The 57,671-nt window shown below is 63.5% G+C and carries 48 protein-coding genes (2 of these 48 running past the window's edge); 26 read left to right on the plus strand and 22 right to left on the minus strand.

The genetic code is table 11. The features are described 5' to 3' along the window. From murF to murD, 3 genes are all read left to right on the plus strand, one after another. Window positions 1-1,308: the 3' portion of a UDP-N-acetylmuramoyl-tripeptide--D-alanyl-D-alanine ligase gene (gene murF, locus IVA95_RS12700; RefSeq protein ID WP_247510787.1), read on the plus strand. Its footprint begins 75 nt before the window's first position; only the last 1,308 of its 1,383 coding nucleotides appear in the window; the start codon falls outside the window, past its left edge; it ends in the stop codon at window positions 1,306-1,308. A 182-nt stretch (window positions 1,309-1,490) separates the two neighbouring features. Continuing rightward, on the plus strand, window positions 1,491-2,597 hold the full coding sequence (gene mraY / locus IVA95_RS12705; RefSeq protein WP_213248958.1) for a phospho-N-acetylmuramoyl-pentapeptide-transferase: 1,107 nt from the start codon (window positions 1,491-1,493) through the stop codon (window positions 2,595-2,597). 127 nt (window positions 2,598-2,724) lie between these two features. Then, a complete protein-coding gene (gene murD / locus IVA95_RS12710) occupies window positions 2,725-4,125 on the plus strand; it encodes a UDP-N-acetylmuramoyl-L-alanine--D-glutamate ligase (RefSeq protein ID WP_247510788.1) in 1,401 nt (466 codons plus the stop codon). A gap of 176 nt (window positions 4,126-4,301) precedes the next feature. Here murD and IVA95_RS12715 read toward each other — a convergent pair whose 3' ends face one another. Beyond that, the gene (locus IVA95_RS12715; RefSeq protein ID WP_247510789.1) at window positions 4,302-4,439 is read right to left on the minus strand and encodes a hypothetical protein; all 138 of its coding nucleotides are present in this window, start codon (window positions 4,437-4,439) and stop codon (window positions 4,302-4,304) included. Here IVA95_RS12715 and IVA95_RS12720 point away from each other — a divergent pair. From IVA95_RS12720 to ligA, 13 genes are all read left to right on the plus strand, one after another. Beyond that, complete coding sequence (locus IVA95_RS12720; RefSeq protein WP_346658004.1) at window positions 4,438-5,679, plus strand: DUF5107 domain-containing protein; 1,242 nt, start codon at window positions 4,438-4,440, stop codon at window positions 5,677-5,679. The two genes, IVA95_RS12715 and IVA95_RS12720, sit on opposite strands and share 2 nt — an antisense overlap. Window positions 5,680-6,057: 378 nt before the next feature. Further along, complete coding sequence (gene ftsW / locus IVA95_RS12725) at window positions 6,058-7,209, plus strand: putative lipid II flippase FtsW (protein WP_247510791.1); 1,152 nt, start codon at window positions 6,058-6,060, stop codon at window positions 7,207-7,209. Between the two features lie 38 nt (window positions 7,210-7,247). Continuing rightward, entirely contained in the window at window positions 7,248-8,348 is a 1,101-nt protein-coding gene (gene murG / locus IVA95_RS12730; protein WP_247510792.1) for an undecaprenyldiphospho-muramoylpentapeptide beta-N-acetylglucosaminyltransferase, read from the plus strand. A 151-nt stretch (window positions 8,349-8,499) separates the two neighbouring features. Beyond that, the gene (gene murC, locus IVA95_RS12735; RefSeq protein WP_247510793.1) at window positions 8,500-9,903 is read left to right on the plus strand and encodes a UDP-N-acetylmuramate--L-alanine ligase; all 1,404 of its coding nucleotides are present in this window, start codon (window positions 8,500-8,502) and stop codon (window positions 9,901-9,903) included. A gap of 340 nt (window positions 9,904-10,243) precedes the next feature. Next, window positions 10,244-11,164, plus strand: coding sequence for a UDP-N-acetylmuramate dehydrogenase (gene murB, locus IVA95_RS12740; protein WP_247510794.1), 921 nt, complete (start codon window positions 10,244-10,246; stop codon window positions 11,162-11,164). A 120-nt stretch (window positions 11,165-11,284) separates the two neighbouring features. After that, window positions 11,285-12,277 (plus strand): D-alanine--D-alanine ligase, encoded by a 993-nt coding sequence (locus tag IVA95_RS12745; RefSeq protein WP_247510795.1) that lies wholly within the window; start codon window positions 11,285-11,287, stop codon window positions 12,275-12,277. Between the two features lie 301 nt (window positions 12,278-12,578). Further along, window positions 12,579-13,568, plus strand: coding sequence for a cell division protein FtsQ/DivIB (locus tag IVA95_RS12750; protein ID WP_247510796.1), 990 nt, complete (start codon window positions 12,579-12,581; stop codon window positions 13,566-13,568). Beyond that, window positions 13,565-14,884, plus strand: a complete 1,320-nt coding sequence (ftsA, locus tag IVA95_RS12755) for a cell division protein FtsA (RefSeq protein ID WP_057847005.1) — start codon at window positions 13,565-13,567, stop codon at window positions 14,882-14,884. The genes IVA95_RS12750 and ftsA overlap by 4 nt, the downstream gene beginning before the upstream one ends. 88 nt (window positions 14,885-14,972) lie before the next feature. After that, the gene (gene ftsZ / locus IVA95_RS12760) at window positions 14,973-16,772 is read left to right on the plus strand and encodes a cell division protein FtsZ (RefSeq protein WP_247510797.1); all 1,800 of its coding nucleotides are present in this window, start codon (window positions 14,973-14,975) and stop codon (window positions 16,770-16,772) included. Between the two features lie 350 nt (window positions 16,773-17,122). After that, window positions 17,123-18,082 (plus strand): UDP-3-O-acyl-N-acetylglucosamine deacetylase, encoded by a 960-nt coding sequence (lpxC, locus tag IVA95_RS12765; RefSeq protein WP_247510798.1) that lies wholly within the window; start codon window positions 17,123-17,125, stop codon window positions 18,080-18,082. Between the two features lie 324 nt (window positions 18,083-18,406). Further along, on the plus strand, window positions 18,407-19,315 hold the full coding sequence (locus IVA95_RS12770; RefSeq protein ID WP_247510799.1) for an outer membrane protein assembly factor BamD: 909 nt from the start codon (window positions 18,407-18,409) through the stop codon (window positions 19,313-19,315). Between the two features lie 13 nt (window positions 19,316-19,328). Beyond that, entirely contained in the window at window positions 19,329-21,002 is a 1,674-nt protein-coding gene (gene recN, locus IVA95_RS12775; RefSeq protein ID WP_247510800.1) for a DNA repair protein RecN, read from the plus strand. 15 nt (window positions 21,003-21,017) lie between these two features. After that, window positions 21,018-23,165: an NAD-dependent DNA ligase LigA gene (gene ligA / locus IVA95_RS12780; protein ID WP_247510801.1), complete on the plus strand. Its 2,148-nt coding sequence runs from the start codon at window positions 21,018-21,020 to the stop codon at window positions 23,163-23,165. Between the two features lie 191 nt (window positions 23,166-23,356). Here the strand turns inward: ligA and IVA95_RS12785 are convergent, their stop codons facing one another. Together IVA95_RS12785 and IVA95_RS12790 are read right to left on the minus strand one after the other, a co-directional pair. After that, window positions 23,357-24,634 carry a multidrug effflux MFS transporter gene (locus IVA95_RS12785; RefSeq protein ID WP_247510802.1) on the minus strand — a complete coding sequence of 426 codons (1,278 nt, stop codon included), beginning with the start codon at window positions 24,632-24,634 and terminating at the stop codon, window positions 23,357-23,359. A 221-nt stretch (window positions 24,635-24,855) separates the two neighbouring features. Then, entirely contained in the window at window positions 24,856-26,691 is a 1,836-nt protein-coding gene (locus tag IVA95_RS12790) for an aminopeptidase P family protein (RefSeq protein WP_247510803.1), read from the minus strand. A gap of 190 nt (window positions 26,692-26,881) precedes the next feature. On the opposite strand from IVA95_RS12790, the gene IVA95_RS12795 reads away from it, so the two are divergent. Next, window positions 26,882-27,070: a hypothetical protein gene (locus IVA95_RS12795; protein ID WP_247510804.1), complete on the plus strand. Its 189-nt coding sequence runs from the start codon at window positions 26,882-26,884 to the stop codon at window positions 27,068-27,070. Window positions 27,071-27,074: 4 nt separating this feature from the next. On the opposite strand, the gene IVA95_RS12800 is transcribed toward IVA95_RS12795, so the two are convergent. Continuing rightward, complete coding sequence (locus tag IVA95_RS12800) at window positions 27,075-27,965, minus strand: 50S ribosomal protein L11 methyltransferase (RefSeq protein WP_247510805.1); 891 nt, start codon at window positions 27,963-27,965, stop codon at window positions 27,075-27,077. 202 nt (window positions 27,966-28,167) lie between these two features. Here IVA95_RS12800 and IVA95_RS12805 point away from each other — a divergent pair, with 202 nt between their 5' ends. Next, window positions 28,168-28,329 (plus strand): Flp family type IVb pilin, encoded by a 162-nt coding sequence (locus IVA95_RS12805; protein WP_213248923.1) that lies wholly within the window; start codon window positions 28,168-28,170, stop codon window positions 28,327-28,329. Window positions 28,330-28,573: 244 nt separating this feature from the next. Here the strand turns inward: IVA95_RS12805 and IVA95_RS12810 are convergent, their stop codons facing one another. Further along, window positions 28,574-30,175, minus strand: coding sequence for an NAD(P)/FAD-dependent oxidoreductase (locus IVA95_RS12810; protein WP_247510806.1), 1,602 nt, complete (start codon window positions 30,173-30,175; stop codon window positions 28,574-28,576). Window positions 30,176-30,415: 240 nt separating this feature from the next. Here IVA95_RS12810 and IVA95_RS12815 point away from each other — a divergent pair, with 240 nt between their 5' ends. The 3 genes from IVA95_RS12815 (at window position 30,416) to IVA95_RS12825 (ending at window position 33,628) form a co-directional block, all read left to right on the plus strand. Continuing rightward, window positions 30,416-32,677: a fused MFS/spermidine synthase gene (locus IVA95_RS12815; RefSeq protein WP_247510807.1), complete on the plus strand. Its 2,262-nt coding sequence runs from the start codon at window positions 30,416-30,418 to the stop codon at window positions 32,675-32,677. A 63-nt stretch (window positions 32,678-32,740) separates the two neighbouring features. Next, the gene (locus tag IVA95_RS12820) at window positions 32,741-33,160 is read left to right on the plus strand and encodes a YeeE/YedE family protein (RefSeq protein WP_247510808.1); all 420 of its coding nucleotides are present in this window, start codon (window positions 32,741-32,743) and stop codon (window positions 33,158-33,160) included. Window positions 33,161-33,169: 9 nt separating this feature from the next. After that, entirely contained in the window at window positions 33,170-33,628 is a 459-nt protein-coding gene (locus IVA95_RS12825) for a DUF6691 family protein (protein ID WP_247510809.1), read from the plus strand. A gap of 29 nt (window positions 33,629-33,657) precedes the next feature. On the opposite strand, the gene IVA95_RS12830 is transcribed toward IVA95_RS12825, so the two are convergent. From IVA95_RS12830 to IVA95_RS12845, 4 genes are all read right to left on the minus strand, one after another. After that, window positions 33,658-34,434 carry a L,D-transpeptidase gene (locus IVA95_RS12830; protein ID WP_247510810.1) on the minus strand — a complete coding sequence of 259 codons (777 nt, stop codon included), beginning with the start codon at window positions 34,432-34,434 and terminating at the stop codon, window positions 33,658-33,660. 325 nt (window positions 34,435-34,759) lie between these two features. Further along, a complete protein-coding gene (locus IVA95_RS12835) occupies window positions 34,760-35,521 on the minus strand; it encodes an ABC transporter permease (protein ID WP_213248911.1) in 762 nt (253 codons plus the stop codon). Continuing rightward, window positions 35,518-36,450: an ABC transporter ATP-binding protein gene (locus tag IVA95_RS12840; protein WP_247510811.1), complete on the minus strand. Its 933-nt coding sequence runs from the start codon at window positions 36,448-36,450 to the stop codon at window positions 35,518-35,520. Before IVA95_RS12840 ends, IVA95_RS12835 begins: the two co-directional genes overlap by 4 nt. A 297-nt stretch (window positions 36,451-36,747) precedes the next feature. Continuing rightward, window positions 36,748-39,357 (minus strand): UvrD-helicase domain-containing protein, encoded by a 2,610-nt coding sequence (locus IVA95_RS12845; protein WP_247510812.1) that lies wholly within the window; start codon window positions 39,355-39,357, stop codon window positions 36,748-36,750. 289 nt (window positions 39,358-39,646) lie between these two features. On the opposite strand from IVA95_RS12845, the gene IVA95_RS12850 reads away from it, so the two are divergent. Then, window positions 39,647-39,820 carry a DUF1328 domain-containing protein gene (locus tag IVA95_RS12850; RefSeq protein WP_028350352.1) on the plus strand — a complete coding sequence of 58 codons (174 nt, stop codon included), beginning with the start codon at window positions 39,647-39,649 and terminating at the stop codon, window positions 39,818-39,820. Window positions 39,821-39,859: 39 nt separating this feature from the next. Here IVA95_RS12850 and IVA95_RS12855 read toward each other — a convergent pair whose 3' ends face one another. Both IVA95_RS12855 and IVA95_RS12860 read right to left on the minus strand, forming a co-directional pair. Beyond that, entirely contained in the window at window positions 39,860-40,684 is an 825-nt protein-coding gene (locus IVA95_RS12855; RefSeq protein ID WP_247510813.1) for an alpha/beta hydrolase, read from the minus strand. Window positions 40,685-40,758: 74 nt separating this feature from the next. Further along, the gene (locus IVA95_RS12860; protein ID WP_247510814.1) at window positions 40,759-41,601 is read right to left on the minus strand and encodes a class I SAM-dependent methyltransferase; all 843 of its coding nucleotides are present in this window, start codon (window positions 41,599-41,601) and stop codon (window positions 40,759-40,761) included. A gap of 163 nt (window positions 41,602-41,764) precedes the next feature. Here IVA95_RS12860 and IVA95_RS12865 point away from each other — a divergent pair, with 163 nt between their 5' ends. After that, a complete protein-coding gene (locus tag IVA95_RS12865; protein WP_247510815.1) occupies window positions 41,765-43,297 on the plus strand; it encodes a helix-turn-helix domain-containing protein in 1,533 nt (510 codons plus the stop codon). A gap of 22 nt (window positions 43,298-43,319) precedes the next feature. Here the strand turns inward: IVA95_RS12865 and IVA95_RS12870 are convergent, their stop codons facing one another. Next, window positions 43,320-43,805 carry a thioesterase family protein gene (locus tag IVA95_RS12870; protein WP_247510914.1) on the minus strand — a complete coding sequence of 162 codons (486 nt, stop codon included), beginning with the start codon at window positions 43,803-43,805 and terminating at the stop codon, window positions 43,320-43,322. A 121-nt stretch (window positions 43,806-43,926) separates the two neighbouring features. Between IVA95_RS12870 and IVA95_RS12875 the strand changes: the two genes are divergently transcribed. Further along, window positions 43,927-45,345 carry an FAD-linked oxidase C-terminal domain-containing protein gene (locus IVA95_RS12875; RefSeq protein WP_247510816.1) on the plus strand — a complete coding sequence of 473 codons (1,419 nt, stop codon included), beginning with the start codon at window positions 43,927-43,929 and terminating at the stop codon, window positions 45,343-45,345. A gap of 46 nt (window positions 45,346-45,391) precedes the next feature. Here IVA95_RS12875 and IVA95_RS12880 read toward each other — a convergent pair whose 3' ends face one another. Next, on the minus strand, window positions 45,392-46,381 hold the full coding sequence (locus IVA95_RS12880; protein ID WP_247510817.1) for a LysR substrate-binding domain-containing protein: 990 nt from the start codon (window positions 46,379-46,381) through the stop codon (window positions 45,392-45,394). 37 nt (window positions 46,382-46,418) lie between these two features. On the opposite strand from IVA95_RS12880, the gene IVA95_RS12885 reads away from it, so the two are divergent. Further along, complete coding sequence (locus tag IVA95_RS12885; RefSeq protein WP_247510818.1) at window positions 46,419-47,819, plus strand: MFS transporter; 1,401 nt, start codon at window positions 46,419-46,421, stop codon at window positions 47,817-47,819. Window positions 47,820-48,183: 364 nt separating this feature from the next. Here IVA95_RS12885 and IVA95_RS12890 read toward each other — a convergent pair whose 3' ends face one another. The 9 genes from IVA95_RS12890 to IVA95_RS12930 form a co-directional block, all read right to left on the minus strand. After that, entirely contained in the window at window positions 48,184-49,164 is a 981-nt protein-coding gene (locus tag IVA95_RS12890) for a hypothetical protein (RefSeq protein ID WP_247510819.1), read from the minus strand. Further along, complete coding sequence (locus IVA95_RS12895; protein WP_247510820.1) at window positions 49,161-49,949, minus strand: creatininase family protein; 789 nt, start codon at window positions 49,947-49,949, stop codon at window positions 49,161-49,163. The genes IVA95_RS12890 and IVA95_RS12895 overlap by 4 nt, the downstream gene beginning before the upstream one ends. Window positions 49,950-49,966: 17 nt before the next feature. Next, on the minus strand, window positions 49,967-50,752 hold the full coding sequence (locus IVA95_RS12900; protein WP_247510821.1) for a DNA-binding domain-containing protein: 786 nt from the start codon (window positions 50,750-50,752) through the stop codon (window positions 49,967-49,969). Next, window positions 50,749-51,654, minus strand: a complete 906-nt coding sequence (locus tag IVA95_RS12905) for a DUF692 domain-containing protein (protein WP_247510822.1) — start codon at window positions 51,652-51,654, stop codon at window positions 50,749-50,751. Before IVA95_RS12905 ends, IVA95_RS12900 begins: the two co-directional genes overlap by 4 nt. Before the next feature lie 107 nt (window positions 51,655-51,761). Further along, window positions 51,762-52,019: a hypothetical protein gene (locus IVA95_RS12910; protein ID WP_057846977.1), complete on the minus strand. Its 258-nt coding sequence runs from the start codon at window positions 52,017-52,019 to the stop codon at window positions 51,762-51,764. A gap of 193 nt (window positions 52,020-52,212) precedes the next feature. Further along, window positions 52,213-52,476, minus strand: coding sequence for a hypothetical protein (locus IVA95_RS12915; protein ID WP_247510823.1), 264 nt, complete (start codon window positions 52,474-52,476; stop codon window positions 52,213-52,215). Window positions 52,477-52,639: 163 nt separating this feature from the next. Then, window positions 52,640-54,637 carry a DUF255 domain-containing protein gene (locus IVA95_RS12920; protein ID WP_247510824.1) on the minus strand — a complete coding sequence of 666 codons (1,998 nt, stop codon included), beginning with the start codon at window positions 54,635-54,637 and terminating at the stop codon, window positions 52,640-52,642. 90 nt (window positions 54,638-54,727) lie between these two features. Then, window positions 54,728-55,192, minus strand: coding sequence for a DoxX family protein (locus tag IVA95_RS12925; protein WP_247510825.1), 465 nt, complete (start codon window positions 55,190-55,192; stop codon window positions 54,728-54,730). 123 nt (window positions 55,193-55,315) lie between these two features. Then, window positions 55,316-56,047 (minus strand): cytochrome c biogenesis protein CcdA, encoded by a 732-nt coding sequence (locus IVA95_RS12930; RefSeq protein WP_247510826.1) that lies wholly within the window; start codon window positions 56,045-56,047, stop codon window positions 55,316-55,318. A gap of 197 nt (window positions 56,048-56,244) precedes the next feature. Here IVA95_RS12930 and IVA95_RS12935 point away from each other — a divergent pair, with 197 nt between their 5' ends. Then, window positions 56,245-57,671, plus strand: the 5' portion of a protein-coding gene (locus IVA95_RS12935; protein WP_247510827.1) for an adenylate/guanylate cyclase domain-containing protein. 616 nt of this gene lie beyond the right edge of the window; only the first 1,427 of its 2,043 coding nucleotides appear in the window; it begins with the start codon at window positions 56,245-56,247; its stop codon lies off the right edge, out of view.

The following is a 57,671-nucleotide window of genomic DNA, read 5'->3' on the forward strand; positions in this document are numbered from 1 at the left end:
CCGATCGATTTCGTCACGCAGGACAGCCGGCTGGTGAAGCCCGGAAGCCTGTTCGTGGCGTTGAGCGGCACGCCGAGCGGCGGCTTCATCTCCAGTTTTGCCAGCGCGCGCGACGGCTGGGAATTCGCCGACAAGGCCGAGGCGGCCGGCGCAGCGGCGATGATCGTCCCGCACGCGATCGACGGCGTCAGCGTTCCGCAGTTGATCGTCAAGGACACCCTGATCGACGGGCTGTGGGCGCTGGCTCGCGCGGCGCGGGCGCGGTTTGCCGGCCCGGTGATCGGCCTGACCGGCAGCGCCGGCAAGACCAGCACCAAGGAATTCCTTGCCGCCTATCCTGCCGCCTACGCGAGCCCGAGCAGTTTTAACAATTTCTGGGGCGTGCCGCTGACGCTGTGCAATGCCAGCCCGCGAGCGAGCGTGTGGGTCGTCGAGATGGGCATGAACCAGACCGGCGAGATCGCGCGGCTCAGCGAGCTGACAAAACCAACGGTCGCGCTGGTGGTGAACGTGCAGCCGGTCCATCTGGAAAAGCTCGGCAGCCTGGAGGCGATCCGGCGCGAGAAAGTAAGCATCGCGCAGGGCTTGCCAAAAGATGGCGTGCTGGTGTTGCCTGATGATGTCCTGGCGCCGGAATGGAACGGCAAGATCGTCCGCTTCGGCGAAGCGTCCGAAGTGCGGGCGTTGTCGCATACGCCGGAAGGCGAGAGCTGGAACGTCACCGCGCAGGTGAACGGCAGCCGGATCGAATTCGGCTTGACGCCCGGCGCGCCGCATCGTTTGCAGAACGCGTTGGCCGCGCTGGCGTCGATCCATGCCGCGCGGCTCGATCCGGCGGCGCTGGCGAAGGAACTCGGCGATGTCGGCATCATGACCGGCCGCGGCGTGGAGCAGACGGCCCACGGCATCACCGTGATCGACGACAGTTTCAACGGCAACCCGGCCAGCATGGTGGCCGCGCTCGGCAGCCTGAAGGCGCGGCCGGTGAAATCAGGCCGGCGCATCGCCATTCTCGGCGACATGCTGGAATTGGGCCCTGAGGCGCCCGCCTATCACGAGAAACTCGCGAAAGACCTGCCGGGCCTCGACGGCGTCTACTGCGTCGGCCCCTTGATGCGCCATCTATACGACCTCGTACCTGCAGAGCGGGCGCTCGGCTGGCACGAAGACCCGGCGACGCTCGATCCCCAACAAATCGCCGCATTGCTGCGGGACGGGGACGTGGTGGTGGTCAAAGGCAGCAAAAAAATGTTCTGGGTGAACAAGTTTGTGCCGAGGCTGCTGGCCGCCTTGCAGGCAAAGGCGTAAACTGGCCGCACCCGGTGGGCCCGTTGCTTCCGCGAGAGGCGATTCGTCAATACCCCATGCATGACCAAGATTTGCTTGGTTTGAGGATGAAAACGATTATCAAGGCGTTCCCGGAACGAACGCATTCCCGGAGCGCTTCCCGCCAAGGCGGCGCAACCAAGCCGCGTGATAGGGCTACTTGAATGTTTTACTGGCTGATCGAGCTTTCCAATACTGTTCCCGGTTTTGGCATCTTCCGCGGCTTCTTCAACGTGTTTCGCTACATCACCTTCCGCACCGGCGGGGCGATGGTGACGGGCGCGCTGTTCGTGTTCCTGTTCGGGCCCTGGATCATCGATCATCTGCGGCTTCGGCAGGGCAAGGGCCAACCGATCCGCACCGACGGCCCGCAATCGCATCTGATCTCCAAGAAGGGCACGCCGACGATGGGCGGGCTGATGATCCTGTCGGGCGTCGTGGTGGCGACGCTGCTGTGGGCCAATCCGCGCAACCCCTATGTCTGGATCGTGCTCGCGGTGACGCTCGGCTTCGGCTTCGTCGGATTTTACGACGACTATCTGAAGGTGACCAAACAGAGCCACAGCGGCTTTGCCGGCAAGCTGCGGCTTTTGATCGAAGCGGTGATTGCGCTTGCGGCCTGCTACGCGCTGGTGCGGCTCGGCCGCGATGCGACATCGACGTCGCTGGCAGTACCCTTCCTGAAGGATGTCGTGATCAATTTCGGCTGGTTCTTCGTGATCTTCGGCGCCTTCGTCATCGTCGGCGCCGGCAACGCGGTGAACCTGACCGACGGCCTTGATGGCCTTGCGATCGTGCCGGTCATGATCGCCGCCGCGAGTTTCGGTATGATCTCGTATTTGACCGGCAACGCGGTATTTTCAGACTATCTGCAGATCCGCTACGTCGCCGGCACCGGCGAGCTCGCGGTGCTGTGCGGTGCGGTGCTTGGCGCCGGCCTCGGCTTCCTCTGGTTCAACGCACCGCCGGCCTCGATCTTCATGGGCGATACCGGCTCGCTCGCGCTCGGCGGTATGCTCGGCGCCACTGCGGTCGCGGTGAAGCACGAGATCGTACTCGCCGTGATCGGCGGACTATTCGTTCTCGAAGCCGTCTCGGTGATCGTGCAGGTCACCTCGTTCAAGCTGACCGGAAAACGCGTGTTCCGGATGGCGCCGCTGCACCACCATTTCGAGCAGAAGGGCTGGACCGAGCCGCAGATCGTGATCCGGTTCTGGATCATCTCGGTGATGCTGGCGCTCGCCGGCCTGTCGACGCTGAAGCTGCGTTGATGGTCATGCATTTCTACGGCGGTCATTCCAGAGGCCGCGCAGCGGCAATCCGGAATCACGAGATTCTCAGGTGCGCATTGCGCACCAGAGTTCGTGCTTCGCACGTCCCGGAATGACGGGTTAGATTATGATCCCCGTCACCTCCTTTGCAGGTAAAACGGTCGCCGTCTTCGGCCTCGGCGGTTCCGGCCTTGCGAGTTGCCACGCGCTGAAGGCCGGCGGCGCCGAAGTGATCGCAGGCGACGACAGCGCCGACAATGTCGCCAAGGCGGCGCAAGCCGGTTTCACCACCGCCGATCTGCGCACCGTATCGTGGTCGAATTTCTCGGCGCTGATCCTCACGCCCGGCGCGCCGCTGACGCATCCGGCGCCGCATTGGTCGGTGCTGATGGCGCGGCAGGCCGGCATTGAGGTGATCGGCGACATCGAGCTGTTTTGCAGGGAGCGCCGCCGTCACGCGCCGGATGCGCCGTTCGTCGCCATCACCGGCACCAACGGCAAGTCGACCACGACCGCGCTGATCGCGCATCTGACGAAGGTCGCCGGCTACGATACCCAGATGGGCGGCAATATCGGCACCGCGATCCTCTCGCTGGAGCCGCCGCGGATGGGCCGCGTGCATGTGGTGGAAATGTCGTCGTACCAGATCGACCTTGCGCCCTCGCTCGATCCCTCCGTCGGCATTCTGCTCAATGTCAGCGAAGATCATATCGATCGCCACGGCACGCTGGAAAACTATGCAGCCGTGAAGGCGCGCCTAGTCGCCGGCGTACAACCGCAGGGCACGAGCATTGTCGGTGTCGATGACATCTGGTGCCGCAACATCGCCGATCGTCTCGACCAGGCGGGAAAACGCGTGGTGCGGATCTCCGTGAAGAATCCTTTGCCCGACGGTATCTATGTCGAGCGCGAAACCATCGTGCAGGCGTCCGGCGGTGCGCGCAACGAGGTCGCAAAGCTGGGCGGCATCGGTTCGCTGCGCGGCCTGCACAACGCGCAGAACGCGGCATGCGCGGCGGCCTGTGCGCTGGCGATGGGCATCTCCACGGATACGCTGCAAAACGGCCTGCGCAGCTTTCCCGGGCTGGCTCACCGCATGGAGCAGGTCGGCCGCCGCGGCAATGTGCTGTTCGTCAACGACTCCAAGGGCACCAACGCGGACGCCGCCGCGCATGCGCTGTCGTCGTTCACCGACATCTTCTGGATCGCCGGCGGCAAGCCGAAGCAGGGCGGCATCACCGGGCTGGCCGAATACTTTCCACGTATCCGAAAAGCCTATCTGATCGGCGAAGCCGCGCAGGAGTTTGCCGCCACGCTCGACGAGGGCGTGCCGCACGAGATTTCGGAGACGCTCGATGTGGCGGTTGCCAATGCCGCACGTGACGCGGAAGCGTCCGGCCTCATCGATCCCGTGGTGCTGTTGTCGCCGGCCTGCGCCTCGTTCGACCAGTACCGCAATTTCGAAATCCGCGGCGCCAAGTTTCGCGATCTGGTGACGGCAATGCCTGGCGTGAAGCCGGTAGTGTGATCGTAGGATGGGTGGAGCGAGCGATACCCATCGCCGCAGCGCCGGATTGATGGGTTTCGCTTCGCTCTACCCATCCTACATTCTGCTCATTCGAGGGCGTCGCAAATGGCTACTCATGCTCGGGCAGGTACCCGCGTCCGTGTTGGAGCTGCAGTCCTTTCGGCGACGTTTGTGTTTCATTCCATTGCAGATGCGGCTTCGTCGCTATCCGCCAGCGTATCTCTCAGCAAGTCGACGATCTCGTGGAGCACCGTCAAGTATGCGACCACTGCGGAGAACGGGTTCGTCAGCGGATCGCTCGACAAGAAGACCATCGTCGATCGCACCTTCAAGACTCACGTGATCGAGAATCGTTATCTGAAGGTAACGCTCCTGCCCGAATTTGGCGGACGCATTCTTTCCATCATTTACAAGCCGACCGGCCATGAACAACTTTATCGCACCGAAGTGGGCGTGCCTTACGGGATGAAGGCCGGCGTCTTCTATTACGACTGGCTGATGGTGTATGGCGGCATCTTTCCCACCTTCCCGGATCCCGAGCATGGCAAGACATGGCTGAAGCCGTGGGATTTCAAGGTAGTGAAGGAGAGTGCCGGCGAAGTGACGGTGTCGATGTCGCTTAAAGATGATTTCGCGTATTCCGCTGCACCGACGCAATTCCTCAAGGGTGCGACGGGTATAGAAGCGACTTACTATGTCACGCTGAAAGCCGATCGCGCAGCGCTGGATACGCGCGTGGTGCTGAAGAATCCGAACGCCCAGGCGGTCGACTACGAATACTGGACGTGCACGACGCTCGCACCAGGATCGGAGCAGAAGAATCCCAAGACAACCGGCGGCGCAGAAATCGTCGCGCCGATCGAGGCCTACAGCACGCCCGCCTGGTCGGCCAACCTGTCCGAAGGCGATGAGAGCTTAGGTCTCGGCAGGAGCCGTTTCGAAAAACTGCGCTACTTCAAGAACTGGCCGACGATGGGCATCGCGTACGCGGCGCCCGACATGCAAGGCCGGAACTTCTGGGGTGTGATCAACCACGACAACGAAGAGGGGATCATCCGCATCGCCGACAATCGGGTCACGCGGGGCCTGAAGATGTGGACGTGGGGATTTCCGTCGTTCACGAAGGAAACTGACGCACGCAAAGATCCGAACGAGCAGCGGCCTTACGTCGAATTGTGGGCAGGTGTGTCGGATCAGTTTTTCCACCGCGCAAAGCTTCCACCGCGGGGCGAAGTGTCTGTTACGGAGACCTACAGCCCGACCGTCGGCATGAGCAACGTGACGGATGCGAATGAGAACATCCTGATCAATTTCTCGGCCGAGGCTTCCAATGTGAATCTTCAGTTCTTCAGTATCGAGCCGGCTACGCCGTTGCGCATCACGTTGAAACGGGGCGATGCGATATTGTTCAACGACACCGTGAAGGCCGACCCGAAAAACGGAAATCGCATTTCCGCGACCATTCCGTCCGGCGGCAGCGGCGAACCGGTGCGGCTGACGATCACGACCGTGGAAGGTAAAGAGCTGATCGCGGCCGAGACGAGAATAAAATGATGGGTTGTCGCTTCGCTCCACCTACCTTACGAACTGTCGTCACCCGAAGGCGGGTGACCCAGTATTCCAGAGACGCTGGCGATTGAACCGAGAAGCTGCGGCGTACTGGATACCCGCCTTCGCGGTTATGACGACCTATTGTTGGCGGTAAGGCGCACTGTGACGGCTTCGTGTCCCGGACGCGTTGCGGCATGCAGTGCCGCTCCGCAGAGCCGGGATCCACAACGTCGTGGGCCCCGGCGTGGCAGCGCGCCGCTCCGCGCCGCGCTGCATCCGGGGCACGCGTGCACCGCCCGTTCAATCATCTGCAATTCGTTAACCCCCCATAAACCATCCTGCCTCACCAATGGGCATTACCTCTGCCATTTGGGGACGCCCATGCTCGCCCGTGATGAACGCACCCCGTTTTCGGACTGGTGGTGGACCGTGGATAAGCTGCTGCTGCTCGCGATCGGCGCGCTGATGCTGGGCGGCGTCATCCTGTCGCTGGCGGCGAGCCCGCCGGTGGCGACGCGGATCGGGCTCGATCCCTTCCACTTCTTCAGCCGGCACATGCTGTTCCTACTGCCATCCCTCCTGGTGCTCATCGGAGTATCGTTCCTGCCGCCCAGGCAGATTCGCCGGCTTGCGCTATTCGTGTTCGTGGTGAGTGTTCTTTTGATTGTCGCGACGCTCGTTTTCGGTGCGGAGGTGAAGGGCTCGCGGCGCTGGATCACGCTGCTCGGCGTCAACATTCAGGCTTCCGAATCCGCCAAGCCCGCTTTCGTCGTGATGGCGGCGTGGCTGTTTGCGGAATCGACCAAGCGGCCGGAAATGCCGGCGACCTCGATGGCGATGGCGCTGCTGTTGACGCTGGTGGCGCTTCTGGTGATGGAGCCGGATTTCGGCCAGACCATGCTGATCCTGATGGTCTGGGGCGCGCTGTTCTTCATCGCGGGGATGCGGATGATCTGGGTGGCCGGCCTTGCCGGCGTCGCCATGGCCGGATTGTTCAGCGCCTATCTGCTGGTCCCGCACGTGGCGGGCCGCATCAAGCGTTTCATAAACCCGGCCTCCGGCGACACCTTTCAGGTCGACATGGCGATGGAAGCCTTCTGGAACGGCGGATGGTTCGGGCTGGGGCCCGGCGAAGGCATCGCCAAGCGCAGCCTGCCGGACAGTCATACCGACTTCGTGTTCGCGGTGGCGGCGGAAGAATTCGGCATCATCCTGTGCCTGGCGCTGGTTGCGCTGTTCGCCTTCGTCGTGATTCGCACGCTAACGCGGGCGTACGCGAGCGAGGACATGTTTTCGCGCTTTGCGGCGTCGGGACTTGCGATTCTGTTCGGCATGCAGGCTGCAATCAACATGGCGGTCAATCTGCAACTGATCCCCGCCAAGGGCATGACGCTGCCCTTCATCTCCTATGGCGGTTCGTCGATCATCTCGCTGGCCTACGGCGTCGGCATGATGCTGGCGCTGACGCGGCAGCGTCCGCGCACCGAAGTGGAATCGATGAACGCGGCCGGCGTGGCGCGCGGTTACGCCTGAGGGCGTGACTAGAGCAGCGTGGTCGGCTATTTGAAGCCATGGACACGACGCCTCTCATTCTGCTGGCCGCCGGCGGCACCGGCGGCCATTTGTTTCCCGCTGAAGCGCTCGGAGTTGAGCTCATCAAGCGCGGCCTGCGCGTGCGGCTTGCGACCGATGCCCGCGCGCTGCGCTACAGTGGGCTGTTCACCCGCGATAATATCGACGTGGTGCCGAGCGAGACCGTGCGCGGGCGCAATCCGTTGTCGCTGGCGCGTACCATTATGATGCTCGGCTATGGAACGGGTATAGCGCTCAACCTGGTGCGGCGGCTGAAGCCCGCAGCGGTGGTCGGTTTCGGCGGCTATCCGACGCTGCCGCCGCTGATTGCGGCACGGCTGCTCGGCGTGCCCGGCGTCATTCACGATGCCAATGCGGTGCTCGGCCGCGCCAATCGTTTTCTTTCCAAGCGCGTCAACGCAATCGCGACCTCGCTGCCCGGCGTGCTCGATCGCGATCCTTCGCTCGCGGAAAAAACCACGACGGTGGGCACGCCGATGCGGCCCGCGATTCTTGCCGCCGCCGCCGAGCCGTTTGCATCGCCCGAACCGAACGGGCCGCTGCGCTTGCTGGTGGTCGGTGGCAGCCAGGGCGCGCGGGTGATGAGCGACATCGTGCCATCAGCCGTCGAACGGCTGGAACCGGTGCTGTGGAGCCGCATCGCCCTGACGCAGCAGGTGCGCGAGGAAGACATGGCGCGGGTGCGGGCGGTCTATGATCGGCTCAAGATCAACGCCGAGCTCGCGCCATTCTTTACCGACCTGCCTGCGCGGCTGGCGTCCAGCCATCTCGTGGTGTCGCGCTCCGGCGCCGGCACCGTGGCGGAACTCGCCGCGATCGGCCGGCCCTCGATTTTGGTGCCGCTGCCCGGAGCGATCGACCAGGACCAGTTCGCCAATGCCGGCGTGCTGGCCAAGGTGGAGGGCGCTTTACGGATTCCGCAAGGAGAATTCACGCCCGATCGGCTGGCTGCCGAAATCTCCGCCTTTGCCGCCGAGCCCACGCGGCTGACTGCAATGGCGGCCGCCGCCCGCCAGGTCGGCCGGCTCGATGCCGCCGAACGACTGGCCGATCTGGTGATGAAAACGGCCGGAATCTAGGCGCTTGCGCGCAAAATTGCCCCTTGTCATGCCCCGCGAAAGCGGGGCATCCAGTACTCTGCGGCGCCTGAACCTCGGCTTCGCGGAACTGGACCGCTCGCCCCAGTGCGCAATTGCGCACGGGCGGGCGATGACGGCCAAGGGATGATCCATGAGACTGCCGCGCGAGATCGGACCCATTCACTTCGTCGGAATCGGCGGCATTGGCATGAGCGGCATCGCCGAGGTCTTGTGCAATCTCGGCTACATCGTGCAGGGCTCGGACGCCTCCGAAAGCGGCAATGTCGCGCGGCTGCGGGAGAAGGGCGTCAAGGTCTCGGTCGGCCACAAGGCCGAGAATGTCGACGGCGCCGACGTGGTCGTGGTCTCGACCGCGATCAAGCGCGATAATCCCGAACTGATGGCGGCGCGCGCGCAGCGCATCCCGGTGGTGCGTCGCGCCGAAATGCTGGCCGAGTTGATGCGGCTGAAGAGCTGCGTGGCGATCGCCGGCACCCATGGCAAGACCACGACGACCTCGATGGTCGCAGCGCTGCTCGATGGCGGCAATCTCGACCCGACGGTGATCAATGGCGGCATCATCAATGCCTACGGCACCAATGCGCGGCTGGGAGCGGGCGATTGGATGGTGGTCGAAGCCGACGAGAGCGACGGCACGTTTTTGAAACTGCCGACCGACGTCGCCATCGTCACCAATGTCGACCCCGAGCATCTCGATCATTTCAAGACCTTCGAGGCGATCCAGGACGCGTTCCGCAATTTCGTGGAGAACGTGCCGTTCTACGGCTTTGCGGTGATGTGCATCGATCACCCGGTGGTGCAGAGCATCGTCGGCCGGATCGAGGATCGCCGCATCATCACCTACGGCGAAAACCCGCAGGCCGATGCGCGGCTGATGGACCTGACACCGATCGCCGGCGGATCGAAGTTCAAGGTTGCGATCCGCAACCGCAAGACCGAGGCCTCGCACGAGATAACGGACATCGTGTTACCGATGCCGGGCCGGCACAACGCGTCGAATGCGACGGCGGCGATTGCGGTGGCGCACGAACTGGGCATTTCCGACGAAGCGATCCGCAAGTCGATCGCTGGTTTCGGCGGCGTCAAGCGCCGCTTCACCAGGACCGGCGAGTGGAACGGCGTCACCGTCATCGACGATTATGGCCATCACCCCGTCGAGATCGCCGCGGTATTGAAGGCCGCGCGTGACTCCTATGGCAGCAAGATCATCGCCGTGGTGCAGCCGCACCGCTTCACCCGCCTGCAATCGCTGTTCGAGGAATTTTGTACCTGCTTCAATGATGCCGATGTGGTCATCGTCGCCGAGGTCTATCCGGCCGGCGAGGCGCCGATCGAAGGCATCGACCGCGACCATTTTGTACTCGGCCTGCGCGCGCATGGCCATCGTGAAGTGATCCCGTTGCCGGGTTCGACGGAACTGGCAAAGGTCGTCCGCGGCATCGCCAACCCCGGCGACCTCGTCGTCTGCTTAGGGGCCGGCAACATCACGCAATGGGCCTACGCGCTGCCCGCCGAATTGAAGGCGTTGGGGTGATGATGACTACTATCTTCGTGGACGTTGAAGGGGAGCCTAGCCACGAGCGCTGGCGTATGCCGCCACCCCTCTCCCTAACCTCGAGAGCGAGCTTCGCTCGCCTCGGACCCCGCAAGGGGGGAGGGAACCCTCCCGCCGGTGCGTCCCTCACTCGCTCTATTCTTCGAACTCGCAAGCACTCTGGAGCAGCCGTTAGACAACGACAACGTGAGGTGAGCACGCTGGTCAGGCTCCCTCCCCCCTTGCGGGGGAGGGTTGGGGAGAGGGGTAAGCCCCGGGCGACGGCGTCAAACGCAACGCGATGTTGTCTCAAATCACTTCGCGAGACGGTTGGCGCGACATGACCTTTCCCGACATCACGCCCGACCTGAAAGCCGCGATGCCGCAATTGCGCGGGCGCCTCCTGGCGAACCAGTCGCTCGCCGAGTTGACCTGGTTTCGCGTCGGCGGCCCGGCGCAGGTGCTGTTCACACCGGCGGATGAAGACGATCTCGCTTACTTCTTAAGGCTGCTTCCGAAGGAGCTGCCGGTTTATGTCGTCGGCGTCGGCTCCAATTTGATCGTGCGCGACGGCGGCATGCCGGGCGTGGTGATCCGGTTGTCGCCGCGGGCGTTTGGCGAGACCTTGGCTTCAGGTGATACTGTCACTGCCGGCACGGCCGCGCTCGACAAGCGCGTGGCGGAAACGGCGGCGGCGGCCGGCATCGGCGGCGTGGAATTCTTCTTCGGGATTCCCGGTAGCATCGGTGGCGCCCTGCGGATGAATGCCGGCGCTAATGGAAGCGAGACCAAGGACGTGCTGGTCGAGGCGACCGGCATCGGCCGTGACGGTACGAAGCACGTCTTCTCCAATGCCGACATGAAGTTCGTCTACCGCAACAGCGGCGTCGATCCATCAGTCATTTTCACCTCGGCGCGCTTTCGCGGGCAGATCGCGGACGCCGAAACCATTCGCGCGCGGATGAACGAGGTGCAGACCCATCGCGAAACCGCGCAGCCGATTCGCGAAAAGACCGGTGGCTCGACCTTCAAGAATCCGCCCGGCAACAGCGCCTGGAAACTGATCGACGCCGCCGGCTGCCGCGGGCTTCGCGTCGGCGGGGCGCAGGTCTCGGAAATGCACTGCAATTTCCTCATCAACACCGGCAACGCCACCGGGCATGATATTGAAACGCTGGGCGAAACCGTGCGCGAGCGGGTTAAAGCGAATTCTGGAATCGAGCTACATTGGGAAATCAAGCGGATCGGAATTTCCGCATAGTCGTCATTCCGGGATGCTCCGAAGGAGCAGACCGCAGATGCGCAATTGCGCATCGAAGAATTTCGAGATTCCGGGTTCGATGCTTCGCATCGCCCCGGAATGACGGATAGGTAGAGGCTGATGCGCACGACCATTCTCTTTGGCGGCACCAATAAAGAGCGTCTGGTTTCGGTGGCGAGCGCGCAGGCGTTGCACCGCGCGTTGCCGGAAGCCGATCTCTGGTTCTGGCATGTGGCGGACGCCGTTCATAAGGTCAGTTCAAAGGAGCTGCTTGAGCATTCGCGTCCCTTTGAGGATGAATTCACACCGAGCAATCGCGGCATTGCGCTGGAAGCCGCGCTCGACAGAGCGAAAGCCGAGGACCGTGTGCTGGTGCTCGGGCTGCACGGCGGCCGTGCCGAGAATGGCGAACTGCAGGCGATGTGCGAAATGCGCGGCATTCCCTTCACCGGGTCCGGCTCGGCATCGTCGAACCTCGCCTTCGACAAGGTCGCCGCCAAACGGTTTGTGGCGATTGCCGGCGTCCCCGCGCCGGCAGGCATCGCCCTGGAAAACATCGACGCAGCGTTTGGCGAATACGGAAGGCTGATCGCAAAGCCGGCGCGGGACGGATCGAGCTACGGCCTGATCTTCGTCAACGCCAAGCAGGATCTCGTCGCGGTCCGCAACGCCGCCAAGTCCGAAGAATATCTGATCGAGCCCTTCATCGCGGGTGTGGAAGCAACCTGCGGCGTGCTGGAGCAATCGGATGGCACGTTGATGTCGCTGCCGCCGATCGAGATTGTCCCGGGGGAGGGCACCTTCGACTACACGGCCAAATATCTGCTCAAATCGACTCAGGAGATCTGCCCGGGACGCTTTTCTCCGGAAATCACTGCGCAACTGCAGGATCAGGCGTTGCGGGCGCACAAAGCGCTCTCCTGCACCGGCTATTCCCGGACCGACTTCATCGTCTCGGCGAACGGACCGGTTTACCTCGAAACCAATACCTTGCCGGGCCTGACCGCGGCCTCGCTCTACCCGAAGGCGCTCAAAGCCCAGGGAATCGAGTTTCCGGATTTCCTGCGTGACCAGATCGCCTTGGCCGAACGGCGCAACCGGGAGCGGGCTTGACCGGCCCGGCCGGCGTTAACGGGGAACCACGGCCCGACCACTAAAATTGTTTCAAAATCCTAACAGTTGGCCGACAAACTACTCAAAAGACGCACCAAAACGTTTCCGCAGCCCCCCGATTTTACACTTTGTTTACCAGTAAGTCCGAAGGTTAACGCTGGCGGCGCATGTGGCGCTTGGCTGCCGGGGTGTGCGCTGTTCCGACTTCAGGTCAGCACTTAAGTCCGACACGGCCGAGGCGTCATCTGAGCCAGGACTCGCAAAAAAGCTTGCGGGAACAACACTTGGACAGGCTCGTGCAATGGATGGTGCAGGACGCCTCACGCGGTCGCTGAGATCGGTGGGGCCCCAGGCTGACCTGAAAGCAGCCGCTATTGGAGCGGTCGTGCTGCTGCGCGAGCGGCTGGGCCGTCGCGCCCGCGTCCCGGCGAAGCCCACGATCGATCGCGAGCCGCCGAATCGCCTGGTCCTTCTGGTCGAACGCTATCTGCCGAACCGTACCGGCATTGCCTTGACCGTTCTGATACTGCTCGGCAGCGCCGGCCTCGGTATCGTCAAGGGCGGTCACGTCGACGAATTCACGGGGGCCCTCAGCAACGCCCGGAACACGCTGGCCAATTCGGCCGGGTTCCGCATCACGACGGTCGTGATCAATGGCCGCAAGCACTTGAGCCAGGACGAGGTGCTCGCGATCGGCGGCGTCAACGGCCGCTCCTCGCTGTTGTTTCTCGACGCCGCCACCGTGCGCGACAGGCTCAAGGCCAACCCGTGGATTTCAGACGCGACCATCCTGAAGCTTTATCCCGGTCAGTTGCAGGTCGACATCGTCGAGCGCACGGCGTTCGCGCTGTGGCAGCAGGACGGCCGGCTGTCCGTGATCTCCGAGGACGGCGCGGTGCTGGAGCCCTATGTGTCGCGCCGCTTCGCGACGCTGCCGCTGGTGGTGGGCAAGGGTGCCGATGTCAGGGCCCGTGATTTCCTCGCGCTGCTCGACCGCTATCCGCAGGTCCGCTCGGTGACCAAGGCCGCAATCCTGGTCGGCGAACGGCGCTGGAATTTGCGGCTAAAGGACGGCCTCGACATTCGCCTGCCGGAGAACGACGTCGGCAACGCGCTTGCGATGTTGAGCAAGCTCGACAAGGAAGACCGGCTGTTCTCGCGCGACATCGTCACCGTCGACATGCGCCTGCCGGACCGGCTGACGGTGCAATTGTCGGAAGACGCGGCCAAGGCCCGGGAAGAACTGTTCAAGGACAAGAAGACCAAGAAGAAGGCCGGTGATTCAGCATGACCGGCCTCGATCGCAACCAGACCCCGAAGACACGTCCCGTCGACCACAAGCGCACTGCGCTGGTGGCCTCGCTCGACGTCGGCACCAGCAAGATCGCCTGCATGATCGCGCGGCTGAAGCCGTCGCCACCGAGCGACGCGCTGCGCGGCCGCACCCATGCGGTCGAACTGATCGGCTATAGCCAGATCCAGTCGCGCGGCGTCAAGGCCGGCGCCGTGGTCGATCTCGCCGAGTGCGAGCAGGCGGTGCGGCAGGCGGTGGCGCTGGCCGAGCGCATGGCCAAGGTCCGCGTTGAATCAATATTGCTGTCGGTTTCCGGCGGCCGGCTGCAGGGGCAGCTTGTCGAGGCGGCCGCCGATATCAGAGGCGGCTCGGTCACCTCTGATGACGTCACCCGGGTGACCTCCACCGGTATGCGTCATGCCACCGGCGAAGGCCGCACGGTGCTGCACGCGCTCCCCGTTGGCTACGCGCTGGACGGCGTCAAGGGCATCCGCGACCCCCGCGGCATGGTTGCGCGGCAGTTCGGCGTCGACATGCAGGTGGTGACGGCCGATGCCACCGTCGCGCGCAACCTGATGCTGGTGGTCGAGCGCTGCCATCTCAACGTCGAGGCCATGGCGGCGAGTCCTTATGTCGCAGGCCTGTCCGTGTTGACCGACGACGAGGCCGATCTCGGCGCCGCCGTGGTCGAAATGGGGGCCGGATCGACCACGATTGCGACTTATTCCGGCGGCCGCTTCGTGCACGCGAGCGGATTTGCGCTCGGCGGCCAGCACGTCACGATGGATCTTGCACGCGGCGTCGGCGCATGCATTGCGGATGCCGAGCGAATCAAGACGTTATATGGCACCGTGCTGACCGGCGGGTCCGACGCGCGCGAGCTGATGTCTGTACCGACTGCGGGCGAGGAACACGATGCTCCGCAGATCGTCTCGCGCGCCACGATTGCCAATATCGTCCGGCATCGCGCCGAGGAGATTTTTGAAATGGTCCGTGACCGGCTCGCGGATTCCCCCTTTGCGGCAGAGCCGAGGGCGCGGGTTGTATTGAGCGGCGGGGCCTCCCAGCTCACCGGCACCGTCGAACTCGCCACGCGCATTCTCAACCGGCCGGTCCGGATCGGCCGTCCGCTCGGTTTCGGCCGGCTGCCTAACGAGGCCAAGAGCGCTTCGTTCGCGGTTCCCACCGGCCTTCTGGTCTATCCGCAATACGCTCATCTTGAACACGTCGAACCGCGGCATACGCGGCAGCTCAAGACAGGGACAGACGGCTATTTTGGCAAGGTCGGACGATGGCTTCGCGAGGGCTTCTGATGACCGGTCCTGTGACCAAACGATTTTCACCAAATCCCGCGGCCGCCGGCCGGGGCGAACCAACGCGCGCGTCGTAAGAGAGGCAACCATGGCACTCAATCTGACCCCCCCTGACATCAGCGAGCTAAAACCGCGGATTACCGTCTTCGGCGTCGGTGGAGCAGGCGGCAATGCCGTCAACAACATGATCACTGCCGGGTTGCAGGGGGTCGATTTCGTCGTCGCCAACACCGACGCGCAGGCGCTGACCATGTCGAAGGCCCAGCGCATCGTGCAGATGGGCACCCAGGTGACGCAGGGCCTCGGCGCGGGGTCTCAACCTGATATCGGCGCCGCGGCGGCGCAGGAAGTGATCGACGAGCTGCGCGACCATCTCTCGGGCGCCAACATGGTGTTCGTCACCGCCGGCATGGGCGGCGGCACCGGCACCGGCGCCGCTCCGGTGATTGCCAAGACCGCGCGCGACATGGGCATCCTCACCGTCGGTGTCGTCACAAAGCCCTTCCATTTCGAAGGCCAGCGCCGCATGCGCACCGCCGAGTCCGGCATCGCCGAACTGCACAAGGTGGTGGACACGCTGCTGATCATCCCGAACCAGAACCTGTTCCGGGTCGCCAACGAAAAGACCACCTTCGCCGACGCCTTTGCGATGGCCGACCAGGTGCTCTATTCGGGCGTCGCCTGCATCACCGATCTGATGGTGAAGGAAGGCCTGATCAATCTCGACTTCGCCGACGTCCGCGCTGTCATGCGCGAGATGGGCAAGGCGATGATGGGCACCGGCGAGGCGACCGGCGAGAAGCGCGCGCTGACCGCGGCCGAAGCCGCGATTGCCAACCCGCTGATCGACGATTCCTCGATGAAGGGTGCGCGCGGCCTGTTGATCTCGATCACCGGTGGCAAGGACCTCACCTTGTTCGAAGTCGATGAAGCCGCGACGCGGATTCGCGAGGAAGTCGACCAGGACGCCAACATCATCGTCGGCGCCACCTTCGACGAATCGCTCGACGGCATCATCCGCGTTTCCGTGGTCGCCACCGGCATCGACCAGTCGCAGATCGCGCGCAACGCGGCCACTCCCGCCGTCGCCGCCACGTCTGCCACCACCGCCACTGCCACCACGTCTTCGCCGGACAACCGGCTGGCTGAACTGACCGCTCGCCTGCGCGCCGACAATGCGCGCCTGGCCGAACGCGCCCAGAAGCTCGAGCCGGCGGCTGCGCCGCAGGTGGTTGCTTCGGCACCTGCCGCCGCGCCGGCGCAACGTTCGTCCAATAATGTCGAGCGTGCAGCGCTCGCCGCGATCGCCGCGGCGGTTGAGACGCCGCAACAGGCTTCGATCCAGCCGGCATCCTATGGCGACGTCACGGTTCGCCCGATCGCGCAGAAGCCGACGCTGTTCCCGGATCACAAGGAGGCTGCCCGCCTCGAGCCGGAGGCGCCGGCGACGCCCGAAACCTTCATCCCGCAGGCGGCCGAACGTCCGCCGGCCCGTGCGCCGCGGATGCCGAAGTTCGAGGACCTGCCGATGCCCGCCCAGGCCGAGATCCGGCACGCCCGCGGCGAGCCTGAGGAGGAGCACCCGCAGAAGACGCGGCTGTCGCTGTTGCAGCGGCTCGCCAATGTCGGCCTTGGCCGCCGCGACGAAGAGACCGAGCCGCCGATCGCAGCACGTGCCTCCGGCCCGTCGATGGCGCCGCTGCCTGAACGCAAGCCGCAGCGCACCGTCGCCCAGCAAATGGCGAATCAGGAGCCGGTATCTGAGTATGCAAAGCGCCCGGCGCCGCAGGGTCTGGACGCCCACGGCCGCCCGGCACCTGTTGCACCGGCGCCACAGGGCGACGACCATCTTGATATCCCGGCCTTCCTCCGACGCCAGGCCAACTGAGCTTTTGTTACAATCGAGGTGATCCAAAGGGCCCCGGCTAGAACAGCCGGGGCCCTTCTCTTTGGCCGGTGCCGAGGTTCAGCGGCTCGGCCAACCAACTGATTTTAAATCATTAATTATTCATCTCGTGATCAGATGTCGAAGCTCGAACAGCGTCTGGCCGTGCCGGAATTTGGTTAACCCTTGGCGCGATTGCGGCAGAGATAGGGTAACAATCCGTAAAGAAGCGTGAGTTGTGCGCTATGGGGCAATGACTATGGTCTGCCGTGACTTGGGGATGCCTAGAACGCGAATCGGCGCTAGCGCGCGGTTCCCGTCTTTGGGTTAAGTCGGGTAGTGGGCAGTTATCGATGAAATTCAGCCGGCAAACCACGCTTCGGTCGCAAGCCACCGTAACGGGCGTTGGCGTTCATTCCGGATTACCTGTCAGCCTGACGCTTGGACCTGCTCCTGTGGATGCGGGTTTTATTTTTGTCCGTACCGGCCTGGATGAGGCCGACCGCGAGGTTCCCGCAGTAGCCGCCTCCGTAACCGCCACCGATCTTGCGACCGTTCTTGGCGACCGCGAAGGTCCGCTGGTTTCCACCGCCGAACATGTCCTTGCTGCCCTGCGCGGCATGGGTGTCGACAACGCCATCATCGAAGTCGACGGTCCCGAAGTACCGATTATGGACGGCAGCGCGGCGGCTTTCGTTGCCGCCATCGATCAGGCCGGCATCGTCACCCAGTCGGCCTCCCGCCGCTTCATTCAGGTGCTGAAGCCGGTGCAGGTCGCGATCGGCGATAGCTTTGGCGAGTTGCGCCCGCATGGCAACGGATTCCGCGTCGAGGTCGAGATCGATTTCGACAACGCCATGATCGGTCGCCAGAAATATTCCATCGATCTCAGCCCCGAAAGCTTCCGTCGCGAGATTTCACGTGCCCGGACTTTTGGCTTCATGAATAACGTCGCGCGGCTCTGGAGCGCCGGTTTTGCGCGTGGCGCCTCGTTTGAGAATACGGTGGTGTTCGACGAAACCCGGCTGCTCAACACCGAAGGGCTGCGCTTTAGCGACGAATGCGCCCGCCACAAGGCGCTGGATGCGGTCGGTGATTTGACCCTGGCTGGTTTGCCGCTGCTCGGCGCCTACCGTTCGGTACGTGGCGGCCACAAGCTGAACCACGCCGTGCTGACCGCCCTGTTGGCCGATCGCAGCGCCTGGCGGGTGGTCGAGGCCGAACCGGCACGCCGTCCCCGCGCCCATGTCGAGGCCGGCGCGGGCATGGTGGGCGGCATGATCGCCCCAGCCTATGGTCCCGACGTTTCCTGACTTTGCTTGCGGATTCTGTTGATGTTGGCTTTCCGAAATGCCGGACTTTTCGGGCCGTACATGCGCGTTTTCCGTAGTAACCACAATTGGTAAGGACGCCGTTCAGCCGCCTTAATCCGGGCGAATTGGCTGCGTATTCGGTTGGTCGAAGACCTTTTTTCGGCTACAGAGGCCTGCGGTTGCGCCACGGGTCTTGAAGAATTGGGCACCAAACGCGCTGGGCTCGGAGAATTTGGGGCACGGGGATATCGCATCCATGACCGCGGTTCATGGACGGGCAGGCTCAGTCATCAACCGCATCAAAGGCGTCAGGTCACAGATTCCATGTCGGCACAGCGTATGACGCTCGAATCAGGCAAATCACTCGGGCGCGCCAGCCTCGCTCGCGCCGCACGGTCGCTGCGGCTGGCGGCTGGCCTGATTGCGCTCGCCATTCCCTTGAGCGGCTGCGGCACCGGTGCGCTGTGGGACAAGTTCACCGCCAAGGACGACACCTTCAACGAGGAGCCGGCGGACAAGCTCTACAATGAGGGCTTGTACCTGATGAACCAACGCAAGGATCTGAAGGCGGCATCGAAGAAGTTCGAGGAAGTCGACCGTCAGCATCCTTATTCCGACTGGGCGCGCAAATCGCTCCTGATGTCGGCCTACTCCTTTTACAATGCCGGCGATTACGATAGCTGCATCGGCGCCGCGACGCGTTACGTCACGCTGCATCCCGGCAGTCCGGATGCTGCTTACGCGCAATATCTGATCGCGGCCTCGCATTACGACCAGATCCCGGACATCTCTCGCGACCAGGGCCGCACCGAAAAGGCGATCGCGGCGCTGGAAGAGGTGATTCGCAAATATCCGACCTCGGAATACGCCAACTCCGCCAAGGCCAAGCTCGAAGGCGCGCGCGACCAGCTCGCCGGCAAGGAAATGGACGTCGGCCGCTATTACATGGAACGGCGCGACTACACCGCCGCTATCAACCGCTTCAAGGCCGTGGTCACCCGCTACCAGACCACGCGGCATGTCGAGGAAGCGCTGGCGCGGCTCACCGAGGCGTATATGGCGATCGGCATCGTCGGTGAGGCGCAGACGGCGGCGGCCGTACTTGGGCACAATTTTCCTGACAGCCGCTGGTACAAGGACGCTTATAATCTTGTAAAGTCGGGCGGTCTCGAGCCGAGCGAGAACAAGGGTTCTTACATCTCCAGGGCCTTCAAGAAGTTGGGTCTCGGCTAGGAATTGACTTCGCATGCTGGCGCGTCTGTCGATCCGTGACATCGTCCTGATCGAACGGCTCGATATCGAATTCTCCCGTGGCCTCGCGGTGCTGACCGGCGAAACCGGCGCGGGCAAATCCATCCTGCTCGATGCTTTCGCGCTGGCGCTCGGCGGCCGCGGTGATGCGGGCCTGGTTCGCCATGGTGCGGAGCAGGGCCAGGTGACGGCTACCTTCGACGTCCCCAAGGGCCACCCCGCGACAAAGATCCTTTCCGAGAACGGCCTCGACGACACCGGTGAAATGATTCTTCGCCGCGTGCAGCTCGCCGACGGCCGCACCCGCGCCTTCATCAACGACCAGTCGATCAGCGTGCAGACCCTGAAGGCGGTCGGCGCGGCGCTGGTCGAAATTCACGGCCAGCATGACGAGCGCGCGCTGGTCGACGCCTCGACGCATCGGCAGTTGCTCGATGCCTTTGCCGGGCTGGAGAAAGATGTCGCCGCGCTGGAGACGCTGTGGGAGGCACGGCGCACCGCCAACCAGGTACTCGATGAGCATCGTGCCAGCATGGAACGCGCCGCGCGCGAGGCGGATTATTTGCGCCACGCCGCCGACGAGCTCAAGGCGCTGAAACCGAAGGACGGCGAGGAGACCGCGCTCGCCGAACGCCGCACCACCATGATGCAGGGCGAGAAGATCGCCAGCGATCTGCGCGAGGCGCAGGAGGCGGTCGGCGGCCACAACTCGCCGGTGCCGGCGCTGGCGGCGGCCGTGCGCCGCCTCGAGCGCCGCGCCGCCAATTCGCCGGCGCTGGTCGAGCCGGCGGTGAAGGCGATCGACATCGCGATCAACGCGCTGGAAGAGGCCGACCAGCATCTCAGCGCCGCGCTGGTCGCGGCCGATTTCGATCCGGCCGAGCTGGAGCGGATCGAGGAGCGGCTGTTTGCGCTGCGCGCTGCCTCGCGCAAATATTCGACGCCGGTCGACGGGTTGGCGGCGCTCGCCGCCAAATTCGCCTCCGATGTCGCGCTGATCGATGCCGGCGCCGATCGGCTGAAGAAGCTGGAAGCGTCGGCTGCCGAGGCCGACCAGCGTTACGGCGCGGCGGCGGCGAAGCTATCGGCGGCCCGCAGCAAATCCGCCGAAAAACTCAATAAGGCCATCAATGCCGAACTCGCGCCGTTAAAGCTCGAGCGCGCGAAATTCATGACGCAGGTCGACACCGATGCGAAATCACCGGGGCCGCAAGGCATCGACCGCGTCGAGTTCTGGGTCCAGACCAATCCGGGGACAAAGCCGGGACCGCTGATGAAGGTCGCGTCCGGCGGCGAGCTGTCGCGGTTCCTGCTGGCGCTCAAAGTGGTGTTGTCCGATCGCGGCTCCGCGCCCACGCTGGTGTTCGACGAAATCGATACCGGCGTCGGTGGCGCGGTGGCGGATGCGATCGGCGCGCGGCTTTCGCGGCTCGCCGGCCAGGTTCAGGTGATGGCGGTGACGCACGCGCCGCAGGTCGCCGCGCGCGCCAGCCAGCATCTTTTGATTTCCAAGGACGCGCTCGACAAGGGCAAGCGCGTCGCCACCCGCGTCAACGCGCTCGCCGCCGACCACCGCCGCGAGGAAATCGCCCGCATGCTGGCGGGCGCGGAGATCACCGCCGAGGCGCGGGCGGCGGCGGAGCGATTGCTGCGCGCGGCGACGGCGTAGCGGTGGCCCGCGATCATGGCTGTGAAAACGAAGAAAGCGCTGGTTGAAGTCGCCAAGCTCACCAAGGCCCAAGCCAAGGTCGAGCACATGCGGTTGGCGCTTGAGCTCGAAGGGCACGACAAGCGCTATTATCAGGAAGATGCGCCCAGCATCAGCGATGCCGAATATGACGCCCTGCGGCAGCGCCTCAACGCGATCGAGAAGCGGTTTCCCGAATTCGTTACAGCGGAATCGCCTTCGCAAAAGATCGGCGCGACGCCATCGGGTCGCTTTAAGAAAGTCCGGCATGCGCTGCCGATGCTGTCGCTGGACAACGCCTTCGCCGAGCAGGACGTGCTCGACTTCGTCGGCCGCATCGGGCGCTTTCTCAAGCTCAGCGACGACAAGATCGATTTTTCCGCCGAGCCGAAGATCGACGGGCTCTCGATGTCGTTGCGTTACGAGGGCGGCGAACTCGTTACCGCTGCCACCCGTGGCGACGGTTTTACGGGCGAAGACGTCACCGCCAACATCCGCACGCTGGAAGACGTGCCGCAGAAGCTGAAGGGGCGTAACGTTCCCGACATCTGCGAGGTGCGCGGCGAGGTCTACATGACCAAGAAGGCCTTCCTCGCGCTGAACGAGCGGCAGAAGGCCGCGGGCGACACCATTTTTGCAAACCCGCGCAATTCGGCTGCAGGCTCACTGCGTCAGAAGGACCCCTCCATCACCGCTTCGCGACCGCTCGGCTTCTTCGCCTATTCCTGGGGCCAGATGAGCGCGATGCCCGAAAAGACTCAAACCGGCATGATCCACTGGTTCGAGCGATGCGGCTTCAAGACCAATCCGCTGACAAAACTTTGCCACTCCGTCGAGCACTTGATCGCGTTCCATCACGAAATCGAGGAGCAGCGCGGCGAGCTCGACTACGACATCGACGGCGTCGTCTACAAGATCGACCGTATTGATTGGCAGGAACGGCTCGGTTTCGTCTCGCGCACGCCGCGCTGGGCGATTGCGCACAAATTCCCCGCCGAGCGCGCCATGACGGTGCTGCGCGACATCGAGATCCAGGTCGGGCGCACCGGTTCGTTCACGCCGGTCGGCAAGCTCGAGCCGGTCGGAGTCGGCGGCGTGATTGTGCAGAACGTCACGCTGCACAATGAGGACTACATCAAGGGCATCGGCAACAAGGGCGAAGTGCTGCGCGAGGGCCGCGACATCAGGCTCGGCGACACCGTCGTGATCCAGCGCGCCGGCGATGTGATCCCGCAGGTGGTCGATGTCGTCATCGACAAGCGGCCGAGAGGCGCCAAGGAATTCCATTTCCCGAAGAAGTGCCCGTGCCCGCTGCACACCGACGTGGTGCGCGAGGAGACGGCAACCGGCGAGGAAGGCTCGCGCGCCCGCTGTACTGGCGAGTTCGCCTGTCCGTTCCAGAAGATCGAGCATCTGAAACTGTTCGTGTCGCGCCGGGCGTTCGATATCGACGGGCTCGGCGAGAAGCAGCTCCAGTATTTCTTCGATCAGGGCTGGGTGCGGGAGCCGGCTGATATCTTCACGCTGCCGAAACGCAACGCCAAGCTGAAGCTCGAAGCGATCGAGGGCTATGGCGAAACTTCAGTGCGCAACCTGTTCGCCGCGATCGAGAACCGCCGCCGCATTTCGTTGGAGCGCTTCATCTACGCCCTCGGCATGCGCCATGTCGGCGAGACAACCGCGCTGGCGCTGGCGCGCGGCTACGGTTCATGGGATGCCTTCCACGATGCCTGCCTCAAGGTCGCCAGGGGCGACGAGGAAGCCATCGCCGAGATGGATGCACTCGACCAGATTGGCGATACCGTGATCAAGAGTGTCGCCGCCTATTTCGGCGAAAGCCACAACTGCGGCATCGTCGAGCGGCTGGTTGAGGAGCTTAGCGAGATCATTGACGCCGAAAAGCCGAAGAGCAATTCGGCCGTCGCCGGCAAGACCGTGGTATTCACCGGCTCGTTGGAAAAGATGACGCGGGACGAAGCCAAGGCCACCGCCGAGCGGCTGGGCGCCAAAGCCGCGGGTTCGGTATCGAAGAAGACGGATTACGTCGTCGCGGGACCGGGTGCGGGTTCAAAACTCGCAGACGCCAAGAAGCACGGCGTGCCGGTGCTGACCGAGGATGAGTGGCTGAAGCTGATTGGGGAGTGAGACGCGCCACACACTCCGCTGTCGTCACCCGCCAACGGGTCGCGCGAATGCGCGCCCGATGACAGGCTCCAGCGGGTGACCCAGTATTCCAGAGACAGTTGTGGCAGATCGAGAGGCCGCGGCGTACTGGATCGCCCGCCTTCGCGGGCGTCGACAGTTGGGGGTGAGGCGCTGGCTTTGCGCCCGTACGCTCATAACATCCGCGAGTCTTCCTCCTCCGCCTTCTTCACCAGTTCCTCGCTCACCGCCACGTTTCGCCGCGGCACGAGGAAGAACATCGCCGAGGCACACGCGACGGACAGCGCTAAGATCGCCGCCGTCAGCGGCAGCGTGGTGGTGAAGTGGCCGCCGAGATAGGCGCCGAATTGCGAGACCAGCGCGCCGATGCCCTGCTGCAGGAAACCCATCGCGCCGGAGGCGGTGCCGGCGGCTTCGGGGCGCGCGCTGATAGCGCCGGCCGCGGCGTTGTTCATAACGAAGGCATTGGCGACCATCACGATCATCTGGGTGCCGAACAGCCAGAGCGGCGCCTGGTTGGTCCCAGCAATGCTGAAGATCAGGTTCAAGAGAGCGCCGCCGAATTGCACGGCGAGCCCGAACCAGATCAGCTTCTCCAGCGAATGCCGCGGCGCGAAGCGGACGCAGAACACATTGCCGATCAGATACGCAAATCCCGTCGTCGCGAACCACGCGCCATATTCGGCCGTGGTTCGGCCCATCTGCGTCACCACGATGTAAGGTCCGCCGCCGGCGAACATGAAAATAATCTGGGAAGCCAGCACCTGGCACAGCACATAGCCGATGAAGGCGCGGTCGCGAATGAGGATGCCGACATCGCCGCGAAAGCTGCTGCTCTGGCTCCGCTCGCGGCGCGTCTCGGGCAGCGCAAGTGCGATCAGCACGGCGACGCTGAGCGAACCCGCCGTGATGAAGTAGAAGATCGCGCGCCAGCCGAACGCGGTCTCCAGGAGACCGCCGACCAGCGCGCTCAGCATCTGCGCCATCATCATGACGGCGATGACGAGGCTGATCATGGAGCTGATGCGGTCGCGGCTGTAGAGATCGCGGATGATGGCGCGGCTCACCACCATGCCGGTGGCGCCGCCCAGCGCCTGCAGGAAGCGCGCGGCGATCAGTTGCGGCAGCGTCTGCGCCAGCGAGCAGCCGATGCTGGCCGCCACCATCAAGGCAAGGCCCGCGAGCAGCACCGGGCGGCGTCCGAACTTGTCCGACAGCGGCCCCATGATGAGCTGCGAGCAGGCGATGCCGACCATGTAGAGCGACACGGTCATTTGCGCGACGGAAATGTCGCCACCGAACGTCGTCGCCAGCACGGGAAGCGCCGGCACCAGCATGTAGAGCGAGATCGGCGCGACGCCGGTCATGGCGACCAGCATCAGCAGCATGATTTTCGATGTCGCGACGGCATTCGCCGCCGCGTCGGGCGGCTTGCCCACGACGCCGTGCATTCAGTTCAGATCCTGTTGGTTGGATTGGACTGTAGCGCGGCGGCTGACGGCGAATACGGTTGTTTCGGCATGCGGCCATGCCGATTTCGTACAGCACACTCTCCGTCGTCACCCGCGAAAGCGGGTGACCCAGTATTCCAGAGGCGTCAGTGATGAACGGATAGGCTGCGGCGTACTGGGTCCCCCGCCTTCGCGGGGGACCACAGTTGTGCATCTGGTGCTCAAAGCGGCAACAGCGCCGCCGTCGCCTCATCCAGCCACAGCTTCGTGGGGTTGTCGTCGAGATGCGGGCGCACCGCGCGGTTGACGCGCTCGTGGTAGTCGTTGAGCCATTTCAGCTCCGTCGCGCTCAGCATGTTCACCTCGATCAGGCGGCGGTCGATCGGCGCCAGTGTCAGCGTTTCGAACGCGTTCACCGGTTTCTCGGCGCCCGCGATGTCGGTGCCGATGACGAGTTCGAGGTTCTCGATCCGGATGCCGTAGGCGTCGGTCTTGTAGTAGCCAGGCTCGTTGGAGAGGATCATGCCGCGCTTCAAGGGCGTGGTGCCGAGTTTCGAGATGCGCGCCGGGCCTTCATGCACCGAGAGATAGCTGCCGACCCCGTGGCCGGTGCCGTGCTCGAAATCGAGGCCGGCCTGCCACAAAAATTGCCGGGCAAAGGAGTCGATCTGCGCGCCGGTGGTGCCGTCCGGAAACACCGCGCGTGCAATCGCGATGTGTCCACGCAGCACGCGGGTGAATCGATCTCGCATTTCGTCGGTTGGATTGCCGATTGCAATGGTGCGGGTGACGTCGGTGGTGCCGTCTTCATATTGCGCGCCGGAATCGATCAGCAGAAGATCGCCGGGCGATATTCGCCGATTGCTCTTGCGGGTGACGCGGTAATGCACGATGGCGCCGTTCGGCCCGGTGCCGGCGATGGTCGGAAACGAGACATCCTTCAGCGCGCAAGTCTGGCGGCGAAAGGTTTCCAGCGCCTCGACGGTGTCGATCTCGGTCAGCGCGCCCGACGGCGCCTCGCGGTCGATCCAGGCGAGGAAGCGCGCCAGCGCCACCGCGTCGCGCTGGTGCGCGGTCCGCGTGCCCTCGATCTCGGTGATGTTCTTCACCGCCTTCAACAGGCCCACCGGATCGTTGCCGCGCACCGGTTTTCCGCCGGCGCCTGCGATCAGCCGGCTCAGCGCGTCCGCCGCGGTGGCGCTGTCAAGCGCGATCGCGGCGCCGCTACGCGCAAGCTCAGTCAGAGCAGGCACCAACGCGTCGGGCTCCCGTACTTCGGCGGATTGTTCGAGGTGGTCGCGCGTCAGGTTGGACAGCTTGCGATGGTCAATGAAGATGGTGGGGCGGCCGTCCTTCGGCACCAGCGCGTAGGACAAAGGCAGCGGCGTGTGCGAGACGTCGGCGCCACGGATGTTGAAGGTCCAGGCCACCGCGTGGCTGTCCGACAGCACCAGCGCGTCCACCCCCAGCTTGTTGATCTCCAGCCGGATGCGCTTGAGTTTTTCGGCTTCGATCTCGCCGGAAAACTGCACGCCGTGAATGGCGACGCGGCCGAGCGGCGGGGCCGGGCGCTCGGTCCACACCTGGTCCAGCGGATTGCTCTCGACCGCGATCAGCTCCGCGCCCGCTTTGGTGCAGGCGGCGGCCAGACGCTCGGCTGCTGCCGAAGTGTGCAGCCACGGGTCAAAACCGAGGCGGTCGCCGGCCGCAAGGTGCTTGGTCAGCCATTGCTCCGGCGGCGGATCGGCCAGCGGCTCGATTTGCCAGGCCTTGCGATCGACCTGCTTGGCGGCCTGCAGCGTATAACGGCCGTCAACGAAAACCGCAGCCTCGCGCGTCAGAACGATTGCCATGCCGGCCGAACCGGTGAAGCCGGTCAGCCAGGCCAGCCGTTCTTCGGAGGCCGGGACATATTCGTTCTGTTGCTGATCAGCGCGCGGAACCACGAATCCCGTCAGCTTCCGCCGCGCCAACTCCTCGCGGAAGCGGGCTAGCCGCGCGGTCAGTGCCACGCCGCCTTCGGGTTCTTCGAATGTCTGGAAATGAGCTTCGAACATCGCCTGGTCACTTTAGGGTCGGGTGGAGCGGTCCGCAATCCGGAGCTATCGGCCACAATTTGGCATAATCTGTGCTCCAATATGTCCGTCCGCGCTAGTCGGACGGAGCGGTTGCGGTGTAGCCGTTCAGCTCAAAAATACCGGGGGAGAGCTCCAGGAGTGTTTCAACTCAACGAAGAGGGGATACACCATGCCTGCTTTCACGTTTGAGAAGATTTCACCGCCGGAACGTCGCGGTCCCGTGCCGCCCGTCGCCAACAAGAAGCAGCGCGGCGTCATCGTCCAGATCCTCGATCGGTTCGCGGAAGCGCGCGTCAAGCGGTCGTTGAAGCGAGAGAAGGGCGTCATCGCCCGCAATCGGCACAGACCGGCCGATTAGAATTTCAGTTCACCTTGCGCAGCAACAGGCTGCTCCAGCCTTCGATACGCAGATGCCGCACGGGAACCAGCCCTCGGGCGCGATAGGCGGCGATGACGGCGGGTGCCTGATGCGTCAGGAGCCCTGAGAGAATGACCAGCGCCGACGGCGCCAGGTGCCGCGCCATCGGCCCTGCCAATTGCCGCAGCGGATTGGCCAAAATATTCGCCAGCACCAGATCGAACGGCGCGGCCTGGGCAAATTGCGGCGCCGAGAAGCCGGTGGCGCGGACCGCCCGCACCAGATGTCCCGACACGTTCAGCCGCGCATTGTCGCGGGCAACCTGCACCGAGGGTGGATCGATATCGCTGGCCAGTATCTTTTCGTGCAGCGCTTTCGCCGCCGCAATCGCCAGCACGCCGGTGCCGGTGCCGAGATCGAGCACGCGCCGCGGCCGCCAGGCTTTCAGGACATGATCGAGCAGCAGCAGGCAGCCGCGGGTGGTGCCGTGATGGCCGGTGCCGAAGGCCAGCGCCGCCTCGATCTCGACGCCGAGTTTGTTGGGCGGGATCCTGTCGCGGTGATGCTGGCCGTGGACCACGAAGCGCCCGGCGGGCACGGGAACGAGATCCTCAAGGCTGGCCTTGACCCAATCCTTGGCCTCGATCGTGTCGAAGCCGATGCCCGCGGCGATTTCGGCGCCGGCCGCATTGGCCACGAGTTCGCGGACCAGTCGCTGATCGGGCGGCTCGCCAAAATGCACCGTGACATCCCATCGGCCATCCGGCCGTTCGAACGCGGCGATTGCGGCCTGGCCTTCAAAAAAAACTTCGGTCAAGGCATCGACGACGCCCTTGGCTGTGTGCTCGTCGCCGACAGCAAAATGGACGCGATGTGTGGGGCCGAGGGAAGTCATTGAAGGACCTGGAGAAAGCGGGGAGGGTGCGAATAGCGAATGGGCGTTTCATTCAAATTTGAGCAAATTTCATGTCGTACTACTCGGAAAAGTTGCATGCCGGCCGTTAGGGTACCCTTAGATTCATCTCCGTAGGTTCCTGGATAGGAACTGCAGGGGGAACCTCGGTTCCATGAACACCAACCCAGGTCGGAACCAGCCAATGTCGATCATCAAGTCATTCCTTAAGGACGAATCGGGAGCCACGGCCATCGAGTATGGCCTGATCGCTGCAGGCATCGCGATTGCGATCATCACCGCCGTGAACGGTCTCGGCACCAAGCTCAGCACCAATTTCGTAGACATCAGCACCTCGCTGAAGTAGCCGCCCAATTCGGGGGGCATTTTCGGGACTGGGCGCGCCAAGCGCCCGGTCCCTTCTTTTTGCCGAATTTGGCGCACGCAATTTCCACCGCCTATCCACAGCCGAGCGGGGAAGTTGCCAACCGTTATCGACGGGAGCATACCGACGTCTTCCACAGCCGTTGCTGCGGGTTATCAACAAGCAATCCACAGGCTTCTCCCGCCGTTGCCCACCGGCTTTACCCACATTGTCCACTGCGTTCTGCCTATCCGAACAGGGCGCGGTGATCGCCCAGGATCACCTTCGCGGCGTTGTGGCCGGGCGCGCCGGTGACGCCGCCGCCGGGATGCGCGCCCGAGCCGCAATGGTAGAGGCCCTTCAGCGGTCCGCGATAATCGGCATGGCCCAGCATCGGCCGCGCCGAGAACAATTGGTTGAGCGTCAGTGCGCCGTGAAAGATGTCGCCGCCGAGCAGGCCGAACTGCCGCTCGAGATCGAGCGGCGACAGCACCTGGCGGCCGATCACGCTGCCCGCAAAGCCCGGCGCGAACTTATCCACTGTCGCGATCATAAGGTCGGCGACTTCCTCGCGGTGATCGTCCCATGACTTCCCATCCGGCAATTCCGGCGCGACGTGCTGGCAGAACAGGCTCGCGACGTGCCGGCCCTCCGGTGCGAGGGAATCGTCGAGCGTCGAGGGAATCAGCATTTCCACCACCGGCTCACGGCTCCAGCCGTGCTCTCGCGCGTCCTGCCAGGCGCGGTCCATGTAACCGAGGCTCGGCGCAAGGATGATGCCGGCGGTGAGATGATCTCCGCCGCCGGCCAATGCGGAGAAGGAAGGTAGCGCGTTCAGCGCGACATTCATCCGGAAAGTGCCGGAGGCGTTGCGCCAGCGTCCGATGCGTTCGCGGAATTCCGGCGTAAGCGCGCCCGACGGCACGAGCCGCGTATACAGCAATTTCGGATTGACGCCGGAGACGACATATTTCGCGCGGATGGTCTCGCCATTGTCGAGGATGACGCCTGCGGCGCGCCCGCCCTCGACGATCACCTCGCGCACGCCGGCGTCCGTTTCGATCTCGGCGCCATGCCCGCGCGCCGCGCGCGCCATGGCTTGCGTGATCGCGCCCATGCCGCCGATCGCGTGACCCCATACGCCCTTCTTGCCGTTCACCTCGCCGAATGCGTGGTGCAGCATCACATAGGCGGAGCCGGCGGCGTAGGGGCTGGCGTAATTGCCGACGATGGCGTCAAAACCGAACAGCGCCTTCACCAGGTCGCTCTCGAAACGCTCGTCCAGCATCTCGCCGGCCGAGCGCGTGAACAGGTCGAGCAGACTGCGCTGCTGCTCGAGCGAAAGTTTGCGCAGGATGCCGGCCGTGCCGACTGCGTTGAAGGCCTCGCGGATCGCGCCGATCCCAAAACCCTCGACGAGATTCGGCGGCGCGCGCAGCACGAATTGCCGGAGCACGTCTGCGATGGCTTCCAGTTCGCGCGAGAAGGCGTCGATAGTGACGGCATCGCGCTCGCTGAGCTTTGCCACCGATTGCCGGGTGCGGCCTTCGCCGGTCAGGAGATAGCTGCCGTCGGGGGCGGGCAGAAAATTCTGGGCGCGGCGCTCGACGACGCGCAGGCCGTGTTCGGCGAGCTTCAGGTCGGCGATGATCTGCGGATTGAGCAGGCTGACGGTATAGGCGGCCACCGAATTGCGGAAACCAGGATGGAATTCCTCGGTCACCGCGGCGCCACCGACCGCCTTGCGGCGCTCGACCACTTTCACGCGCAAGCCGGCCATCGCGAGATAGGCCGCGCAAGTGAGGCCGTTATGCCCCGCACCGATGATGACGATTTCGGTTTCGTTCATGTCCGCTTCAAGAAGGTTTGATTATGTGGGCTCGTCATTCCGGACTGTAAGGACAAGACCCGGAATCTCGAGGTTCCCAGGTGCGCCAGGGCGCCCCATAGTTCGATGCTTCGCATCACCCCGGAACGACATCTTATCCCGCATTGCCCGTCATGTTGCCATATGCTCCTATCTGCGCTTCCGGCACAACCTGCCGGATTGCTCGCCGCCGGCTCCCGCCGGGTTCAAGCCGGAGCTTTCATGATTTCTGAGCCGTCTGCCTCGCGAAACCGGCTGGTGCTGGTCGTCTATACCGCTGCGATCTTCGTCAGTGCGCTGTTGCTGTTTTCAGTGCAACCCCTGTTCACCAAGATGGTGCTGCCGCGGCTCGGCGGCTCGCCGGCGGTTTGGTCGGTGGCGATGGTGTTCTTCCAATCGCTGCTGCTCGGCGGCTATGCCTATGCGCATTTTCTGATGCAGGCGCGCAGTCGCACGATGCCCGTGACGATTCATCTCGTGCTGCTCGCAGTTGCAATGCTGACGCTGCCGCTGTCGATCGCAAGCGGGTGGGGCGATCCGCCGAATTCAGGCTATGCGCTCTGGTTGCTCGGCCTGTTTGCGGTGTCGATCGGGCTGCCGTTCTTCGCGCTCGCGGCCAACAACCCGCTGCTGCAGGCCTGGTTCGTCCGCACCGGCCACCCCAACGGTCCCGATCCGTACTTCCTCTACGCTTCCTCGAACGTCGGCAGTTTCCTGGCGCTGTTGTCCTATCCGGTGCTGCTGGAGCCGATGTTCACGCTGCGCATGCAGAACCTGATCTGGACCGGCGGCTATGGCCTCTTGATCGCGCTGATCGCGACCTGCGGCGTGTTGTTGCTGCGCTCGCCAGCCGGTGCGGCTGAACTGAACATGCCCGCCGACGATACCGACGCGCTCGCGCCGTCGTGGATGCTGCGCGCGCGCTGGATATTCCTCGCGGCCGTGCCGTCGGGGCTGCTGATCGCAGTCACTGCCCATATTTCCACCGACGTCGCCGCAGCGCCCTTGCTGTGGGTGCTGCCGTTGTCGCTCTATCTCCTGACCTGGGTGCTCGTATTCCAGTCGCGCCCGCTGCTGCCGCACAAATGGATGTTGCTGGCCCAGCCGCTGGCGATCGCCGGCGTCGTGGTGCTGCTCGCGTTCGGCGGCGAGCAGAATCTGCTCCTGACGCTCGGCGGACACCAGTTCTGCTTCTTCGTGATTGCGATGGCTTGCCACGGCGAACTGGCGCGTACGCGCCCGGCGGCGAAATATCTCACCGGCTTCTATGTTGCGCTGTCGTTCGGCGGCATGGTCGGCGGCCTCTTTGCCGGCCTGATCGCGCCGTTCACCTTCTCATGGGTTGCGGAGTACCCGATCCTGCTGGCGCTCGCGGCGCTATGCAGGCCGACCGGCGGCGAACGCCTGCCGCGCTGGAGCGCATGGTACTGGCCGTTCCTTGCGGTGCTGGCGGTGGCGTTGATAGCGCCGGCCTGGTCCACCGGAAAAGTGTTCAACTGGTTCGAAGATCATCGCGTCTGGGTGATCGGCGCAGTAGGGGTGCTGGCGGCGCTGCTGGCGCTGGCGCTCAACGCCAGCCGCTGGAAGATCTTTGCGACCATCGTGGTGGCGCTGGTATTGCTGCGCGCCTATCCTTCCGACGACGGCCGGGTGGAGACCGTGCGCAGCTTCTTCGGCGTCCACAAGATCGTGGTGACGCCGAACGGCCAGTATCACGTGCTGATGCACGGCACCACGATACATGGCGCCGAGAAATTCAAGAACGACGACGGCACGCCCGTCACCGGCCAGCCGGAGCCGATCACCTACTATCACAAAGACGGCGGCATCGGTCAGGCGATCACCGCGATCCGGGAACGCAAGGGCGCGCCACTGCGCGTGGCCGTGATCGGGCTCGGCTCCGGCACGCTGGCCTGTGCCTCGGAGCCCGGCGAGGACTGGAAATTCTTCGAGATCGACCAGACCATGGTCGATACCGCGCGCGACCCGAAATATTTTACCTATATTCAGGTCTGCGAACCGAACATGCAGCCGGTGATCGGTGATGCGCGGCTCACCTTCGCGCGCGAGCCCGACGGCGTCTATGACCTGATCATCGTCGACGCCTATTCGTCGGATGCGATCCCGGTTCATCTGGCGACCGAAGAGGCGATGGAAATCTATAAGTCCAAGCTGGCGCCGCAGGGCGCCGTGGTGATGCACGTCTCCAACCGCCATCTGGAGCTGTCGAGCGTAGTCGTCGGCATCGCCGACGCCAACGACCTGAAGAGTTGGGTCTACAGCGAGGATTCCAGCCGCGACAACGAATACATCTTCTCGACCACGGTCGTGGTTTCGGCGCGCGAAGAGACCGACGTCGGCAAGCTGGCGTCGTCGGAGCAATGGGCACTGACGGAAGCCGAAGACGACCAGCGGGTCTGGACCGACGATTACTCCAACGTGCTGGGCGCGGTATGGCGGCGGCTCAGAAAGGGCGAGGAATAGGCGGGTTGCAGCCGGGCAGGGTGCGCCTATGATCATGGTCTGCCCTGGATCGATGGAGCGACGATGGCCAACTTCACTCCTGTATCGGCGGCGATCGGCGGCGTGCTGATCGGGCTCTCTGCCGTGCTGTTGATGCTCTCGACCGGCCGGATCGCCGGCATCAGCGGCATCTTCAGCGGCCTGTTGAATTTGCGCAGCGAGGACAAGGGCTGGCGCATCGCTTTCATCGCCGGGCTCATTCTGGCGCCGATCCTCGCCGGCCTGATCGGTTACGGAATGGCGCAGCCCAAGCTGCCATCGAGTTGGGCCGTCATTATCGCAGCAGGACTTCTGGTCGGCTTCGGCACCCGGCTCGGCGGCGGCTGCACCTCCGGTCACGGCATTTGCGGCATAGGACGGCTATCGCCGCGCTCGATCGCCGCCACGATCGTCTTCATGGTTACGGCGGTTATCACCGTCGCGATCACCCGTCACATACTGTGAGGTCAGGCCATGTGGATCATTGCTCCCTTGCTATGCGGCCTGATGTTCGGCGCGGGCCTCCTGATATCAGGCATGGTGCAGCCGACCAAAGTCCTTGGCTTCCTCGATATCTTCGGCGGGTGGGATCCGAGTCTCGCGGTGGTGATGGCCGCCGCGCTGGCTGTTTCGATACCCGGCTTCAGACTGGCCGACCGCGGTGCGCGGCCTTGGTTTGCCGCGGAATATTTTCGGCCGGGCAAATCGGGAATTGACCTGCCGCTGGTCGCAGGCGCCGGGCTGTTTGGAATCGGCTGGAGCCTCATCGGGTTATGCCCGGGACCGGCGCTGGAAAATCTGGCGACGCTGTCGCCCGGGATCGTCGTCTTCGTCGCCGCGATGGCGGCAGGGATGATTGCTCACGACGCTTGGCAACAGTCGCGGCTGACCGCGCAACGCGACCGGCAGCTTGCGAGCGCGACGGACGGTTGAGACGGCCTCCGCCGGAGTCAGCTCACGGCCTACTGATAACTGAACAGCCCGCGCTGCTGATAATAAGGCCGCGGCTGATAGTAGCCTTGGGGCGCCGGCGCATAGCCGCGGTTGTCGTAATATTGCTGTTGCTGCTGATAGGCTTGGGTGTCGTAGACGCGGCGGCCGGGCGCGGGATAACGCGCTTCGTTGGAAGATCCGTCGGCCGGATAGATATAGCCGTCGTCGGCCCGCGCCACGGGCGCCGCGCGCTGCTGCGGCGGCGTGATCACGACGGGATCGCCGGCGGCGTCGTATTGCTGCTCATATTGCGGCAGCGGCGCGCGGCGCGCGACGGCCGTGTTGGAGCGCTGCCGCGGATTGCGCGCCAGCGCGACCTGGGAGGAGCCGGTCAACGTCACCGTCGTGTTGAGCACGCCTTCCTGCTTCACCAGATCCCACAGCTTCGCGGCATTCTCGCGCGACAGCCGTACGCAGCCATGCGAGGCCGGGCTGCCGAGACGGCTCACGGAATCGGTGCCGTGGATGGCATGGCCGATCTTGGTGAAAAAGATCGAATGTGGCATCGGCGCGTCGTCGAATTCCTTGGAATAATGGTCCTCTTCCATCCGGAAGGCGCGGAAGCTGCCGTTCGGCGTCTCGTAGGAGGGAAGACCCGACGACACCGGCCAGCGGTAACGTTCGACGCCGTCGACGGCGACGGTCATCTGCTGGTTGTCCTTATCGATGGTTATGGCGACCTTGGCTTGGGCGGTGCCCGAGGCGAGCAGCGTCAGGGCGGTGACGGCAATGAGGAAGGAACGCATTTTACCTTTGGCCTCCAGGCCCCTGTATGAAGCGCCGGCTCTCCGTCCCCGGCATCCAATATGCCCGGAAACCGGCACTGGTTCCAGTGGCCTGCGTCCGCAATCGTTAACGCGTCCCACGGCGCAAACAAGGCGGCAGGACGGCGCAATCGGCGGCAAAGTGCTGACATTTTCGCGAGTGGAGAAGGAGCCGTAGCCCGGATGGAGCGAAGCGAAATCCGGGAACGCTGTGAATGATCGAACAGAGTGTCCCGGATTGCGCGGAGCCTGTCATCGGGCGCGCATTCGCGCGACCCGTTGGCTCCATCCGGGCTACAGATTCCTGTCAATTCTTCAGCCGGTACCCGGTCCTGAATATCCACCACACCAGCACCATGCAGATGGCGAGGAAGCCGAGCGTCATGCCGAGGCTCAATCCCACGCTGACGTCGGCGATCTCGTAAAAGCTCCAGCGGAAGCCCGAGATCAGGTATACGACCGGATTGAGCAGTGTGATGGTGCGCCAGCCCGACGGCAGCATGTTGACCGAGTAGAAGCTGCCGCCGAGGAAGGTCAGCGGCGTCACGATCAGCATCGGGATCATTTGCAGCTTCTCGAACCCGTCGGCCCAGATGCCGATGATGAAGCCGAACAGGCTGAACGTCACCGCCGTCAGTACCAGGAAGGTCAGCATCCACCAGGGGTGATGGATGTGCAGCGGCACGAACAGCGCAGCGGTCGCCATGATGATCAGGCCAAGGATGATGGATTTGGTCGCGGCCGCGCCGACATAGCCGATCACGATCTCGATATAGGAGACCGGCGCCGACAATATCTCGTAGATGGTGCCGACGAATTTCGGAAAATAAATTCCGAACGAGGCGTTGGCGATGCTCTGGGTCAGCACCGACAGCATGACGAGGCCCGGCACGATGAAAGTGCCGTAGCTGACGCCCTCGACCTCGGTGATGCGCGAGCCGATCGCGGCGCCGAACACCACGAAATAAAGCGAGGTGGAAACCACCGGCGAAACGATGCTCTGCAGCAGCGTGCGCCAGGTGCGGGCCATTTCGAACAGATAGATGGCGCGGATCGCTCGGTAATTCATGGCGCCCTCACCAGGCTGACGAAGATGTCTTCCAGCGAAGACTGGGTGGTATCGAGGTCGGAGATGTGGATGCCGGCATTGCGGAGGTCGCTCAGCAGGCTGGTGATCCCGGTGCGCTCGCCCTTGGTATCGTAATCATAGGTCAGCAGCCGGCCATCCTCGGACAGGTGAAGTTTGTAAGGTGCGAGGGCGGGCGGAATGGCGTCGATCTTCTGCTGCAGATGCAGCGTCAATTGCTTCTTGCCGAGCTTCTGCATCAGCCCGGCCTTGTCCTCGACCAGGATGATCTCGCCCTTGTTGATGACGCCGATGCGGTCGGCCATCTCCTCGGCTTCCTGGATGTAATGCGTGGTCAGGATGATGGTGACGCCGGAAGCTTGCAGGCCGCGCACCACGTCCCACATCCCCTTGCGCAATTCGACATCGACGCCCGCGGTTGGCTCGTCCAGGAACAGAATCTGCGGCTCGTGCGACAGCGCTTTTGCGATCATCACGCGGCGCTTCATACCGCCGGATAGCGTGATGATCTTGGAATCCTTCTTGTCCCACAGCGACAGGTCCTTCAGCACCTTTTCGATGTGTGCCGGGTTCTTCGGCTTGCCGAACAGGCCGCGGCTGAAACTGACGGTCGCCCATACGGTTTCGAAGGAGTCGGTGTGCAGTTCCTGCGGCACCAGTCCGATCAGCGAACGCGCCGCACGATAATCCTTGTTGATGTCGTGCCCGCCGACGGTGACGCTGCCCTCGCTTATGTTGGCGATGCCGCAGATGATACTGATCAGCGTGGTCTTGCCCGCGCCGTTCGGCCCGAGCAGCGCGAAAATCTCGCCACGTTTGATATCCAGATTGATGTTGTTCAGCGCCTTGAAGCCGGAGCCGTAGGTCTTTGAGAGATTGGAGACGGATATGATGGGAGGTTGCGCGAGCATGGCAGTCTGAAACGGAATGTAGCCAGCGTCGAAGCGGCGCTGTGGCCGGGTCGAGGCGGGGAGGGGTGGGAACCGGGAGATAGGAACGCGGGCGACGTTCCGCAATGGTGGAATTTACTTTGCTCTAAGCAAGCCTTCGCAGAGCATCTGTTCTCTGTCAGCCTCGAAACGCCGACGGTCTCCAAACTGCATATTCTTATGATACGGGCAACAGCCATTAGCCTTGTGCGGCTTGCACAACAGACAGCCGGCTCGGGCGGACTTTGGGCGTTTGCGCTTGTGGTTCATGAATTGAGTTTACACCCGCTCCACGAAACTATCGACCACCTTCTTCTCGCCCGCTTTTTCGAATGCGATCGTCAGCTTGTTGCCGTCGATCTTCACCACGTTGCCGTAGCCGAATTTCTGGTGAAACACGCGATCGTCGAGCGAGAATTCCGAAACGGTGCCGGTGGACTTCGCGACCAACTCGCCTTCGATCACCATCGGGCCGCGCTTATTGCGCGAGAAGCCGCTGGACGAAAATGATGACTGGCTTTCCTCGAAACCGCCGCGGGCCTGACCGCTGCGGCCGCCTTGGCTGCGGTTGCGATTGGCCTGCGCGCGCTGCCAGCCCGGCGTCGTATAACTGGAGCCGAAGGATTCGACATTGTCGAAACGCGACGGGCCGTAGCCGCCGGCGCCGCCCCAGCCGGAGCCACCCTTGGACTCGGTGATTTCGACATTGGCCGACGGCAGTTCGTCGAGGAAGCGCGACGGGATCGTGGTCGACCAGGTGCCGTGAATGCGGCGATTGGTGGCGAAATAGAGTTTTGCGCGGCGGCGGGCGCGGGTCAGGCCGACATGGGCGAGGCGGCGTTCTTCCTCCAGGCCGGCGCGACCCTGTTCGTCGAGCGTGCGCTGGCTCGGAAACAGGCCTTCCTCCCAGCCGGGCAGGAACACGTTGTCGAATTCGAGCCCCTTGGCCGAGTGCAGCGTCATCAGCGATACCGCTTCATCCTCGGCGCCGCCGTCGCGGTCCATCACCAGCGAGATATGTTCGAGGAATCCTTGCAGGTTCTCGAACTCCTCCATCGAGCGCACGAGTTCCTTCAGGTTGTCGAGCCGGCCCGCGGCGTCGGCGGAGCGGTCCTTTTGCCACATCTCGGTATAGCCGCTCTCGTCCAGGACGATTTCGGCAAGTTCGGTATGTGCGGTGACCTCGCGCTGGGCCCGCCAGCGGTCGAATTGCAGGATGAGGTCGCGCAACGCACCGCGCGCCTTCGGCTTTAGTTCATCGGTCTCGACCACGGCACGCGCTGCTTCGAACAGCGGCATGCGCCGCTTGCGGGCATGATCATGCAGCATCTGCACGGTGGCGTCGCCAAGCCCGCGCTTCGGGACATTGACGATGCGCTCGAAGGCCAGATCGTCGGCGGGTGAATTGATCACGCGCAGATACGCCAGCGCGTCGCGGATTTCGGCGCGCTCGTAGAACCGCGGACCGCCGATCACGCGATAGGGCAGGCCGAGGGTCACAAAACGATCTTCGAACTCGCGCATCTGGAACGAGGCCCGCACCAGGATCGCGACTTCGTTGAGATTCTCGCCGGCGCGCTGCAGCTCCTCGATCTCCTCGCCGATGGCGCGGGCTTCCTCTTCCGAATCCCAGGAGCCTGTCACGGTGACCTTCTCGCCGTCAACGTCCTCGGTGCGCAGCGTCTTGCCGAGCCGGCCTTCATTGTGCGCGATCAGATGCGAGGCGGCGGCGAGGATGTGGCCGGTGGAGCGGTAATTGCGTTCAAGGCGGATGACTTTTGCGCCGGGAAAATCGTGCTCGAAGCGCAGGATGTTGTCGACCTCCGCGCCGCGCCAGCCATAGATCGACTGGTCGTCGTCGCCGACGCAGCAGATGTTTTTCGGGGGAAAGGAGGGGGCGATCTTCTCCCTCTCCCCGTCCTTTACGGGGAGAGGGTCGGGGTGAGGGGCTGTCTCCGCGAGTTCAGTGCGTGGAGAGTCCCCCTCACCCGGCGCGCTCTGCGCGCCGACCTCTCCCCGCAGGGGCGAGGTTAGAGCCCCCGGAATGATCGACGACGGCGGCACGCCCGGCCGCGACGGCGCCTGCGACAGCAGCCGCAGCCACAGATACTGCGCGACGTTGGTGTCCTGATATTCGTCCACCAGAATGAACTTGAAGCGGTTCTGATATTGCCTGAGCACATCGGGGTTTTCGCGAAACAGCCGGATGTTCTCGAGAAGCAGATCGCCGAAATCGGCAGCGTTGAGGATTTTCAGCCGCTCCTGATAGCTGGCGTAGAGCTTGCCGCCCTTGCCGTTACCGAACATCGCGGCTTCGCCCGACGGCACCTGCGAAGGCGCCAGGCCGCGGTTCTTCCAGCCGTCGATCAGCCCGGCCAGCATGCGCGCGGGCCAGCGCTTGTCGTCGATGTTCTCGGCCTGCAGAAGCTGCTTGAGCAGGCGGACCTGATCGTCGACATCGAGCACGGTGAAATTGGATTTGAGCTGTACCAGCTCGGCATGGATGCGCAGGATGCGTCCGCCGATCGAGTGGAAGGTGCCAAGCCACGGCATACCTTCGACGGCCTGGCCGAGCATCTGGCCGAGCCGCAGCTTCATCTCGCGCGCGGCCTTGTTGGTGAAGGTCACCGAGAGAATTTCATGCGGCCGCGCGCGGCCTTGGCTCAGGATGTGGGCGATGCGCGTGGTCAGCACGCGCGTCTTGCCGGTGCCGGCGCCCGCCAGCACCAGAACCGGCCCGTCCAGCGTCTCGACCGCCTCGCGCTGTTCCGGATTGAGCCCGTTCAGATATTGCGGACCGGCCGCGGCCCGCGCACGCGCGGCGATCCCGCCAGCCGCTGGCTGGTGCTCGGGGACGCCGTGATGGGGCAGTTTACTCGGCTCGGTCATTTCTCGAATCGTCTCGGCCCCACGATGGCACCGCGAGGCGATAAAGGGGAGCCTTCATAGCAGGGATTAAGGGCCATATAGGGCCTGTTCGGCCGTTTTGACAGGTTTATCCCGGCGCAATTGACAGCCCTGATTTTGCTCCTTTGCGGCGATTTTGTTCCGCCGAAATCGGCAAATTTCGCGATTCCGTCGGCCGGAACCAACATTACCGACCCGGATTGGTCCCGCAGGCGGTGTGCGGCGCCTCAGTCGCCGTCATCGAAGGAGCAACAGCAATAGAGGTCGTGACATGCTGAGTTGGGTCGTTACGTTTCTGATCATCGCGCTGATTGCGGGTGTTCTTGGCTTCGGCGGTATCGCCGGCGCTTCCGTCGAAATCGCCAAGGCGATCTTCTTTATTGCCGTAATCCTGTTCCTGATCTCGGCCGTGGTCGGATTGGTGCGTGGACGAAGCAACGTCTAGCGGGCGGTCGCAAAGCCAAAGTTTGCTGCCGCGCGCAAGCTAGCGCGCGGCAGCCGCTGCAAGGCTGGACTGCCCGATGTGACGGGTCACCAGGTCCGCAAATGGCTGCGGATGGGTCGCGATCATGAAATGAGCCGCTCCGGCGATCGTCGCGCGGACGGCATCCGGGATGCAACGGCCCAGCATATCGTTCGCCCGACTGACGGCCGGATGACTTTCTTCTCCCCAAAGCACAAGCGTGGGCACTGCAACGGCCGCCAGCAACGTTGGCGTAAGGCGGAAGCCATAAGCTGATTCCCAGTCCAGCAAATTCGCCGGCGTCGTTTCGATCGCGTAGTCGCGCACGCGCCGCGGCCATGCAGCGAACGTGCCCGCACCGCCATAGAAATCGATCATTCGCGCGATCGCGTTGGTTTCGCCGCGCTTGAAGGCATCGGAATAAGTGGCGGACATACTTCGGAAAGCTTCGTAGTGGATCATCTCTCCGGCTTCCCGCAGGATTTCCATGGCAGGAGCTTCGGCAATGGTCAGGCTGAGCAGGGGAACGCGCCGCCGCAGAGCGACCGCAAGCGCGGCCAATCCGCCAAAGGAATGACCAACGAGATGCACTGGGCCGTCTGCGCGGTGGATCACCGCCTCGATGATTTCACTCTCACGCGCGATGTCTGCGTTGCCCGAAGTGCGACGCTCGGCCGTGCCGCCATAGCCCAACAGGCTGGTTGTCACGCAACGGAACCGGTTCGGCCAATGCGCCATGACCGGCCGCCACGCAGCGCCGGTGCTGCACGATCCCGGCACAAGCACCACCGTCGGGCCCGTTCCGGTCTCGTGGTAATCGATGGAGCCGCGGGTCTCAAAAATCATCTCGGCCAAACTCCTGGTGAACGCGACGAACGGGGGGCGGCCTGCTCAGGCCGCCCCCCGCACGACGGATGGCGTCAGCGTTTGACGATGACGATTTCCAGGTACTCGCTTGGCAGCACCATGGTGCCGTCCTCGGCGCGGTTCATCGACGCGATCAGCGTCAGGATGTCGTCGGCGAGGCGGCGCTGGTTGGTTTCGTCAAGCGCGGCAAAGGCTTTCAGCGTCGGGCCGTAGTAATTCCTGAATACGTCGAGGAAGTGCATCGGCGAGCGGTAGCGGAACGTGAAGTGGCGCTTCTCGGCCTTGATCGATGCGGCCGACGTTCCGAACATTTCCGTGATGCGCGCCTGCGTGCCCCACAGCGCCGGCGATTTCGCGCCCGCCGGCGGCGGCAGGTATTTGCCGAGCGTCTTGAACAACTGCCCGATAAAACCTTCCGGCGTCCAGTTGGCGAGACCGATCTTGCCGCCGCTCTTGCATACCCGGAGCAATTCGGAAGCGGCGCGGTCCTGGTCCGGCGTGAACATCACGCCAAAGGTCGAAAGCACGACGTCGAAGCTCGCGTCGCCGAAGTCGAGCGCTTCTGCATCCGCTTCCTTGAATTGAACCGCCAGACCTTCGGCCGCGGCACGGGCGCGGCCGCGCTCAAGCAGGCTCGGCACGTAATCGGTGGAAGTCACCTCGCACCAGCGGCGCGCCGCGGCGAGCGTGGCATTGCCGTTCCCGGCCGCGACATCGAGCACCTTCTGGCCGGCCCTGAGGTCGAGGGCCTCGCACAGCTCTTCGCCGACGATCTGGAGCGTGGTGCCGACCACGGCGTAATCGCCGGACGACCAGGCACCGTGTTGCTTGGTTTTCAGGGCGGAAAGGTCGATCTGGCCGGGTTGCACGGTTTGAGCTGCGGCGGGTGTAGCCATGTAGGTTCCTCCTTTGAGGCTGCTGGATTTGACGGCCTTGGCGTAGCCCGGGGCTTAGGCCTGACACCGCCGCTCCGCCTATCCAGTTCGCGACACGGCTATCCGGATCGTGAACCTTTCCGCCGGCCGCTAGACTCATAGCTAGGGGCCTTCGGAGTTGCGCATGATTGCCGGCCAGGACGTTTCGTCGGCGACATCGCCGTTGCCGCGCGGCGTCAGGCGCGCGATGGACGCGATGCGTGCCAATGTCGGCCACAATTGGCGGCTGACAGAGCTCGCTGCCATCGCCGGCGTTTCCGGCAGGACTTTGCAGCGGCAATTCCTCGCCTTCGTCGGCAAGACACCGCGCGCCGTGCTTCGCGAAATCGGATTTGAGTGCGCGCGGCGCGAACTGCTGCAAGGTGCGGACGCCAAGATCATGGACGTCGCGCTGCGTTGCGGCTTTCCTCATTGCGGGCGGTTCTCGATCGAATATCGGCGCCGCTACGGCGAGACGCCCTCGCAGACGCTGAAGCGGCAGGCGGTATTTACCGCCTCGCTCGCCGCGATGCCTTCTCTTTTCGTGCCGGCGCGCGACCGGCCGGCGGTCGCCTTTGGGCCGATCGAAGCGAGTGCGGAAAATCTGGAGGTCGCGGCCGATATCGCCGACGACCTCGTCTCCGCACTGACCCGCGCCGGGACTTCGGTCGCAACGCGACCGGGAGCGGTGCGCTATCTTCTGACGGGGGCAATTCGGGGATCGGGTGCGGAGGCGCGCCTGACCTTCCGGCTGATCGACACCGAAACCGGCTCCCAGCTCTGGGCACATCGTGCCGACGGTATCCTGCACGATGAAACCACGACCGGAGAACATCTTGCGGTGAGGATTGCTGCGGCGCTGCAGCCCTGTCTGCGCATGGCGGAGATCGATCGCGCGTTGCGAAAACCGGCGACCTGCCTCAACGCGCACGATCTTGCGCTACGCGCGATGCCGGGCGTTCTCTCCCTCGATGCCGATGGCAATGCCCGCGCGCTGGAACTGCTCGAGCGTGCGATGGATGAGGATCCGAACCATCCGCTCGCCACCGCACTGGCCGCCTGGGCCCATGTCCAGCGCGTGGTTTATCACTTCACGCACGAGCCTCTGGAAGAGCGCGCCCGAAGCCTCGAACTGGCGCACAAAGCGAGAGCGCTGTGCGGCGACGCCACCGTGCTCGCCGTGCTCGGCAATGCGCTAACGCTGCTCAAGGAGTTCGATACTGCGGATCTCGTCATTCGCAAGGCACTCGCCATCGACGGCGGCTCGGCCTGGGCGTGGAGCCGCTCAGGATGGCTCGACGTCTACAAGGGCAATCCGCAATCGGCAATCGAACGATTCAAGATCGCGCTCGACCTCGCGCCCCACGATCCGCTGGCGTTCAACAGCATGGTCGGAATCGGCTGCGCGCATTTCAATGCCGGTCACTATGCCGAGGCAGCGAATTGGCAGGAGCGCGCGCTGATCGAACATCCCTCGGCAAGCTGGGTGCACCGAACCATGTGCCCAGCCTATGTGCTCGCCGGACAAGGGCCGCAGGCCCGACGCAGCCTCAGCGCATTGCGGCAGCATTATCCTGATCTCACGGTGTCGGAAGTGCAGGGCGGCATGCCGCCGCTGCCGCCAAGTCAGTGCGATCTGGTTGTTGGCGCGCTGCAAGAGGCGGGGCTGCCGGCCTGAACGCGGCGCTATTTCGAAGGCATCATTTCGAAGGCATGGCGACCTTGCGGCCGATACCCACGGGGCGGGGGACTGCGGCATGTGCGTCGACCACCGCCTGGATGCGGGCGCGGATGTCCGGCGGGAACGGGGCCACTTTCCGCTCCTTCATATCCATATGAAGGGTCATGTTTTCCGAGGTGGCCGAAAGCCAGCCTTCGGTCGCGTGCCGCAGTTCCTCGAACGTATGCAGGCGTTTTTCGTCCGCGGCTAACAGATATACGGAAATCTGGACGGGATCGCCGAGATGGATCTCGCGCAAATAGCGAACATGGGCTTCGGCGGTGAAGGTCGAGCCGTGGCGCTCCTTCATGTAGGTGGGCCCGATCCCGAGCTGCAGCCACAGCTGGTCGATCGCGCGATCCATCATCACGTTGTAGTAGGCCATATTGAGGTGGCCGTTGTAATCGATCCATTGCGGCTCGATCTGCATTACCGAGGAACGGAACGGGACTGAAGGCGGCGGCATATCCGTCAACTCATCCTTGTCGGCAGCACCGGTCGTCATCATCCATCCCTTTGTTTTTTCGGGTCTCTTGACCCCCCATATATCCTTTGCCACGGTCCTCTGAAAGCCGGGAGGAATTAGCGTGACGATGACGATATCGAACAATTTGAAGCGGCCGGAGCCGCAGGCGCTGGCAAGCGCGGTCGAGGCGCTGGCGGCGCGGTTCGGCAACCGGCTGATCACCTCGCAGGCGGTGCGCGAGCAGCACGCCCATACCACCACGTGGCTCCCGACCCAGCCGCCGGACGCGGTGGTGATGGCGCAGGAAACCGCCGACATCCAGGACGTGGTGCGAATCTGCGCCAAACACCGCGTGCCCGTGATCGCTTTCGGAACCGGCACCTCGCTGGAGGGCCAGGTCAATGCGCCGGCGGGCGGCGTCTGCATCGATCTGCGCGACATGAACCGGATTCTCCAAGTTCATGCCGAGGATCTGGACTGCGTGATCCAGCCCGGCGTCACCCGCAAGGCGCTGAACGAGCATCTGCGCGACCAGGGATTGTTCTTCCCGATCGATCCCGGCGCCGACGCCTCGCTCGGCGGCATGACCGCGACGCGCGCCTCCGGCACCAATGCGGTGCGTTACGGCACCATGCGTGAAAATGTGCTGGCGCTGAAAGTGGTGCGCGGCGACGGCGAGATCATCACGACCGGGACGCGGGCGAAAAAATCCGCGGCTGGCTACGACCTGACGCATCTGTTCGTCGGCGCCGAGGGCACGCTCGGCATCATCTCCGAGCTCACCATCAAGCTGCGCGGTATCCCCGAGACGATCGCGGCCGCCGCCTGCTCGTTCGAGACGGTGCGCGGCGCCTGCCAGGCCACCATCCTGGCCATCCAGACCGGCATTCCACTGGCGCGCATCGAATTGCTCAACGCTGAGCAGGTGCGCGCCTGCAACGCCTATTCGAAGCTGACCCTGCCGGAGACGCCGCTGCTGCTATTGGAATTCCACGGCAGCGAAATCGAGGTTGCGGAGCAGTCCAGGAATTTCAGCGAGATCGCCAAAGAATGCGGCGGCGGCGATTTCACCTGGACCACCAAGCCGGAGGACCGCACAAAACTCTGGCAGGCGCGGCATGACGCTTATTGGTCGGTCAAGGCGCTGCGGCCCGGCGCGGGCGTGGTGGCGACCGACGTCTGCGTGCCGATTTCACGGCTTGCGGATTGCGTTACCGAGACCGAGGAGGACCTGAAACAGCTCAACCTGCTGTCGCCAATCGTCGGCCATGTCGGTGACGGCAATTTCCACTGCTCGCTGGTTTGCGACGTCGACAACGCCGAAGAAATGGCGCGCGGCGAGGAGTTCATGCATCGCCTGGTCGAACGCGCGCAGTCGATGGGCGGCACCTGCACCGGCGAGCACGGCATCGGGCAGGGCAAGCAGAAATACCTCGAGGCCGAGCTGGGTCCCGAGGCGATCGACGCCATGCGCGCGCTGAAGCAGGCGCTCGATCCACAGAACATTTTCAACCCCGGCAAGATCGTGCCGGCGAACTAGGATGTGGCCTTATTAACGTGGAGCGGACGTGAGCGACGACGCAGCTTCATCGAAAGGATGTTCTTGCCGCTTCCTTGACAACCCAGTCAACAAACAGTGCGACACGCCTGTCATTCGCTAGGGCGGCAGGCCAGCGGATGATGTGCGCTTTGCTGGACGTCATATCCCAATTTGGCGACACGACGCGGCAAAGACGCTTTTCCGCGAGTGCATCATGAACAAGCAAAGACCTGGCTAGAACGACGCCGCTGCCCTGCAAAGCGGCAGCGATTGCCGTACCGAGATTATCGAAGCGAAGCCCGGCCTGAACGGGAGCTGTGACGCCCAGCCGTTCGAACCACACCGGCCACGACCATTCCGCGCCGTCGTTCCGGCCAATGAGGCCCTTGTGCAGTACTGGTAAGGTGCCAAGCACGTGCGGCTCCCGCAATGGCCGCCCACGCGGCAGCAGAGACGGGATCGCAACCGGGAAAACCATCTCGTCGAACAGCAGGCGCTGGGTCGACGTGGCGCGCGCGCCAACTTTGGGAAGCCATCGGATCTGCACGTCGAGATCGAGGGCGCGCGCTTGAACATCGCTTTCGATGATGCAGAGTTCGATCGCAATATCGGGATATGCGGACGCAAACGCCGTCAGGCGCCGCACCAGCCAGTAGTTCGCAAGGGCGGAGCCTAGTCCGATCTTGAGTGTCAGCGGCTGCACTGACGCACGCGAGCGGGCGCGTAGCTCTGCCATTTCGTCAAGCATCCGCCCGAGTCCCTCGGCCAAGGTAACGCCAGCTGCGGTCGGCAACAGACCGCCCCCTGTACGATCAAGCAATCGCGCGCCCACAAAGCTCTCAAGTTTCTTCAGTCGGTGGCTAATCGCGCTCTGTGTGAGCCCCAGCTCACCGGCCGCGAGCGTCATGCTGCGATGGCGCAGCGCCGCGTCGAACGCAATCAGGCCATCAAATGGGGGAAGAGCACGCATGCCAGCACTATGAAGGATATTCATGGCGATGTGAACAATTGGCGTTGGCAAAAAGTGGCGATCCAAGACACGAGTAGCCGTCACGCAGGTCGGAGCTCGCAAGATGACACAGCCAACAAATATGTCCGACAGCGGCTCCGGTCGGCCTCGACAATCCATGATGCCGGCCCTGCTCTTAGGTATGGCGGCTTTCCTCACCAACTTTGATGTGACGGCGGTGGTCATCGCCTTGCCGACCGTCGCGCGTGAACTCGGGTTCGACGTTGCTGGATATGCGTGGGTCATGGATGCCTACAGTTTGGCGTTCACAGCCTGCTTGTTGTTTGCGGGGGCGTTGGCGGATCGGTATGGGCGACGGCGGGCGTTGCTTATTGGCAATGGCATCTTTGCTCTCGCGTCTTTGGCGTGCGGGATGGCATGGGACGGGCCGACGCTATTGGGCGCTCGCGCACTGCAGGGGATCGGGGCTGCATTCATCGTGACTGGCGGCTTCGCGCTGATCGCCAGTGTCTATGTGCAACCAAGGGCGCGCACAGACGCGTTTGCCTTGGTTGGGGTCATGTCCGGCGTCGCCATGGCATTTGGTCCGACGATTGGCGGACTTGTCTCGTCATGGATCGGCTGGCGTTGGATTTTCCTCATCAACTTGCCAGCCTGCGCTTTGGTCGCGTGGGGCGTACCGCGGCTGGTCGTGGAAGCGCGCGAGGCGGTGCCCCGGCCGCTCGACATCCTGGGTGTCGTATTGTTTACCTTCGCGCTTACTGCGCTTGTCGAGGCACTGTTGCATGGCCGCACGTCGACGTCACATATGGTGGCGGGTCTCGCGCTAAGTGCGGTGTTTCTAACTGTATTCGGCATACAGCAGAGAAGCCGCGACGACCCGATCCTCGATCCCGGCATATTCGTTCAGCGGGCCATGATCGGAATTGCGATCCTCCTGTGCGCCGTGTCGATCGGCTACTGGGCGATCCTCGTCTACTTGCCACTGTTCTTTGCTGCTGCTTTCGACTGGTCCTCGGAAGTGGCCGGCATCGCGTTGCTGACGGCCACGCTGCCGATGCTGTTCCTGCCGCCATTGGGCGGCCGGCTTGTCGCTCGTCTAGGATGGCGGCTTCACTTCGCCTTGGCGCTCGCGATTTTGGCAGCCGGCGATGCCACCGTTGCGATCGCGCTGATCTCGGATGGTTCAGCGCCGCCGCTAATTCCGACGTTCTGCGGGATTGTCGCTATTGGGGTCGGCGTCGCTTTGGCTCACCCGCAACTGTCCGGCGCGGCCGTGTCGCTTGTGCCGCCGGATCTTGCTGGCCTGGCATCTGCCGTGACAGTCGTCATGCGCCAGGCCGGCTTCGCGGTCGGCATCGCAGTTCTCGGCGCGGTGCTTCATAATCAGGAATCGGCGATCAGCTACGTCTGGCTGTTCTCGGCAGCGGCAATCGCATCAGCGGCGGGACTGGTCGCGGCGCTCGTCTTACTGCCCGCACCAGCGGCTGCGTCAAAAAAGTAGTAGCATCAGGAATCTGTGCCCATCGCGTCATTTCGCGGCTGCGCAGCAACCGTGTCGCTTTAGGATCTCGCGCGCGTGGGCGCCAGCTATCGGTTCTGATATTTCGCGCAGGATGACCGGCGGCGATAGGCTGCCGGGTCAGCAGACAGAGCTCATCTAAAACTTGATGGAGCAAGCTTGAATGTGACCCCTGAGGAGCCGCGAAGCGGCGTCTCAAGGGCGACGGCCACCAGCGGGGCCGCTCATCCTTTCGAGGCTCGCGTCGCTCGCCCCTTCGGAATAAGCGCAAGTGCGCTTATTCCTGAGATGACGGTGATGGTGTAAGCACGTTGCTTTGACCTAAAGTCTTGGCGCTCCAGTTGTCCTATCGCGGTGCAGTAATCGCCCGGCGGATCGCTGCAAGCGGCGCGGTGTCGTCGAATTCGAGATCTTCGCCAGCCCGCTTCAATCCGAGATCGCGCCACAGCGAAGCGAGATCTGGCGTTACCGGCTTCGGCCCCATCTCGTTATGAAGCCGGGTCAATACGTCGACGCCGACGGCCGTGTCGGCGGTTGCAAGAATGCGCTCGATCGGCCAGTCCTGCTCATGATTGCCGCCGGCGGCGAGCACGCCGCGCATCGCGTCCTGCAAGCCCAGGCGATTATTTGTTGCTTTGCGGATTTCGATGTCGGCGAGCAGGCAGAACATGGCGCCGCCCCAATATTTCCGCCCCCAGGTGCCGGTGTTGTCGAGGCCCTGGTCGCCGGCCTGCGGCAGCCCCTTCGGCATATCGCGCATCATCGCCTGCCAGATTTCCCGCGCAGTCAGGTCTCCAGCCTGCACCCGCGCGACCGGCTCGATGTAAACGGCCAGCCCTTCCGATAGCCACCCGTAGCGATCGGGCATATCGGGCAGGGCGGTATGCACCATCTCGTGCACCATCACCCAGTCGCGGCGCAGTACATCCTCGCTTGAATCGCGGCCGAGCGGAATGCGAATGGCGGCGCCGCGATAGCCCCACGTCGTGCCGCCGCGGATGCGCCCGCCATCGACCGGCACCAATAGCAGCCGCAGCGAGTTGACCGGAAACCGGCCGTAATAGGCAGTCACTGCCCGGGCCGACATCCTGATCCAGTCGAGCAGTTTTTCCTTCGGGAGTACGAAGTCGCCTGGTGCGAAAGCGACATGGATGGTGCCGCCGGATACTTCGAGGTCAGTCCTGGGCAGCCGGTCGAAAGCGTCGTAGGGCATCCGGTCGCGCATATATTCCGATTGCGCATCGGCGCGGAACGAAATGGCGCTGGCCAGCGTCGCGACGATCACGGCGGCGGCAACGCTCCAGCGAAAGGCGCTGGCGACCCTCATCTCAGCACGGTTTGGACCGCAGTCGACCGCTCCTCGCCCGGGCCTTGCGCAACGAGCGAGGCGGCCTGTTCGTGGAGATCGTCGAGCATGGCGGCGAGCAAGGCTTTGCCCTTGGCCAGCGTCGCCCGTGTCGGATCACCATAGCTGCCGGAGCGGCTGTAATTCGGCGAGTTCGGATCCGACGGCGTCAATGCGCCTGGTGTCTCGTGCTCGAGGGTGCGGCTGGCTTCGGCGCGCGTCATGTCGACCAGATGCGGCGCCATTGCCAGCATCAGTGACGTTTCCAGTTCATCCGCATGGCTGCCATGGCTTTGCTCCGCCAATTGTCTCGCCACGCGCGGATAGCGCGGACCCTCGTGGATCCACGGATGCCTGATGCGCTCGCCGTCGAGGCGCGCCAGTGCGCGATCGACCGGAGCCAGGGTGCTGATCCCGGTGTTGAGCACCAGCAGCTTTGGACATCCGCCGGCGAGAATCTGCCCCGCAATCTCGCGTACCAGCGCCTCGAAGGTCGAAATCGACAGGCTGCTGCTGCCGGCATATTCGACGAAGGCGGGATAATGGCCGTAGGTCAGCGTCGGCCAGATCAGCGCGTCGATCTTTTCCGCCATCCTGGCGGCGAGCCATTCGGCCTGGATGCGGTCGGTGTTGAGGGGGAGGTGGAAGCCGTGCTGTTTGGCGGCGGCGCCAATCGGCAATATGGCCGCCGCGCCACTACCGATCCGCCGCGCGACTTCGTCCCAGTGCATGCGCTCGATGAAGTGGCGATCGGTTTCTATTCCCATTCGCCGAGCGCTCCCCTTCATGAGCTGACGGAAACATCCCTCAAAAGTCCCGCCGTGATCCAGCCGTGCAGATAGCCGGCGCCGCGGCCTGCCGCGCTATCGGGATCGTCATAGGTTGCGAGCATTTCGCAGAGCACGCCGAACGGAATGCCGTTCGCAGCCTCATCCCACATCATTGCTTCTTCTGTCGAGAGCTCGCGGAACATCGGCGTGACGTCCTGACGCCAGATCAGGAGATGCGCCGGCTGCTCCAGTCCGATCGCGTCCGGCGGCGTTTCGTCGTTCTTGAGCGCGAGCCAGATCGCGGCCGCGTTGGTCGCGAAGTCGAGCCTGGAGGCACTCGGATGCGGCTGGAATCTGAGGCCGGACCACGCTTCGGGCGCAAAGCCCGCCATGCCGGTCAGCTCGACCACCTTGCCTTCCGCGGCATCAAAGGCATCGTTCAGCGCCTTTTCCAGCGCGGCCAGATCGGACAGCACGGGATGATCCGAGTAAGGCTTGGCCGATTTCAAAAACTCCGGCAGGCCTTGCGAGAACCAGCGCAGGTTCGGATGCTCTGATGGCCGCGCCTTGACGTAAGCGTGCCCCATCCCGTCGAATATTTCGTCGCCGAGGTAAAGATGCAGCAGCTCATGGTCGTTGCGCATTGCCTCGACCAGCCGCGAACCGTAGGCGTAGCGATAGACGCCGAACAGCACCTCGCGCTTCTCGCGCGGGCTGTCGAGGATTTCAGCCAGCACCGTATCGTCGCCATCAAGAATGCCGCGCTGAAACTCGGCCTGCTGTCGGGCGAAGTCGCTCATCCCGCGCGACTGTCTGTAGGCAGGATTTTCTCGGCCATCTCGCGGGTCCTGACAACTTCAAGCACCAATTCGTCGAGCGGCGGGATGTTGTCGTCGCGCTCGATCATGGTCGAGACCCGGCCGAAACGTTTCAACGCCGCGGCATACAGATCCCAGACATCCTCGCATACCGGGTGGTCGTGGGTGTCGATGATATGGGTGCCCATGTGGCTGTGGCCGGCCACATGAAACTGCACCACGCGATTCGCCGGAATGCCATTGAGGAAAGTCATGGGATCGTAGCCGTGGTTGAAGGCGCTGACATAGACGTTGTTGACGTCGAACAGGAGCCAGCATCCGGAACGGCGCGACAGCTCGGACAAAAATTCCCATTCCGTCATTTCGGAATTGCTGAACTGGACATAGGTCGAGACGTTCTCGAGCACGATGGCGCGGCCGAGGAAATCCTGCACCAGTTGGACGCGGCTGACGACGTGATCGAGCGCTTCCCTGGTGTAGGGGATCGGCAGAAGATCGTGCAGGTTCTTGCCGTGCACGCCGGTCCAGCACAGATGGTCCGACACCCATTTCGGCTCGACGCGCCGGGCGAGATCCTTCAGAGCCTGCAGATATTCGAAATTCGGCGGAGCGGTGGAGGCGATCGACATCGATACGCCGTGCATCACCACAGGATAGCGTTCGCATATCCGGTCGAGCGTGCGCAGCGGCTGGCCGCCGGGCAGCATGTAATTTTCGCTGATGACCTCGAACCAGTCGATCGGCGGATTGCTGCTCAGGATTTCGTCGTAGTGCTGGTGGCGCAGGCCGAGACCGAAGCCGAGCAAGGGCGGCTTGGCCGATGTCGTCGGACGGTCAGTGAGCGCAGCCGCCGAGGCATCTGGCAATCTGCTTGCGACGTTCATCTCGTCTCCGCTCGAACGGCGCCGTAAGGCGGCGTGTCCCAAACTGTTCCGTCAACCTAGCATAGATGCGAGGCCCGGCCTACACCGGGCCTCGATCGGATCGCGACTTAAGACGGCATGTACTTGCCTTTGGCGGCGTCGCACTTTTCCTTGGTCATCGCCGAGAAGCCTTGCCCCTTGCAGGCGTTCTGGCCCTTGCAGGCATTGCTGGCACCCTTGCAAGCGCTCTGGCCCTTGCAGGCATTGGCGCCGACGCACTTACCTTCGCCGGCGGCATAGGCCACGGTCGACACGGTGGCGCCGGCCAGGAACAGGGTGGCTGCAGCGGCGGCGAGGGTCGCGCCGGACTTGGAAGTCATCTTCATTCGTATCCTCCAAAGGAAGTGTGAGGGTGCATCGCCCGCAAGCCGCGACAGGTCCGGCCGACAAACTGCACCCAGCGATAGCTACGTGACGGATCTGGACTAAGTTACACGGGAAGCCAAGTATTTTTCGGCCGCCTGCTCGAAACAGTGAGGGCCCGGCAGCGCCGAGCCCTCGCGGCGTCTGATCCGCCGATCAACCCTTGACGAACTTGGCGCCCATGGCGCCGCAAGCCTTCTCGGAGGTCGCCGAGAAGCCTTGGCCCTTGCAGGCGTTCTGGCCCTTGCAGGCATTGGCCGCGCCTTTGCAGGCGCTCTGGCCCTTGCAGGCATTGCCGGCCATGCACTTGCCCTGGGCGGCGTTCGCAGGCGTCGATACCGTCGACACCACCGAGCCGGCGAGGAACAGGGTGGCAGCGGCGGCGGCGAGCGTCGCGCCGGATTTGGAATTCAACTTCATGACGATCTCCTCGATGATTATTTGAAGGCGGGACGTCGCGAGCATCCGTTGACCGTTTCGATCACGGACCCCACAACGCAAGCGATGTGACGGATGGCGATCAGGCCGCGGGCGCTTGCCGAAAACGTCAAGCCTTCGTGACCGAATGTTCATCCAAGGCCAGCTACGGGGCGTCGGGCGATTTGGTTACAGAGTTTTCAAAAGAAAATTTTCTTTTTTGCGATTGGACATCCCGTCCATGTCGAACCCCGGCGGCTGGAGAGTATTTCGGTATGCGCCGCAATGGCCGTTCGTAAGCGCGCGCCACGCAGAAAGCGCGGCGCTTCAACAGATTAGCCGGATGTCGGCGGTTGATTGCACTGCGCAAAGAGATTTCAACTAGCCCCGCATAGGTTTCAGCTTGGCCATCTGCGCTACCGTTGCCCGCAGCTCCTCGGCATTGAAGGACGGAAACGAACAGATGCGATTGCTGCAGGCGAACGCCGCGGGTTCGCCAAGGTCGGGATATCCGACGTCGGGATTGGGCAGTTTGCCCTCGCGCAGATCCAGCCACTCTAGTCGCTTGTAACGGGCCGGCAGCGCGCGGGCCAGAGCATGCAGGTCTTTCGCGCGAGCGTCGCCCTTGTGTCCGACGATTGTTATGTGGGTGGGCTCCACCGCGAGCTCTTCGTCGGCGAGCAGAACGCCGGGCAGGGGACGCATTGTCCCGGCCGAGGCGCTGGCGAGATAGCGCATCGCGTGCGCGGCCGCTTCGCGATAGGCCTCGGTGCCGAAGTAACGGTTGAGCAGGTTCATGAACCTTGCGACCTGTTTGATCGTCGATCAGCTTGGCGGGCTTGGCGAGCACGCCGGCTTTGGCTTCCGCTGTCTTCGAGGTCACGAAGCCGCCCGCCTCGTCACGAAAGGTCGCGATGAAATCGCTGGCCTTGGCGGCTCTGGTGAGCCAGTCGCGATTTCCTGTGGCGGCATAGAGATCGAGGAAGGCCTGACCCATGGCGAGCGTGTCACCGATAAACGGGCCGCCGCGATCCTTCTCACCGTGGCGGAAGCCGCCATCCGGCAGGGCGCGGTTGTCGATCACCCATTTCGCGGCGCGTTCGGCAATCGCCAGCACCTTTGGATCGTTGGTGACGTTGTAGTAGGCCGAAAGCCCCGAGATCGCCCAGCCGTTTTCGCGCGCATACAGGTTCTTGTCGATGCGCGGCATTCCCAGTTTGCGCCGCTCGCCGCCTGGTAGCGCGTAGTATGTGTGCCCATCGGTGTCGTGATCGAGATCGGCATCCTGGCTGACATAGAACGCACCCTCGGGGCTGGTGAGGAATTCCGCGAGATAGCGTTCGATGTTGCGTGCGGCGGCAAGATATTTCGGATCTTTCCATAGCGCATAGGCCTGGCTGTATTGCCGGAGATATTGCGCCTGGAATGACATGATCTTTTCGAAATGCGCGTGCGTCCAGGAGCCCGCTTCGGAATACTGGTACACGCCGCCCCAGACTGGATCGATCAGCGCGATAGCGGGGTCGAGCGTCTGCCGGGCGCGCTTGATTGCTGTGGCGTCGCCGGCCTCGGCGCGGCTGATCGCAAGGTCCATACTGTCGGCGTCGATGTACTTCTGGTTCTCGCCCCAGCCGCCGAGTTTTTCCTCATAAGCTTCGTCGACAGTCTTCATCAGCGCGGCGCGCTGTTGCTTGTCGAGAAAGGCCGAGGTCGACGGCTTCACCTCAAAGGCTTCACCGACCGACGGTCCCGGCGAGGGATCATCGATGATCGCTTTGAGCAGCGCCTGCATCCGTTCCGGCTCGATATAGCCCCTGAGTTTGGCGATTTCGGTGCCGTCGGGGCCGAACACGATGGTCGCCGGCCAGCCCCAGTCGCCATAGCGGCTCGACAGGTCGGGATTGGCATCCTGATCGACCCGCACCGGAATATATTTCGCGGCCAGCAATTCCCTGACCTCGGGATTGGCGTAGGTCGTCTTCTCCATCACGTGGCACCAGTGGCACCACACCGCCTCGAGATCGAGGATGACGAAACGCTGTTCGGCCTGCGCACGGGCGAACAGATCGTCGCTCCACTCATTCCATTTGGGCCCGTCCGAACTAAACGACGGCGATGCCGCAAGCGCGGCGAGAGCGAAGGCGGCAATGCGGACGAATTTCATGGTAGCTCCCGGAAGCGTGGCGTTTTCTCCAGCTACGCAGCCAGCGAGATCAGGGCTCAAGCATTAGCCGATGTCACGGGATTGTGAGTGTCAGGTTGAAGCTTTTGGCTGACCGCTGGCATTCAGCAGCAGCCGGTCCAGTGACGCCGCGCCGGGGCCGGCAATCGCAAGCCACATGAAGCCGGCGAAGTAGGTAGCTTCCTCAAAACCGAGCAGCGTCTCCAGTGAATCGACGTCGCCCCATTTCGCCGACTTGATGGCGACAACCATGACCACCGCCAGCATCGCGGCCGGGATTCGCGTGAACAGGCCGAGGATCAGCATGGCGCCGCCGAAGAATTCGACGCCCGCCACAAAGGGGGTGAGGATGTTGGGAAACGGAATGCCCCAGCCGATAAAGTTTTCGGTGACCTGCGCCAGATGATTGAGCTTGCCCCAGCCGGCCAGCATGAAGGTGTAACCGACGATGAGCCGCATGATCAGGGGGCCGGCCCAGGAAAAATGCGAGGCGATCTGCGCGGGCAGCAGGATGAGCAGATTGACGATGGAATACATGCGAACCCCCCTTTTCGTATTTTGGCGACGCGAAGCAGCGACCTGCGGCCACGTCGCGGCCGCGATGCGGCAGTCTGGTCCTGACAGGAAATTCGTTGGCGCCGGCCCGCTTGTTACGGGGGCCTAACCGAAATTTTGCAGCGCGGGAAAGGTCTCCAGCAGCCAGATGCTGATGCTGGTGACGGAGCCGGTCAGGAAGCCGATGCCGGTGATCACCATCAGGATGCCCATGGCTTGCTCGACCTTGCCGAGGTGCCGCTTCATCCGCGCAAACAGCGCGGAAAACTGCTCTATCATGAAAGCTGATAGCAGGAACGGTATTCCGAGCCCGGCGGAATAGACCGCGAGCAGGCCTGCGCCCTTGGTGACGGTGGCTTCAGCGGCCGCAATCGACAGGATCGCCGCCAGAATGGGACCGATGCAGGGTGTCCAGCCGAAGGCGAAGGCGAGCCCCATGGCATAGGCGCCCCACAGGCCGACCGGTTTCGGCATCTGCATCCGGCCTTCGCGCATCAACAGGCCGATCCGGGTCAGGCCGAGGAAATGCAGGCCCATGATGATGATCACGATGCCGGCGAGGATCGAGAGCTCTGCCGACCAGGCGCGGATCAGGCCGCCAATGAACGAGGCGCTGGCGCCGAGCGCCACGAAGACGGTGGAAAATCCGAGCACGAACATCAGCGCCGACGCCATCACCGCGCGCTTGGAGGCCGGCGTCGGTCCGTCATTGGCGACATGCTCGATGGTCGCGCCGGTGAGATAGATCAGGTAGGGCGGCACCAGGGGCAGCACGCAGGGAGACAGAAAGCTGACGAGACCGGCTATCAGGGCCGCCGGGATGGAAACATCGTGCATTGCATGACCTTCGAGAACTGCCGCAAGGCATAGCGCCGTCTTGGCTTGTACGGAACAGACAATCGACAAGTTTCGTCGGCATTACGGCTCAACTTCGGTCACAGAGCCGTGTCCGGGGCGCCGAAATTGCCTCGCCGGCGAAACAGACGCTGGTATGGTCCCGTACTGCGGTAATCAGACCGTCAACGAGACCCTGCATGCGCCTCGGCATCCGCACCGCTATTTCCATCCTCGTGCTGACGTCCATCGTCGTCAGTGCCATCGGCGTGCATCTTTTGTGGTGGCGCACCGCCCATCAAGTCAGTCAGACGCTCGCCAACACCATCAACGACCAGATCGTATCCGCAGTCAGCGACGAACTGCAGTCGGTCACCTCAGAGGCGCGCTCCTCCATGATGGCAGTGCGAACCCTGCTGGCCGAAAAAGTCTTCGACGCGCGCGATGCCAGGAAACGCGAGGTCGTTTTCCGGTCGCAGTTGCTGTCGCAACCGACGATCTCCTGGGTGGCATTTGGATGGCCGGACGGCTCGTTCTTTGCCGGGCACAAGCTCGGCAACGACGTCATCGAAATGCTCGAGATCACGCCCGATCGCAATTTGCGCATCAATCGCTACGAATTCATCGGCAACGATCTTCGGCTCAAGGCGAGCTGGTTCGAAGACACCGAGTATTCCCTGACCGAGCAGGAATGGTTTCGGGTCGCCAAAGAGACCAACGACGAGCACTGGTCGACGCTGACGACTCATCCGCGCGGGGAGCGGCTGGCGGCGGCCTTTTCGGCCCCCATCGAAATCGATCAGAAACCGGCCGGCGTCGTTGCGATCATCATTGAGCTGACCCGCGTCTCGAATTTCCTGTCGCAGCTCACGGTTGGCAAGTCGGCGGGCGCCTTCATTCTCGAGCGGGACGGCAAGGTGGTGGCCTCGCCCGATCCTGATGCCAGCGAACTGGTGGCGCTGAAGACCGATCATCCGCTGTTTCCGGTCGCCGTCGAAGCGATCAGGAGCGCCGGCAGCGCCTACGAACCCGGCGAGGGGCAGCCGTTCAATACGACGGTGACGCGCGACGGCAAGGCCTATCAGGCCGTGATCACGCCGATTTCGTTTCCGGGCTGGTCGCTGGTGACGGTGGTGCCGGAATCGGAATTTCTCGGACCGGTCCAGATGACGATCCGAAACCTGCTGATCGGCCTTGCGGTCTTGATCGTTTTCGCCGGCCTGTTGTCGGCGTGGCTCGCCCAACGCCTGATCGCCGCGCCCTTGATCAAGGTGGTCAACGAGATCAGGCATGTCGAGCGTTTTGACCTCGACAAGGTGCAGCGGCATCCGTCGCGGCTGACCGAGATCGGAAACCTGTCGGGCGCGATCGGCGACATGGCGCAGGGGCTGGCCGCATTCCGCAAATACATCCCCGCCGACCTGGTCAAGCGGCTGATCAGCGACGGCAACGGCGCGCAGCTTGGCGGCGCGGTGCGGCCGATGAGCGTGATGTTCATCGATCTCGCCGGCTTCACCGGCATGTCGGAGCGGCTCGGCGATCGCATCATCCCGCTGCTGTCACGCTACTTCGATTGCGTCTCGGCGCAGATTCAGAACCAGAACGGCACCATCGACAAATTCATCGG

The organism is Bradyrhizobium sp. 157 (genome assembly GCF_023073815.1).
Lineage (GTDB): Bacteria > Pseudomonadota > Alphaproteobacteria > Rhizobiales > Xanthobacteraceae > Bradyrhizobium.

Excerpts from the sequence above, each read along its gene's own strand:
- IVA95_RS12930 (WP_247510826.1), bottom strand. The coding sequence starts at position 56,047 with ATGCACGATGTTTCCATCCCGGCGGCCCTGATAGCCGGTCTCGTCAGC.
- IVA95_RS12750 (WP_247510796.1), top strand. The coding sequence starts at position 12,579 with ATGGATGGTGCAGGACGCCTCACGCGGTCGCTGAGATCGGTGGGGCCC.
- IVA95_RS12745 (WP_247510795.1), top strand. The coding sequence starts at position 11,285 with ATGCGCACGACCATTCTCTTTGGCGGCACCAATAAAGAGCGTCTGGTT.
- IVA95_RS12820 (WP_247510808.1), top strand. The coding sequence starts at position 32,741 with ATGGCCAACTTCACTCCTGTATCGGCGGCGATCGGCGGCGTGCTGATC.
- ftsZ (WP_247510797.1), top strand. The coding sequence starts at position 14,973 with ATGGCACTCAATCTGACCCCCCCTGACATCAGCGAGCTAAAACCGCGG.
- IVA95_RS12800 (WP_247510805.1), bottom strand. The coding sequence starts at position 27,965 with ATGACTTCCCTCGGCCCCACACATCGCGTCCATTTTGCTGTCGGCGAC.
- IVA95_RS12715 (WP_247510789.1), bottom strand. The coding sequence starts at position 4,439 with ATGGTCTTCTTGTCGAGCGATCCGCTGACGAACCCGTTCTCCGCAGTG.
- recN (WP_247510800.1), top strand. The coding sequence starts at position 19,329 with ATGCTGGCGCGTCTGTCGATCCGTGACATCGTCCTGATCGAACGGCTC.
- lpxC (WP_247510798.1), top strand. The coding sequence starts at position 17,123 with ATGAAATTCAGCCGGCAAACCACGCTTCGGTCGCAAGCCACCGTAACG.
- ftsA (WP_057847005.1), top strand. The coding sequence starts at position 13,565 with ATGACCGGCCTCGATCGCAACCAGACCCCGAAGACACGTCCCGTCGAC.
- IVA95_RS12910 (WP_057846977.1), bottom strand. The coding sequence starts at position 52,019 with ATGAAGATGACTTCCAAGTCCGGCGCGACCCTCGCCGCCGCTGCAGCC.
- mraY (WP_213248958.1), top strand. The coding sequence starts at position 1,491 with ATGTTTTACTGGCTGATCGAGCTTTCCAATACTGTTCCCGGTTTTGGC.
- IVA95_RS12905 (WP_247510822.1), bottom strand. The coding sequence starts at position 51,654 with ATGAACGTCGCAAGCAGATTGCCAGATGCCTCGGCGGCTGCGCTCACT.
- murC (WP_247510793.1), top strand. The coding sequence starts at position 8,500 with ATGAGACTGCCGCGCGAGATCGGACCCATTCACTTCGTCGGAATCGGC.
- IVA95_RS12810 (WP_247510806.1), bottom strand. The coding sequence starts at position 30,175 with ATGAACGAAACCGAAATCGTCATCATCGGTGCGGGGCATAACGGCCTC.
- ligA (WP_247510801.1), top strand. The coding sequence starts at position 21,018 with ATGGCTGTGAAAACGAAGAAAGCGCTGGTTGAAGTCGCCAAGCTCACC.
- IVA95_RS12870 (WP_247510914.1), bottom strand. The coding sequence starts at position 43,805 with ATGCCGCCGCCTTCAGTCCCGTTCCGTTCCTCGGTAATGCAGATCGAG.
- IVA95_RS12830 (WP_247510810.1), bottom strand. The coding sequence starts at position 34,434 with ATGCGTTCCTTCCTCATTGCCGTCACCGCCCTGACGCTGCTCGCCTCG.
- IVA95_RS12865 (WP_247510815.1), top strand. The coding sequence starts at position 41,765 with ATGATTGCCGGCCAGGACGTTTCGTCGGCGACATCGCCGTTGCCGCGC.
- IVA95_RS12795 (WP_247510804.1), top strand. The coding sequence starts at position 26,882 with ATGCCTGCTTTCACGTTTGAGAAGATTTCACCGCCGGAACGTCGCGGT.
- IVA95_RS12835 (WP_213248911.1), bottom strand. The coding sequence starts at position 35,521 with ATGAATTACCGAGCGATCCGCGCCATCTATCTGTTCGAAATGGCCCGC.
- ftsW (WP_247510791.1), top strand. The coding sequence starts at position 6,058 with ATGCTCGCCCGTGATGAACGCACCCCGTTTTCGGACTGGTGGTGGACC.
- IVA95_RS12860 (WP_247510814.1), bottom strand. The coding sequence starts at position 41,601 with ATGGCTACACCCGCCGCAGCTCAAACCGTGCAACCCGGCCAGATCGAC.
- IVA95_RS12920 (WP_247510824.1), bottom strand. The coding sequence starts at position 54,637 with ATGAAATTCGTCCGCATTGCCGCCTTCGCTCTCGCCGCGCTTGCGGCA.
- IVA95_RS12915 (WP_247510823.1), bottom strand. The coding sequence starts at position 52,476 with ATGAAGTTGAATTCCAAATCCGGCGCGACGCTCGCCGCCGCCGCTGCC.
- IVA95_RS12790 (WP_247510803.1), bottom strand. The coding sequence starts at position 26,691 with ATGTTCGAAGCTCATTTCCAGACATTCGAAGAACCCGAAGGCGGCGTG.
- IVA95_RS12900 (WP_247510821.1), bottom strand. The coding sequence starts at position 50,752 with ATGAGCGACTTCGCCCGACAGCAGGCCGAGTTTCAGCGCGGCATTCTT.
- IVA95_RS12845 (WP_247510812.1), bottom strand. The coding sequence starts at position 39,357 with ATGACCGAGCCGAGTAAACTGCCCCATCACGGCGTCCCCGAGCACCAG.
- IVA95_RS12925 (WP_247510825.1), bottom strand. The coding sequence starts at position 55,192 with ATGTATTCCATCGTCAATCTGCTCATCCTGCTGCCCGCGCAGATCGCC.
- IVA95_RS12785 (WP_247510802.1), bottom strand. The coding sequence starts at position 24,634 with ATGCACGGCGTCGTGGGCAAGCCGCCCGACGCGGCGGCGAATGCCGTC.
- IVA95_RS12840 (WP_247510811.1), bottom strand. The coding sequence starts at position 36,450 with ATGCTCGCGCAACCTCCCATCATATCCGTCTCCAATCTCTCAAAGACC.
- IVA95_RS12855 (WP_247510813.1), bottom strand. The coding sequence starts at position 40,684 with ATGATTTTTGAGACCCGCGGCTCCATCGATTACCACGAGACCGGAACG.
- IVA95_RS12895 (WP_247510820.1), bottom strand. The coding sequence starts at position 49,949 with ATGGGAATAGAAACCGATCGCCACTTCATCGAGCGCATGCACTGGGAC.
- IVA95_RS12770 (WP_247510799.1), top strand. The coding sequence starts at position 18,407 with ATGTCGGCACAGCGTATGACGCTCGAATCAGGCAAATCACTCGGGCGC.
- IVA95_RS12885 (WP_247510818.1), top strand. The coding sequence starts at position 46,419 with ATGACACAGCCAACAAATATGTCCGACAGCGGCTCCGGTCGGCCTCGA.
- IVA95_RS12815 (WP_247510807.1), top strand. The coding sequence starts at position 30,416 with ATGATTTCTGAGCCGTCTGCCTCGCGAAACCGGCTGGTGCTGGTCGTC.
- IVA95_RS12805 (WP_213248923.1), top strand. The coding sequence starts at position 28,168 with ATGTCGATCATCAAGTCATTCCTTAAGGACGAATCGGGAGCCACGGCC.
- IVA95_RS12825 (WP_247510809.1), top strand. The coding sequence starts at position 33,170 with ATGTGGATCATTGCTCCCTTGCTATGCGGCCTGATGTTCGGCGCGGGC.
- murD (WP_247510788.1), top strand. The coding sequence starts at position 2,725 with ATGATCCCCGTCACCTCCTTTGCAGGTAAAACGGTCGCCGTCTTCGGC.
- IVA95_RS12890 (WP_247510819.1), bottom strand. The coding sequence starts at position 49,164 with ATGAGGGTCGCCAGCGCCTTTCGCTGGAGCGTTGCCGCCGCCGTGATC.
- murG (WP_247510792.1), top strand. The coding sequence starts at position 7,248 with ATGGACACGACGCCTCTCATTCTGCTGGCCGCCGGCGGCACCGGCGGC.
- IVA95_RS12850 (WP_028350352.1), top strand. The coding sequence starts at position 39,647 with ATGCTGAGTTGGGTCGTTACGTTTCTGATCATCGCGCTGATTGCGGGT.
- murB (WP_247510794.1), top strand. The coding sequence starts at position 10,244 with ATGACCTTTCCCGACATCACGCCCGACCTGAAAGCCGCGATGCCGCAA.